Origin of the sequence: Metabacillus herbersteinensis (assembly GCF_042433335.1) — a bacterium.
Classification (GTDB): Bacteria; Bacillota; Bacilli; order Bacillales; family Bacillaceae; genus Metabacillus; species Metabacillus herbersteinensis.
Map to the genome: position 1 here is coordinate 1 of NZ_JBHLVO010000025.1, position 57,671 is coordinate 57,671.

The window sequence follows — 57,671 nt, forward strand, 5'->3', positions numbered from 1 at the left end:
TAGCTCCGGTTTCCCGGAGTTATCCCAATCTTACAGGCAGGTTACCCACGTGTTACTCACCCGTCCGCCGCTAACATTTGAGAGCAAGCTCTCAAATATCCGCTCGACTTGCATGTATTAGGCACGCCGCCAGCGTTCGTCCTGAGCCAGGATCAAACTCTCCAATAAGATTGTTTGACTAGCTCTTTTTTGTACACGAATGTACGAAAAAAACTTTGTTGCTTTTGTTGCTTTTGTTGATTAAATCAACGTTGGCACGCTTGGTTTTGTTTAGTTTTCAAAGATCATCTTCGCTCTGAAGCGACTTTACTAATATAACATTTCAAAATCTCAAAGTCAACATCTTTTTGTTTTAAATTTGAGATGACTTCGTCGCTGTTTTTGTTTTGCGTTAACAGCGACGTTTAATAATATATCACCTCAGAATAGTGAAGTCAATACTTTTTCACAACAGAATAACCTCGATGATAAATCCCTTTGCCCTTTGTTTCAATTCTCTTCACTTGGATAAACTCTTTCTCTACCAAAAACTCTAACAGAACACTCAAATCAACAGCATATAAACTAACTTCCTCGTGATTTAACAACTCAGCATACTGCCAAGTTTCTTCATCAGACATAACAGTTAAGATATGAGCTGCACCTACTGCTGCTTTGGAATGAATAAGAAAATCGCTCGCTAAAAACAGAAGCTCTAATCTTTTTTCTAATGACTCATCACTTTCAATTAATTCATTATACAGCTTATATACTTGTGGCTCGATTTGTTTCACTTGATTCCACACAGTAATCTCTGGGTGAAATCCCCGATCAATTACTTCTAATCTTGCTAGATGATGAAGTGCATGGACAATATAGTTGTACGCATCTAGTAATTGTTTTGCCTCAAAAAATACTTTTCCTTCTAAGTATCTTCTTATTAACTTGCCGTATTCAAGCCCAATCTTTAGTTTTCGCTCTGAAAACGGAAAAGTTTTCAAACGATCTACAAGTTCAACTAAATATTCGTTTCGATCGTACAAGACTTTCCCATTTAATATCCAATCAATAATCCTTCTATTTGTTCCCAACAGAATCCATTCTTCTATTTGTTTGTTTGTAACAAGTGTCAATGATGCGTTTTGATCTTCATATTCATAGTGTTTTACATGTAAATCTTGATCAGCTTTGTTCACAATTACAAGGAGTGCAACATCTAAATTATCTGTTAAAGGAGATGTTTGGTTCCTTTTTTCTATCATAATAATTGCTAAAGTATCTGGGTGACTTGCTCTTTCTTGATATATAGGACGGAGAATATTTTCCATCAGAATTCCTCCATTTAGATTTGCTTTATATAGTTTTCTACATTGATAGTGAAATTCCTTTTTAAAGGACCTTTAGAATTATAAGGGAAGGATGTACTTTTTTCTATAAAAAGTCGTAAACTCGTTTGACGTTACGGTGAGAGAGACAGCATTCATCATATTGATCCATAAAAGCTACATAGTAGTAAATTAAGTTAATAATTTAGATATACCCTAACCTATGCTATATTAATGATAGGAGGTTAGGATGATATGGCACGTAAATATAGTAGTAAAATTAATAAAATTCGCACATTTGCATTAAGTCTAATATTTATTGGATTCTTCATTATGTACATTGGGATCTTCTTCAGAACAAACATGTGGGTAATGACCATTTTTATGATACTAGGTCTATTATCAATCGTCGCAAGTACAGGTGTTTATTTCTGGATTGGTATGCTCTCTACAAAAGCAGTTCAGGTTGTTTGTCCTACTTGCGAAAAACCAACAAAAATTCTCGGTCGAGTTGACATGTGTATGTATTGTAAAGAACCATTAACTTTAGATAAAAGTTTAGAAGGAATAGAATTTAATGAAGATTATAACCGGAGAGGGTTAAATAAATAAGTAGATGGAAAGAGGGTGACGAAATCGTCACCCTCTTTCCATCTACTTAAACTCTAAAACAAGCACAAAACTACCACAGCTTGTTATTAGTGAGTTGCCTTTTTCTCACAGCTATTGCACACACCGTAGATTTCCATGCGATGATGACTTACATTGAATCCTGTAACATGAGCAGCAAGTGCTTCTACTTCATCGAGCCCAGGGTAATGAAAATCAACGATCTTTCCACATGTTTCACAAATTACATGGTAATGCTCAGTCGTAATAAAATCAAAACGACTTGAAGAATCACCATACGTTAACTCCTTGACCAAACCAACTTCTCTAAATACACGCAAATTATTATATACAGTTGCTACACTCATGTTTGGAAATTTTCCTTCTAGTGCTTTATATATATCATCAGCAGTTGGATGAATCATGGAAGCAATCAAAAACTCAAGTATCGCATGTCGCTGCGGAGTAATACGGACTCCTGTTTGCTTCAGCGTATCAAGTGCTTCTTTTAATTGATTTTCAGTCATCCGCCATGCACCCTCTCTTCTAAAAAACATTCTTACTTTATAATATTTATAAATAGTGTACATTGTGAGAAAGACTTTTGTCAATTAGCGCACAGTATGAAAGAGACATATTGATATTATTTGTATAAGAAGTAATACCATACACTCTAATACTTTTAATATCTTCTATTTAAATTTATGATGTTTCTCATTTGATCATGTGTACCATTTAAGAACAAACTTAAATTTTGTTTAAAAATTTCGAAGGCACGTGGTAAATACTCGTTTGTAATGCCTGATAAATGTGGAGTAACCGTTACATTTCCCATGCTCCAAAAAGGATGTTCTCGCTCTAGAGGCTCCTTAATAAAAACATCTAAAACAGCATGATGAATCTCTCCTTCATTTAATGCCGCAATTAGATCCTTCTCAATCAGAACATCTCCACGACCAATATTTATAAAAATGGCAGTGTTTTTCATTTTCTTAAATTGTTCGTATGTAAGAATTCCTTTAGTTTTTTCAGTACTAGGTAGTACCGATATCACAAAGTCAGCTCCGCTCAGTAGATAATCTAGTTGAGAAAGTGGATACGTTTCATCGAAGCATCCCACATCTTGACCATTTTGATTCAATCCAATCGTACTCATTCCAAACGCATTTGCCATCCTTGAGATCTCAGATCCTATCGCCCCTGCTCCTATAACCAACAACGTTTTCCCATACAATTCTTGCATTTCAACTCGTCGATCCCATTTTTGATCTCTTTGATTTTCAGCTAACCTCTTAGCTTGGCGAGAGATTTGAAGCATCATTGCAAGACAGTATTCAGCCATCGGCGTTTTATGAACACCCTTTGCATTCGTCACAAGAATGTTTCTTTTTTCTAATTCTTCAAATGGCATTTTCTCAATTCCCGCAGATGCAACCATAATCCATTTTAAATTTTTCGCATTTTGTATATGTTCACTCGTCATGTCTTCACCATACGTTAGAATTACATCAGCTTCAGTCAATTCTTTATCTACCTTATTCATCTTTCGATCGTGCAAAAAGGTTACATCTTCTGAAAATTGATCCTCTAGTTTTTGTTTAAATTCAATTGGCATTTTAACAGTTGATAATATTTTCACCGTCCACACTCCCCTTTTAATTCTATTTTAAATAACAAATGACTCTCTTACAATGAAGAAATTTAAACAAAAAAAGAGTGCAGACTCGGGTCCGCACTTCAGGTCGCGCTAACATATGAGGAGGTTATGCCTTCACAATAACATACGCATTTTATCCAGTGTTTGACTGGACGTTTACCACCTATTTTTAACTTAGGCTTACTTGAGGTTTCTTGGATTCAAGCCCTCTAATTCCGGAAGCACAAACAGCCCGTCATTACGAACTAGAACATCGTCAAAGTAAATCTTGCCTCCACCATATTCTGGACGTTGGATTAGAACCATGTCCCAATGAACGGAAGAACGGTTTCCGTTATCTGCTTCTTCATAGGCTTCACCAGGTGTAAAGTGAAAGCTTCCACAAATTTTCTCATCAAAAAGAATGTCTCCCATAGGTTCCTCAATAAAAGGGTGGAAACCGAGCGCAAATTCTCCTATATATCTTGAACCCTCATCTGTATCTAAAATTTCATTCAGTTTTTTAGAATCATCTGCAGTTGCCTCAATGACTTTGCCATCTTTAAATGTTAACTTCACATCGTTGAAAGTAGTTCCGTGATATGGACAAGGTGTATTGAATTTTATTGTCCCATTTACTGAATCTAAGATCGGCGCTGTAAAAATCTCTCCATCAGGAACATTCGCCTCTCCTGTACACGGAACAACCGGAATTCCTTTAATTGAGAATGTCAGCTCTGTCTCTGGGCTAGTAATTTTCACTACATCCGTATTTTCCATTAAAGTTTTCAATGGTTGAACAGCTGTTGCCATTTTTTTATAATCAACCGTACAGACATCAAATAAATAGTCTTCAAATCCCTGAGTACTCATCCCAGCCTTTTGAGCAAGTCCTTTAGTTGGGTAATTCAATAAAACCCATTTTCGATTGTTTACATAAAATTGAGAAACCGGCTTCATGACTTCACCGCGCAAACGGTGCATCTCAGCTGGAATCCCAGCCATTTCCGCATCATTTTCCTCGCCGATTATAATGATGACTGCATCCACATCTTTGTACACACCCATTTGCCACTTAGCACTAGTTTCAAGCTGTTCCCGCTGATAATTCTTGGCAAGATGGAGGTTGATCTCATCATCAAATAATTCAACATAAGGATATGCCCCTAGTTCATACGCCTGGTCAACAAGCTCAGTAATCAATGGTTTTGTGATCAGGTGCCCTCTAATTAACACACGCTGCTTTGCAGTTACTTTTACTGAATGGTTAAGTAAAATGTTCGCTAAATTCTTTATTCTTTCATCTCTCATTTATTCACCCTATTTCTTTTATATGTGTGTTCAAAAAGTCGACGAATTAGAAGCAAGAAGATCAAGGCGCGACAGCTCCTGAGGACCGGAGCGTATGCTTTTAATACGTGAGGACCGGAGAAGCCGAGCAACGCAGAGATTCGCCACTTATAATTTGGTGACTTTTTGAACTTCCTCTTTTATGTATTCAAGCGCTTCTTCAACATGTCCCTTAACCTTTACCTTACGCCACTCTTTGACTAGATTCCCTTCTGGATCAATGATAAAAGTAGATCGTTCAATGCCCATATATTCTTTTCCAAAATTCTTTTTCAGCTTCCAAACATTATATTTCTCTGCGACTTGATGATCTTCATCAACTAATAGTAAGAACGGGAGATCGTGTTTGGTTTTAAACTTCTCATGTTTATCTTGAGGGTCCGGACTAACACCGAGAATGACAGCATTCACATCTGAAAAACGTTGGTGTTGATCTCTAAAATCACAAGCCTGTGTTGTACAACCAGGTGTCATATCTTTTGGATAAAAATATAGCACAATATATTTACCACGATAATCACTTAGTTTTACATTTTCACCAGTATCTGCAATCAATTCAAAATCAGGTGCTTCTTTGCCTATATTCATTGACATCTATTATTCCTCCAAATAAGAATTTACTATAAGAGTATCCAAATTCCATCCAACTAACAAGCGATCATCTTTTATCAATACCAATTACCGTTCTGGCAACAAATACAGCTGGTAGCACATAGCCTATTAAAGCTTCAACAACTGCTATTAGACGACCATATCCTACAGGGATAATGTCCCCGTAACCAACCGAAAACAGCGTAACTGCACTAAAATAAAAACACGTATATAAACGGTCCAAATAAGAACCTTCAACAGGTAAACTTCCTTCATATAACACATTTACTCCACTTTGAGTAAAAATTAAAAAAATCATTCCAAAGCCAACAAGTAAGGATAAATATAGAAAGGTAATTATTAAGACCGTTTCATAAGATAGAAAATTCCGCTGCATACAAGCTCTTATCATGATATTAAAACTCATGAATATACAAACTGCTACCACTACTCCAAAGAGGAGACCCATCATTTTTCACCCTCAGCTGTATAAAGACTTTGTACAATATATACAAGCCACCGGGTGTATATTCAACTTAGATTAAATGATGTCTAATTCCCTGCTCCACGGTAACGTTTGACACCGGAATTCCACAAAATTACGGAAACAACGAAACAAACCAGTCCCATTACAGGGGTTAAAAAAGAATACATATACCATTCTTCCTTCCCTAAGAAGTACGCAGCTGGATAAACCCCAACAAACGCAAAAGGAAGAATCCAAGTTAAAATAAAGCGAATGGTTGCATTGTATATATCAACTGGATAGCGCCCATAGTTTCCGATATTGTACATCATCGGCATGATCGATGTTCTCGCATCCGACCAAAAGCCAATCGTCGCTAAGGCGACAAAAATCCCCGCATACACGAGTGCTCCACCCACCACAAACACGATAAACAAGACAAGATCATACCAAGAGAATTCAAGACCCAATTGGATGGAAGCGTAAACCATTATCAAAATCCCAGTAACTCCACCAAATAGCGACTCAAGTTCCATTCGCTCCAATACCACTTGAAAAAGGCTGTGAATAGGTCTAGTTAAAATACGGTCCATCTCGCCACGAACAATATATCGTTCATTAAAATCCCAAATATTAAAAAAAGCGCCAAACACAGCAAATGGGACTAAAAAGAAGCCATAAATAAAAATAATTTCGTCGCGATTCCAACCACTTAACAACTGTGTATGACCAAACACAACAAGGATAAACACAAGGTTAACAGCCTGAAAAAGCAAATCAGAAAAAACCTCGACTACCATGTCTGCTCTATATTGTAATCTCGTTTTCATATATTGTCCGACATATTGAAAAAACATTGAAAAGTAAAACACCGACACACCCCTCTTGAATAGTATCCATTATTTCATTGTATCAAAAGACCAAAAATATGCACCCTGAGAGATGTTGAACTTTTCACTTGTGGATGAAAAGTTCATTGTTTCTATTATATAATGATAGAATAGTCTGATTAGTCCTTCGATCTAGTATGAAAATCTCGCATCCAAAACTACAGAAATTCAACTTACCTAGACATGTAAGCGTTTTACTATTCTTATAATGGAGGAACGAGACGTGATAAACCAACCATCTATCTCCACATCTGAAAAAAAATCAGATTTGTGTGAGTTTAAAGTAAAAAATTGGATGACGCCAAGACCATACTTTATTCAATCAGGTAAAACATTACGAGAAGCAGCAGATTTAATGGTACTTCAGCAAATAGAAAGCTTGCCTATCGTCGATGAATACGATCACCCAATTAATGTAATCACGATGACTAAGATCGTTAGTAGTATGGTGAAAGGTGAAACAATTGACTCAATTATCTCGAATAGAAAAAACAGAAATTTTGTATCTATTAATTTAGACGATAGTGTATTAGACATCTACAAGCTCCCATATGGAAGCTTCCCTGTTGTTGATCATGATGGGAAATTGGTCGGAATTTTAACTCGTCGAGATATCCTTGATTGCTTTTCAAAGTACACATCAAAGCTTGAAAGAGAAGAATATTCTCTAGATGTTTTGAGGGAAATCCTTGAAAGTGCTTATGAAGGAATTGCGGTTGTTGATGAACATGGTATTTTAAGAGAATTTAATGATGCGTATAGCCGATTTACTGGAATTCCGCAAAGTGAAGCCATTGGAAAACACGTTACAGAAATCATTGAAAATACTAAGTTACATGAAACAGTAGAAACTGGAGTTCCACAACGTGGTGTTGTACAAAAAATACAAGGACAGGATATGGTTGTTCATCGGATTCCGATTTGGAAGGACCAGCAAATTGTCGGCGCAATCGGAATGCTAATATTCGAAGGGGTCACAGAGCTTTACCGAATTTTTGAAAGAATCAATGAAACGACCCGTCAAAATCATGGTGAAACCATCAAAAATCCTATGAAAAGTTCCGAAGAAACAACTGGTGCTTTCGACAGAATCATTGGTGATAGTCATGAGTTGGACTCCATTAAACGACTGGCCAGACGTTCAGCACGAACATCGGCAACCGTTTTAATTACTGGAGAAAGCGGAACCGGGAAAGAACTATTTGCAAAAGGTACTCACGAACTAAGTCCATTTTCAGAAGGACCTTTTATTACTGTCAATTGTGGCGCTATCCCTGAAAACTTATTTGAATCAGAACTATTTGGGTATGAAGAAGGATCTTTTACAGGTGCTCGTAAAGGAGGCAAACCTGGAAAGTTTGAACTCGCTAATAATGGAACAATTTTTTTAGATGAAATTGGCGAGATGCCATTAATGATGCAAACAAAGTTATTACGCCTCCTACAAGAAAAAGAAGCAGAACGAGTTGGCGGTGTGAAAAAGTATCAAGTCAACGTTCGAATTATTGCAGCAACAAACCGACCTCTCGAAGAAATGGTTGAAAAGAAGGAGTTTCGCGAGGACCTATTTTATCGGTTAAATATAATTCGTCTTCATATTCCACCACTTCGCCAAAGAAGCAGCGATATTCCGATTTTACTTTCTACATACATGAATAAAATTTGCACAGAATACGCAACCCCTGAAAAGAAGTTCACTCATGAGGCATATACTGCACTATTACATTATCATTGGCCCGGAAACGTCAGAGAGATCATAAACACGATTGAAAGATTAGTTACGCTTGTAGGTGGAAAGAACATATATAAAGAGGATCTACCACTATCTATTACAAATAAGTCTAAAAAAACGGAGTTACTAGAGGAGCTTCCTATTGATAAATTAAAGAATAATGATTTGATCCACCAAGCCAGATATGAAGGGGAGATTCGAGAAAAGGAATTGATCCGATCCGTTTTAAAACAAGTGCACGGTAACAAATCAAAAGCTGCTAGTATGCTAGGAATACACAGAACAACACTTTATCAAAAACTTAAGCGATTTCAGATAACATAAACAGAAGCCTTTCTAAACAGAAAGGCTTCTGTTTTCGATGTATTGTAGCGAATACACTACATCTTCGCTACACTAGCGTAGCTTTATAACTACACATTTATTCCCCCACTCTCGTAAAATTCTGTTTTTACATGTTGGCACGGTACTTGCAATATAGTATATGAACAGAATATATGGAGGGGATAAAAGTGAAATCATTTTCAGTGTTACGCACTCCACAGACTATTTACTATGGTCGGGATTCGTTTCAGAAGGTTGGTTCTGAAGCTTTCCTATTAGGTAAAAAAGCTCTCATTATTAGTGATAAAATTATGGATCACCTAGGGTATGTAAGCGAATTGAGACAATTTTTACAAGAAGCACGCGTAACAAGTGTTGTATATCTAGGCGTTGATTCTGAACCTACTGATCAATATGTAGAAGAAGCTCTTAACTTATTAAAAAATGAAAGTTGTGAACTTGTTATTACGCTGGGCGGAGGAAGTTGTATTGATACAGCAAAGGCAGTTGCCGTTTTAGCGACAAACGGTGGCTACATTGGGGATTATATGGGAGGGAAAACAATTGCAAAAAATCCACCGATACCACTTATTGCTATCCCTACAACTGCCGGAACAGGATCAGAAGCAACAGATGTTACGGTAATAACTAACACAAAAAATGATGTAAAAATGATGATTAAGCAGCCTGCATTTATGCCAACTGTCGCAATTGTTGATCCGATTCTTACTCAGTCATCACCGAAAAGTGTTACCGCCGCAACTGGAGTAGATGCTTTAAGTCATGCGGTTGAAGCGTATCTTTCAAAAAAATCACATCCAATGACAGATACTCTCGCATTATCAGCAATGCAATTACTTGTAGAAAATATTAGAGACGCTTATGAGAATGGAGATAATCTTGATGCACGAGAAGCGATGGCACTTGGATCACTTCAAGCAGGAATGGCCTTTACAAATGCTTCCGTTTGTTTAGTTCATGGAATGTCACGTCCTATTGGTGCACTCTTTCATGTTCCACATGGAGTCTCAAACGCAATGCTTCTCCCAGCAGTACTTGAATTTAGCAAAGTCGAATGTATTGATAGACTCGCAGATTTAGGTAGAATTTTTTCTCAAAGCAAGCAAGTCCTATCCAACGAAGAGGCTGCAGAAATAGCAGTTGCTGAAGTACGTAAACTTTGTCTAGATTTGAATATTCCCAATTTGAAAGATTGGGGCGTCAATCAAGAGCAATTTGAAAGCGCTATCAACAAAATGGCGATAGATGCACTTAATAGCGGAAGTCCTGGAAATAGCCCAAGGGTGCCAACTCAACAAGAAATAGAAGAATTATATAAAGTTTGCTATAACTATCAATTTTCTGGTAGTGAAGTAATTAACTAAGAGACGGGGGAAAGAAATGCTTAGTATGATTGGCCTAATAGGAGCATTAGCTCTTTTAATAGTGTTAACGATGAAAGGTATTAACATAATCATAGCTGCCTTGCTTAGCTCAATCGTTGTTACATTATTTGGTGGGCTCAACCTTGAAACTGCTTTAACCGAATATTATATGGACGGTTTCACAGGATATTTTGCATCGTGGTTTCTTATCTTTTTACTTGGAGCAATCTTCGGAAAGGTGATGCAAGATACAAGTGCAGCGGATAGTATTGCTAACTGGATTAAAAATACAATGGGTCCATCCAGAGCTGTATTTGCAGTAGTAGCTGCTGCTGCACTTATGACATTTGGAGGGGTAAGTTTATTTGTTGTAGGATTTTCTGTTTATCCGATCGCCGTGTCATTATTTAAATCGGCAAATTTACCCCATCGATTTATACCAGCAGCTCTCGTTTTCGGTTCAATCTCATTTACAATGACGTCACCTGGTTCACCAGAAATACAAAATTTAATTCCAACACAGTTTTTCGGAACAACTCCAACAGCAGGTGGAATTATTGGAGTATTAATGGGTTTACTGATTATGACTACAGGTGGATTGTATCTAGGTAGGACTGTACGAAAAGCTGTTGCAAATGGAGAAACATTTTCTCCACCCACAGATAGTGCATTTTTCTCTAATAATAAGGCTGCAAATGAATCAGCTGCTGGTTTAGAAAGTGAATTTCACGAACAAACAGTTGTGACTACAGAAGAAAAAAATCTTCCAAATGTCGTATTTGCGCTTATTCCACTAATTTCGGTTATTGTGATATTGAATATTTTGGCAAACTTTATGTCATCAACAGGAGCCGCACTTATCTCATTGGGATGTGGAATCATACTTGCTTGGATACTAATGTACAATCATGTAAAGGAACTTTGGGGATCACTTGCAAATGGTTCACATGACGCATTAATTGCTGCAGCAAATACGTGTGCAGTTGTGGGATTCGGAAGTGTCGCATCACAGGTTTCAGCATTTGACACAGTCGTTGATTCATTAATTAATATTCCAGGTCCTCCGTACTTAGGCCTTGCCATTGCTGTTACGCTCATTTGTGGAATAACAGGATCTGCATCTGGTGGGCTCGGAATTGCTTTACCAATACTTTCACCAATTTATTTAGCACAAGGGTTAGATCCTGGGGCGATGCACCGTATTTCAGCACTTGCATCAGGTGGTCTAGATTCTCTACCACATAACGGATATGTTGTTACAACTATTCGAGCCATATGTGGAGAAACACATATACGTTCTTACAAACCAATATTCATACTAAGTGTAGTCATTCCAACAATAGTACTTCTCATGGCTGTTATATTGTACTCTATTTTTTAACTTACAACCTAAGCTAACCAATTGAAAGGGGAACAAGAAAATGACGACAACAACAACGAAAACAATAGCAAATTATATCAATGGTGAGTGGGTACCTTCTAAGGGAAATCAGTTTGAACAAGTCCCAAATCCAGCAACTGGTGAAATTTTAGCAGAGGTAGCAATTTCTACAAAGGAAGATGTTGATCATGCAGTTCAAGCAGCAAACGAGGCTTTCAAATTATGGAGTAAAACACCTGTCCCAAAGCGTGCACGAATTCTTTTTAAGTATCAACAGCTACTAGTGGAAAACTACGAAGAACTTGCTCGCCTTATTACGTCGGAAAATGGGAAAAATTTAGACGAAGCACGTGGAGAAGTTCAACGCGGTATTGAATGTGTTGAATTCGCAGCAGGTGCACCTACCTTAATGATGGGTTCAGTATTACCTGATATTGCAACAGATATTGAATCAGGAATGTATAGATATCCAGTAGGAGTTATTGGTGGTATTACACCGTTTAACTTCCCTATGATGGTTCCGTGTTGGATGTTCCCATTGGCAATTGCTTGCGGCAATACGTTTGTGTTAAAACCGTCTGAACGCACACCAGTTTTAGCAGCTAGATTAGTAGAATTATTTACAGAGGCAGGACTTCCAAATGGCGTATTAAATATTGTTAATGGGGCTCATGACGTTGTAAACGGATTGTTGGAGCACAAAGACATTAAGGCAATTTCATTTGTCGGTTCTCAGCCTGTTGCAGAGTACATTTATAAGACAGCAGCTGCACATGGTAAACGGGTTCAAGCTTTAGCTGGTGCAAAAAATCATTCAATCGTGTTGGCTGATGCGAACTATGATAAAGCAGTTCAAGGGATTATTGGTGCTGCATTTGGAAGTGCTGGCGAACGCTGTATGGCATGCTCAGTTGTAGCAGTCGTAGATGAAATTGCTGACGAATTCGTTGCCAGACTTGTCCAAGCAGCAAATGATATACAAATGGGGAATGGCCTTGATGAAGATGTGTTCTTAGGACCAGTTATTCGTGACTCTCACCTTGAACGTGTACTAGACTACATTGAATTAGGTCAAAACGAAAAAGCTAAACTAGTGAGAGATGGCCGAATTGATGCAAAAAAACATGAACAAGGCTACTTCTTAGGAGCGACAATTTTTGATAACGTAACTGAGGACATGAAAATTTGGAAAGATGAAATCTTCGCACCAGTTTTAAGTATCGTCCGCGTGAAAGATTTAGAAGATGCGATTAACTTAACAAACAAATCGGAGTTTGCAAATGGGGCTGTATTATACACTTCGAGCGGAAAAGCAGTTCGTGAATTCCGAGAGAACATCGAAGCAGGCATGTTAGGCGTCAATGTAAACGTCCCTGCACCAATGGCCTTCTTCCCATTCTCGGGCTGGAAAAAATCCTTCTATGGCGACCTCCATGCCAACGGAAAAGATGGTGTTGAATTTTATACAAGAAAGAAAATGGTTACACAGCGCTGGTTTGACTAAGCGTAAGACCAAAAGCGCAAGCGCCTTGTTCAGCCCCGACAAGCATAAGACGATTCTAAATAGAAGGCGTTCTTTGCCTTCAATTTAGAATTGACTTATGACCTCGAGGGGCTAGGCGCTGGAGCTGGATGCAGAAACGTTATCCACAGTTCAAAAATTTTACAATTTCCTAAACGACAAGTAAAAGTTACAATTAATATAGAGATGGCGCATGAATTTATTCATGCGCCATCTCTATATCATTCATTGAAAAATAAAACACCCACTTTATCCACCTTGAATTATCATCCGTTTTTTCGCAAGCACCCACGTTAATTGAACAGGAATTAGAAGAAGCACTGCCCAAAACCCTTGCATTAGCAGTGCTTCCAAAACTTCATTCCCTTGTATCCCTTCTGTAAAAATCATGCTAGGTATATAGCTTATTGCTTGAAACGGAAAAAATTTCATTACTTCCTGCGCCCAACCAGGATAAAAGCTGATCGGAAGAAGCAATCCAGAGAACAAATCAATAATCACACGCTTCGCCCTCATTAACCCGTCATTATTAAATAGAAAGAAGGTGACCATCCCTGTTAAAAGATTAATTTGTGTATTGATAATAAAGCTTAATAAAATTGAGCCAGCAAAAAACAGCCACGTCATTCCATTACTAGAAAGATTCATTGGAAAGATCAAGCTTACAATGACCATCCCAGGCACAGAGAAGAAAAGAAGACGAAACACCCCTTCACCAAATGCCTGCATGGTTTTCATCCCTAGATAGTGATAGGGACGGATAAGCTCGACTGCGACTTTACCTTCTTTGATCTCAAGTGCAATTTCACGATCAATATTATTAAAATAAAAAGCCCTCGCCATCCAGGAAACCGCTATATATGTGGTCATTTGCACCGCGCTTAAACCTTGAATCGACTCTTTTCCACCGTAAATGGCTGTCCATAAAAAATAATAAGCTCCAATATTGATACTATATATTAAAATACCGCTGTAATAATTGGTACGATAAGCGAGCATCATCAAAAATCGAATTCGAATCATTTCAATATATTTGTCCATGCTTACCACCATTACTGTTCGAATTGTTAGTTATTGCTTGACCTTTTTCATAAATTTTACGAATAATTTCTTCAGTTGAAATCTCTTTCACACTCAAATCAAGAATTTCATGAGCACCAACCACTCGTCCAATCAACTCTGACATTTGGGCTTCCTGGTCAGTCACAAGTGCAATCCAAACATTTGATTTCTGCCCCTGTTCCCAAACAACTTTAAGATCAGACGTTAGTAAATTGAGCTGCTCACTCGTTACCTGTTCCTTAAATTGCAATTGAATTTTCTTTCCCTCACCCCAGTGATGACGTAATTGTTCTAGTGCACCATCATAGATCACTTTTCCTTCATCCAACATGACAACTCTTTCACAAAGGGCTTCAATATCCGATAAATCGTGAGTCGTTAACAGAATCGTTGTTTTATATTTTTCATTCATTTCCTTTAAAAACTGACGGATTTTTAATTTAACTAATACGTCAAGTCCAATCGTTGGTTCATCAAGAAATAAAAGTGGTGGATTATGTAGTAGCGCTGCCGCTAACTCACATCTCATTCGCTGCCCTAGAGACAGCTTACGAACTGGCTTATCAAGCAATGGACCAATATCTAGTGTTTTTATTACATGTTCCATATGCTCTTTATAATCTTCATCAGAAACTTTATAAACCTTCTTTAACAATCGAAAAGATTCTTGAACAGCAATATCCCACCAAAGCTGTGACCGTTGTCCAAAAACAACCCCTATCGACTGAACGAATTTCTCCCTTTCTTTATGGGGATTCATTCCATTCACGACAACACTTCCAGAAGTAGGAGTTAGGATACCTGTGAGCATTTTTATCGATGTTGATTTCCCAGCACCATTTTCTCCAATATACCCCACCATCTCCCCTTGCTTTACGGAAAACGTTATGTCATGGACAGCAGGAATGACCTTATATTGACGGGTAAGCAAATCACGAAAAGCTCCTTTTAACCCTTGTCTACTCGAATAAGATTTGAATTCTTTTCTCAAATCTTTTACTTCTATTATATTTCTCATATATGTCCCTCCATGTTCACCACAACGATTAGTGTAGCTAAAACTTTCATATTCAACAAATCTTATGGCTAAAAATCTGTGATAATTTTCTCCTAGTATGAATCATGCTAGAATAGAATAACCCAAGATTCGTTACTTGGAACAGTACATACATAGGAGGACATGATGAACTTTACAAAATCGATTGAATTACATGAAGAAGCCCAGAAGCATATCGTTGGAGGGGTAAACAGCCCTTCACGTTCTTATAAAGCAGTTGGTGGCGGCTCGCCAGTCGTGATGGAAAGAGGACAAGGAGCCTATTTCTGGGATGTAGACGGTAATAAATACATTGATTACCTTGCTGCCTATGGTCCAATTATAACTGGACATGCCCATCCTCACATTACAAAAGCCATTCAACACGCTGCAGAAAATGGAGTTTTATTCGGGACACCTACTCCACATGAAGTAACCTTTGCAAAAATGCTAAAAGAAGCAATGCCTGCTCTTGATAAAGTTCGATTTGTGAATTCAGGTACTGAGGCAGTAATGACGACAATTCGTGTTGCTAGAGCATACACCGGGCGAGATAAAATCATTAAATTTGCAGGCTGTTATCACGGTCATTCAGATCTTGTCCTAGTTGCAGCAGGCTCAGGTCCTGCTACGCTAGGTACACCTGATTCCGCTGGCGTTCCTAAAAGCATTGCTAAAGAAGTGATTACTGTACCATTTAATGAACTACAACCTTTAAGAGAAGCTTTAGACAAATGGGGAAGCGAAATTGCAGCAATCTTAGTAGAGCCAATTGTTGGAAACTTTGGAATTGTTGAGCCTAAACCCGGATTTTTAGAGGAAGTAAATCGCTTAGTACACGATGCAGGTGCACTTGTTATCTATGATGAAGTCATCACCGCATTTCGTTTTATGTATGGCGGTGCACAGGATCTGTTAGGAGTAAAACCTGACTTAACTGCACTCGGAAAAATTATTGGAGGCGGCTTACCAATCGGTGCTTACGGTGGCAAAAAAGAAATAATGGAACAAGTCGCTCCACTAGGTCCAGCTTATCAAGCGGGTACTATGGCGGGAAATCCTGCCTCCATCTTATCAGGTATCGCCTGCTTAGAAGTTTTAAAAGAATCCGGAGTATATGAAAAATTAGATTCAATGGGCGCAATATTAGAGGAAGGCATTCAAAAGCATGCGACTACTTACAATATCCCAATTACTATAAATCGTTTAAAAGGTGCCCTTACTATTTATTTTACTACTGAAAAAGTGGTAAATTATGAACAAGCAGAACAAACAGATGGTGAAATGTTTGGTAAGTTTTTCAACTTAATGCTACACCAAGGGATCAATTTAGCGCCATCTAAATATGAAGCTTGGTTCCTGACTATCGCACACTCCGAAGAGGATTTACAGGTTACTTTACGTGCAGTTGAACATGCATTTAAACAACTAATTAATGAATAAATATACATTTTTACTAGACAAGAAAATTTGAAATTCTTGTCTAGTTAATAAAAACATTTTGCAAACGCTTACAAAACAACTCTTTCTCTCACTCCTCTATTTAGTCAATACACAGGAAAATGTATACTTCACTCAAAGTTATGTATAAATAATTGAAATATTATCTTACAAGTGTTATGATAAAGACTACAATTCTGAAAATTTCATTTATTTTAATGCTATTATTTAAATTTTAACCAAATAGACGAAAAGTATGATTAGGAGGTGAAGGCTCTTAGAGTGGAAACAACACACTCTTCTAAGCCGAATAGTATGAAAGAAAACTGGAGCCCTAGTTTATTCAAAGATTATCACCAGCATGAACATGATGCATGTGGGATTGTTTCTGTGATAGAAAAACGCAATATTCCTACGAAGGAAAATATTCAAGCATGTATAGATGCACTTGTCACAATGAATCACCGTGCAGGTTTTATTAACGGCGAAGGTGATGGCGTTGGAATTCATATTGATATTCCAAGAGCACTTTGGAAAGAAAAGCTTAGCACTTCTTCCATTGATGCAAACCTTGCTGATCGAAGTGATTTTGTAGTAGGACATTTCTTTTTAGCAAAAATAGGAAACAATGAAACTAGAAAACAAGCGATTTTAGATGCTCTATCCAATCGCGGTCTTGAAGTTGTTTATCAATCCGATAAAACAACAAATTCAAACGCTTTAGGACCTATTGCGTCCCAAGACGAGCCTGTATTCTGGCAAGTTGCCATGGTCCCTAACCATGAGAGTTCTAACCTAACGAAAGTGCTTTTCGAATTAACAATAGAAATTGAAAAAGATGAACATGTACACGTATCTTCTCTCAGCCAATATGTTGCTGTTTACAAAGTGATGGGCGCTGGAGATATCCTTCCAAACTATTATCACGATCTTGCAAATCCACTTGTAGCATCAGCCATGACATTAGGACATAATCGCTATTCTACAAATACACTCTCTAGTTTCTTCCGTGTACAACCATTCAGCTTATTAGGTCATAATGGTGAAATTAATACAGTCGCTAAGCTTCGGGATGAAGCAAAAATGATTGATGTACCGTTAACTCTTGGAGGTAGTGATTCACAGGATTTAAATCGAACAATTGAAACTCTTGTTTGCCGAGATGGCTATAGCTTATTTGAAGCTGTCGACGTTTTGTTCCCACCAATTATTAACGAAATAAAGTCTTATCCCGACCATTTAAAAGATCTGTATACTTATGTTCGTGAAGCATGGGGTCATTTTGCACAAGGACCTGCTGGAATCATTTCTAGATTTGCGGATGAGGCAGTATTTAGTGTAGATGCACTTGGTTTACGACCACTTTGGAAAGTAGAAACTGAGACTTCATTTCTATTTGCATCTGAACCAGGCGTTATACCTGCTACCCTTTATGCAGGTGAGCCTAAACCACTTTCACCAGGTGAAAAGCTTGGGCTAAAGTGGGACAATGATGAAATTGTGATTTATGATTATCCGAATTTTCAAGAGGAAGTCTACAGCAGATATAGCAATCGCTTTGATTTAAAGGATTATAAGAGGAAGCTTGAATATCCAAAAAGTAAAGGGAAGCACTCCGCTTCTCCAACCTTAAAGGTCCATAACGGTCATTATTCTGCTTTTGGCTGGGATCGTGAGCATATTCAACTACTTGAGCAAATGGCGGAAAAAGGTGTCGAGCCAATTCGTTCATTAGGATACGATGGTCCACTTGCTGCAATTCATCCAGACCGAAAAAACATCGCAGACTTTATTAAGGAAAGTGTTGCAGTTGTTACAAACCCAGCAATTGACCGCGATCGTGAGTCTGAACATTTTTCAACTCGAGTAATTATTGGAAAACGTCCTACTTTAAACGCTAAGCATGAACATCCGTTCACAGTAGAACTTCCTTCCCCCCTTCTATTAGAAGGGCAATTAGGGCAACTTTCCTGGAAAGAAACCGAACAATTACCAAGTGAAGAACTAGTTGACTTGTTCTCAAGTAAAAAGCAATTACATGTTCTTTCAACAACATTTTTTGAAGCCGAAACATTAAAGGATGCTCTTACTAGACTCGCTAATGAAGCTGTTGAGTCCGTTGAAAATGGTGCTGCGTTAGTCGTGCTAGACGATTATCAGGCACACCAGGATGGTCATTTGTGGATTGATCCACTTTTAGTTACTGCAACGATTGATCAAGCCCTTGCGGAAGCACAGCTTAGAAGAAATTGTTCACTGTTACTTCGTTCAGGTGCAATTCGTACTTTGCATGATGTCATTCTAGCTTATGGCCTCGGAGCGGATGTGATTAATCCTTACATTCTGTTTGCAACGGTCACTGAGGAAGAAAACATCTCATCAGCGGTCAATTTATATAGCTCATTAAATAAAGGAATAGAAAAAGTCATCTCAACGATCGGTATCCATGAGCTACGCGGCTATGGCCGACTTTTCTCCTCAATTGGATTAAATGATGACATTGCAAATGCATTAAAAGTTGTGAACTTCTTTGGCGGATCCGAGTTAAAAGAAAACTTTGCAACGTTAAAAGAAGATGCAATTGCCCGCGCTGAGGATTTCAAGAATGAGAAAGCAAGACCGAGTAAAACATTCCACATCTTCCCAAGAATATGGAAGTCAATAGGTGATGTTGCGAAGACTGGAAGCTATGAAGCATATCGTGAAAAACTTACTGAACAAGAAGAAGCAAACCCTATTACGATTAGGCATTTAACAGATTTAAAGAAATCAAGTAAACCTGTAGCACAAGAGAAGGTGGACATAAGTGTTGGTGAGCATGCTTTACCGTTCGTCATTTCCTCTATGTCTTTCGGTTCTCAAAATGAAATTGCTTTCCGCGCTTACGCTGAAGCTGCTGAACAACTCAACATGATTAGCTTAAACGGTGAAGGCGGAGAGATTAAGGATATGCTTGGAAAATATCCTCATACACGTGGACAGCAAGTCGCATCTGGTCGTTTCGGGGTTAACGCAGAGCTCTTAAACTCTTCTAACCTACTAGAAATTAAAATTGGGCAAGGTGCAAAACCAGGTGAAGGCGGACATTTACCTGGATCTAAAGTTACTGCAAAAATTGCTGAAGCAAGAAACGCAACAATTGGATCTGACTTAATCTCTCCTTCTAACAATCACGATATCTATTCAATTGAGGATTTAGCTCAAATGATAGCCGAGCTGAAAACCGCGAATGACCAAGCAAAGGTAGCAGTTAAAGTACCGGTTGTACCGAACATTGGAACGATTGCAGTCGGGGTAGCTAAAGCGGGTGCAGATATTATCACTATAAGCGGATTTGATGGTGGTACTGGTGCAGCGAGAATTCATGCATTGCAACATGTAGGCCTTCCAGTTGAAATTGGAGTAAAGGCTGCTCACAATGCTTTACTAGAAGCCGGTCTACGTCAACAAGTAGAATTATGGGCAGATGGCGGAATCAAAAGTGCACTCGATGTTATTAAAGTCATGTTACTTGGAGCAAATCGAATAGGCTTTGGTACTCTATCGATGATTGCGATTGGCTGTACGACTTGTCGTGGCTGTCACTTAGATACTTGTCACGTAGGGATTGCTACTCAAATTGAAACTGAATCACAAGCAAAAGAACATGGTTTACGACGCTTCGTACCTCGTCAATCGGACTTAGCTGTTCAAGGTTTGGTTAACTTATTTACAGCGTTTGGTACAGAATTAAAAACACTAACAGCCTCTTTAGGTTTTAAGAATCTACAAGACCTAGTTGGCCGCTCAGACCTATTAGAGCAGACGAGAGGTCTCGAAGAAATAAATCTTTCATTACTGCTTGGCACACTAGATATACAAACACTTTCACATAAAGAAGTAGCCGCAAGTATCCAGGAACAAAAGCTGGCTGTTGCAGCCGGTGCTGAGTATCTTGACACTCATGATGACGAGCTTTTAAGTTCACGTGAATTTTCAAGCGTAACTTCTGAACAACGTGTCCTTGGTAGCAGAGTTTCTTGTCACCGTGTGCGCGGTCGCTTAGATGGGTCTTACCGTAAGTTGGATAATATTAAGTTGCATTATAAAGATGGCTCCGTTCTCGGAAACGGTTTAGGCGCATACAATTCAAGCGGAATTGATATCTTAGTAGAAGGTGGCGCACAAGATGGAACTGGAAAAACATCTTTAGGCGGATCCATCCAAATCTTCAAAGGAAAAGGTATCGATGGAGAGTTCTACAATGGTTCTGTAGGTAAAGGCTTTGGCTATGGCGCTCAAAGCGGCTTACTACTAGTACAGGGTGACGCTGACGCTAGAGCTGGTATTCGTTTATCTGGTGCAGATATGATAATTGGTGGGCAGGTCCGCAAACCAATTCCTGTTAAAGAATACGGTAACCTTGGTGTAAATGCGAATATTAAAGGATTTGCATTTGAGTATATGACAAATGGCCGCGGACTCGTCCTTGGCGATCCAGGTCCATGGATATGTGCAGGTATGACCGGTGGAGTCGTTTACGTTCGCCATCAGCCTGAAATGGGCCTAACAAAAGCAGCAATTGAACGCAGAGTTGCAAAAGGGGCAAAGATTAACATTGAACCTTTATCAGAAAATGGCAAAGCTGATGTGATTGAACTGTTAACAAGTTATATCGCAACACTAAAGCAGCATCAACAAAAATCGGAAGCTGAAGAAATCGAACAATTATTACAAAATCTCGAAGCAAACTTCCTTCAGCTTGTTCCTCAAAAAGAACAAGCAGATCCTTCTGTATCAACAGAGTGATCAACCAACCCTTATAACACTCGTCAACATGACGAGTGTTATTTTTTTGTTAAAAAAGGGAAATGTATCTTGAATAAATACCTTTTACCCTGTATAGTCAGTAGATATTTACAACATAGAAAAAACAGATAGTGTGAGTTCAAGAAAAAATGATGTTTCATCATCACTGAACCTCCTCTAAAACGAAAGGAAGTCCTATTCTCTTATGAAACTCGGTGCTCGCATCCTTAAAACAGGGATCGCCATCACATTAGCCTTATTTTTATCCACACTTTTTCAACTTCCTGCTCCCGCTTTTGCAGGAATTGCAGCAATTTTTGCCATTCAACCGACCATATATCGTTCTTATATTTCAGTCATTGAACAAATCCAAGCAAATGTAATAGGAGCTCTTTTTGCCATCATCTTTGGTCTTGTTTTCGGGCCCAATCCAGTCGTTATTGGACTAACAGCGATAATTGTCATTTCAATCAATTTAAAGCTAAAAGCTGAAGCCACAATTCCAGTAGCAATTGTAACGGTTATTGCCATCCTTGAAAGTCCTGGTGACAATTTTATTGAATTCGGTCTTATTCGCTTTTTTACTGTTTTAATCGGAGTACTTGCAGCGTTTATCGTAAACTTGGTTTTTCTCCCACCAAAATACGAAACAAAACTATATAATCGTATTTCTAGCAATACAGAAGAGATTATTAAGTGGATTCGAATTAGTGTACGGCATGCCTCAGACCATAATATTCTAAAAGAAGATATTGAAAGACTTAAAGAACAAATGATGAAATTAGATCAACTCTATCTACTTTACAAAGAAGAACGTCATTACTTCAAACAAAATGAATATGCCAAATCTCGTAAGCTGGTTCTTTTTAGACAGTTGCTCGTAACATCTAATCGGTCACTTGATACGTTGAAAAAGCTTCATCGTCTTGAAAATGAGCTTCAGAATATGCCAGCAGAATTTCAAGAAGTGCTCACCACTGAACTTGACTACCTTCTACTCTTGCATGAAGAATCACTGTTGAAATTTATTGGCAAAATTAAAACCAGTCATTCCTCGCAACTTATCGAAGAATGTAGCTCTAATAAACAAAAACTATTCGAAACTTTCATGGACTATCATAAACGATGTGACGACCATTCTTGCTTTTACCACCTTCTTCCACTAGTCGCAACAATTATCGATTATAGTGAACAGCTTGAACACTTAGAAACATTGACACACAGTTTTCAAAGCTTCCATAAGGAAGAGAACGAAATTAAGTTAACAGAAGAATAATATTGAAAGCTGCAAATTCCTGGTGGATTTGCAGCTTTTTATTTTAAGAATGTACTCCCTAGTGATAAAAATGCGGAATAACCATGTTTGGCGTGATTTCGACAGGACTACGTTTGATTTCGACATTTTTTCGTGAGATTTACTATGTATATCCTGAAATTCATGCACTTGCGCCCTCTCTTTTTTCACCACAAAAAAAATACACAGCATCAACCATGTATTTTTTATAAAAATATGCTATTCCTTCATCTTTGGATCCAAAACATCTCTCAGTCCGTCACCCATCAAGTTAAATCCTAACACGGTCAGCATGATTGCGAGTCCTGGAAAGAATAATGTCCATGGAGCTTGCACAAGGTAACTCTTAGAATCTGCAAGCATTTTTCCCCATTCAGGTGTTGGGGCTTGTGCACCCATTCCTAGAAAACCAAGTGCCGCCGCTTCGATAATGGCTGTTGCAATCGCAAGTGTTCCTTGAACAATAATGGGTGTCACACTATTTGGGAGAATATGATGAAATAAAATTCGCTGATCCTTCATTCCAACAGCACGGGCCGCCATAATATATTCCTCTTGCTTCACACTGAGAACTTTAGAGCGAACCAACCGTCCGAAGTTCGGAATATTAATGACCGCAATCGCAATCAAAGCATTTTGCAGGGAAGGCCCTAGAATTGCAACGACGGCAATTGCAAGCAAGATACTCGGAAAGGCGAGCATAATGTCAAAAATTCTTGAAATGATCGCGTCAACCCAGCGTCCATAATATCCTGCTACAATTCCTAGAAAAGTACCAGCAACTGCTGAACCAAGCACCGAAAAAAAACCGACCCACAATGAAATTCTTGCCCCATAAAGAACACGCGAAAATATATCTCGTCCAAAGTCATCCGTACCAAACCAATGCTCACTGGATGGAGCTAATAAGCGTTTTGACAACTCTTGCTCTTTAAAGCCGTACGGTGCAATTAACGGAGTAATAATTGCAATAAATATGAAGAAAATGACGATTCCTAACCCGACTAAGGCGAGACGATTTTTACAGAAACTTTGCCATGCTTCCTTCCAAGGAGACGTTATCTTCTCATCTACATTATCTATAATCACTTTTGAATTCTTAGCTAATTCAGCCACTGTTTTCCCCCCTTTAACCGTTATTGATGATATTTGATACGTGGGTCAACAACTGCATAAAGAAGATCCACTATTAAGTTAATGATTACAAAAATTGCTGCAATGATTAAAATACCTGATTGAATAACTGGGTAATCACGGTAATTTATCGCATCATATAAATACCTACCGATTCCTGGCCATCCGAAAATTGTTTCTGTCAAAATTGCCCCACCTAAAAGTAGACCAGTTTGTAAACCAATAACCGTTAATACTGGAATAATGGCGTTTTTTAATGAGTGCTTGTACACAACCCAAAACATTTGAAGCCCTTTTGCTCGAGCTGTTCGAATGTAATCAGATTTCATTACTTCGAGCATTGTTGAACGAGTCATCCTTGCGATAATTGCCATCGGTATTGTCGCAAGTGCTAAACTTGGCAATACGAGATGCTTTAAAACTTGAATGAATTGGTCCGTTCTTCCTTGCAAGAGAGTATCTATTAAATATAAATTTGTTATCGAATCAACGGGGTTTCGAACATCTTCACGCCCTGTTGAAGGTAACCAACCCAAGTTAATTGAGAATGCCCATTGCTCCATTAATCCAAGCCAGAAAATTGGCATCGAAACTCCGATCAATGCAAGAATCATTGCTACATAATCAAACCAAGAGTTTGAAAACCAAGCACTAATAATTCCAGCATTCACCCCAATTACAATTGCAATAATCATTGCCACAATCGTCAGTTCAGCTGTTGCAGCTAAGTATGGCCAAATCTCATCATTAATGGCACCTCTAGTTCGAAGAGAAGTACCTAAATCTCCAGTGAATAAAGCACCTATGTAGTCAAAATATTGGGTATACCAAGGTTGATCTAGGCCTAGCTCTTTCGTAAGTGTTACAATGGCTTCTTTTGTGGCCTTCTGGCCGAGAATGACCTGTGCGGGATCTCCAGGAATCGCTCGAATAATTGCAAAGACAACTAATGTCATTCCAAACAAAACAGGTATTAGTGAAAACATTCGACGAACTGTGTATGAAATCATCTTGGTTCACCTCTTATATAAGAAAGGGGAGACATCCGCTCCCCTCTCCCTCATTGTTATTTAAATTCAACTTTTGTTAACGTATCAGAACCTGTTGGATGCGCAAGAAAGTTCTCTAGATCTTTTCCACCAGCTAATAGTGGTGTTGAGTGAACAAGTGGTACCCATGGTGCTTCGTCGTGAATAATTTCTTGTGCTTTTTTATATAACTCATTACGTTTTTCTTGTTCTGGTTCTGTTTGTGCTTCGATTAAAACATCATGTAATTCATCGTTACTGAATTGTGAATAGTTATTGCTTCCAATACTGTCTTTATCAAGTAAAGTGTACAAGAAGTTATCAGCATCTCCATTGTCACCTGTCCAACCTAACATGAATGCATCGAACTCACCTTTACTCGCTTTATCTAAGTAAGTTGCCCAGTCAACAGACTGAATTTCTGCTTCAACACCAATTTTGCGGAAGCTTTCTTGAATAACCTCGGCTACCTTCATCCCTTCAGGCATGTAAGGTCGTGGAACTGGCATTGCCCATAGATCCATTTTAAATCCATCTGGATGTCCCGCTTCTGCAAGCAATTCTTTTGCTTTCTCTAGGTCATATGGATAAGCTTCAATGTCATCGTTATAGCCTTCAATTGAAGGTGGCATTGCGTTTTTCGCTGGTTCTGCTTGACCACCGTAGAATGATTCAATAATCGCTTCTTTATCAATTGCATGATTTAGCGCTTGACGAACTAGTTTATTATCAAACGGTGCTCGATTTGTTGCAAATCCTAAATATCCTACGTTCATTGAAGGACGTTGGAAAACTTGAAGATTGTCATTTCCAGTAATCGTTGCTTCGTCAGAGTTGTTCACTCCGTCCATTAAGTCAATTTCACCGTTTACTAAAGCGTTTAGACGAGCTGAATTTTCAGGGATTGCTCGAAAGATTACTTTGTTCAACTTCGGATATCCTTCCATCCAGTAGTCTTCGAACTTCTCAATGACAATTCGATCATTTGGCTTCCACTCAACAAATTTAAAAGGTCCTGTTCCAACAGGATTTTCTCTGAATTTATCTCCGTGTTTTTCAATTGCAGCTGGACTTGCAATTCCGAATGGAGACATTGCTAAGTTTTTCAAGAACGGAGCTTGCTGTCTGTTAAGAACAAATTGAACTGTGTGCTCATCAACTGCTTTTACTTCCTTAATTACGTGGCCTTCTTCACCTTTGTAGCCACCAAACATTGAATAATATGGAAAGTCATCTGCATTTCCATTCATCCAACGTTCGAAGTTAAACACAACTGCTTCTGAATTAAAGTCTGTGCCGTCATGGAACTTTACACCTTGACGCAGTTTAAACGTATAAGTTAAACCATCTTCAGTTGTCCACTCCTCTGCTAAACCCGGATGAAGAGTTGTGTCTTGATCGCCATACTCTATTAATGTTTCAAAAATATTCTTCGTTACTTTGAATGTTTCACCCTCAGTAGTTGAAATTGGATCAAGAGAAGTAGAATCTCCACCACGGCCAAATACGAGTGTGTCCTTTTTAGAGTCACCTTCTGAAGGTGAACCCGCGTCGCCACCTGCTTCGTTATTGTTGCTACAGCCTACAAGTAGCAAACTTAGAGCCAAAAACGAAACAAGCAACAGCTTTAACGTCTTTTTTGTTTTACGCATACTTAAATCCCCCTGTTTTTTTGTCTTATGTATCATAAATACTACTAATCACTGATTATATAAGTGACAAGCAACATAATGACCTGACGGCAATTTTTGTTCAATTGGCCTTGTTGTTTTACATACATCCATACATTCCACGCAACGAGTGTGAAAAGCACACCCTGAAGGCGGGTTTGCAGGACTTGGTAGCTCGCCTTGAATCATAATCATCTCTCGTTTGATATCAGGATCTGGGATAGGAACGGCTGAAAGAAGTGCTTTTGTGTATGGATGCTTTGGATGCTCATATAGCTCTTCGCTATCTGCTAACTCTATTAATCTACCTAAATACATCACTCCAACACGATCACTAATATGCCTGACAACACCAAGATCGTGAGCGATAAAAATATAGGTAAGTTGAAACTCTTTTTGAATATCTTTGAGCAAATTTAATACCTGTGCTTGAATCGATACATCTAATGCTGAAACAGGTTCATCTGCAATGATTAGTTTTGGCTTTGTCATAAGCGCTTTTGCAATCCCAATTCGTTGACGCTGTCCACCGCTAAATTGATGCGGATATCGTTTTGCATGATAGCTACTTAATCCAACCACTTCAAGCATTTCACGTACTCTTTTTCTTCGTTCTTCTTTTGAGCCAATTCCGTGGACAATTAAGGGTTCTTCTAGAATTTTCTCTACTTTGTGGCGAGGATTAAGTGAAGCATATGGATCCTGAAAGACCATTTGCATGTCTCGTCTGACTTTTCTTAATTGACTTTTAGACATAGAGGTAATCTCTTTATCTTCAAAAAGGACATTTCCTTCACTGGCTTCTATTAAACGCATTAGGAGCCTTCCTGTCGTTGACTTTCCACAACCACTCTCCCCGACAATTCCTAATGTTTCACCCTTCTTGACATAAAAAGAAACATCATCAACCGCCTTGACCTCGCCTTTTTTCCAACCAAGAATACCACCATTAATAGGAAAGTATTTTTTAAGACCATTTACTTCAAGAAGTAACTCCGACATGTTCACCCGCCCCCTTATCTACTTTATGTAGGAAGCATCGGACTTGATGACCATGCTTTTCCATTTCATATAAATCTGGCGTTTCTTCGGTACATTTTCCAAACATCTCTTCGCAGCGAGGTGCGAAGCGGCAGCCTTGTTCAATGCTTCCTGGTTTGGGAACATTTCCTGGAATTGAGTATAAGCGACCTTTTTTTCCTCTTAAATCGGGAACTGATTTGAGTAAACCTTTTGTATACGGATGCTTCGGTTCTTTTAAGATTGTTCGCACGTCGCCATGCTCAACAATTTGGCCACAATACATGACAAGTACTCGGTCACACACCTCTGCGACCACACCTAAATCATGTGTGATCAGAATAATCGATGTGTTTGTTTTGTGATTCAAATCTTTCATTAAGTTTAGGATTTGCGCTTGAATTGTTACGTCAAGAGCAGTTGTGGGCTCATCCGCTATTAGAATTCTTGGATTACATGCCATCGCCATCGCAATCATGACCCTTTGTCTCATTCCACCTGACAACTGATGGGGATACTCACCAATAATTCCTTCAGCTCTCGGTATTCCAACAAGTTTTAGTAGGTCTACGCTTCGATTTCGTGCCTCTGCTTTTGATATCTTCGTATGTAGTCTTAAAGCTTCGATTAGTTGGTTCCCAATTGTAAACAACGGATTTAGAGAAGTCATTGGTTCTTGGAAAATCATTGAAATTTGATTTCCGCGAATTTGCCTCATTTGTTTATCAGAGTATGAAGTTAAATCATTTCCTTCGAAAAGTATTTTCCCATTTGCAATCTTGCTAGGTGGGCTTGGAATTAGCCCCATAACTGCAAGAGAAGTAACACTCTTTCCACTACCTGATTCACCAACAATTCCCAAGATTTCTCCCTCTTTAAGGTCAAAACTGATCCCATCTACAGCTGGTATAGATTTTTTATCCGAGATAAAAGAAACATTTAAATCCGAAATTTCTAGGATTGATTTTCGGCTCATATTGTCACCTACCTGATGTTATATTGTAAAATTTGACTGATTTTTAATAATACGGAATATTTTAATTATTATGACATAACTTTTTCAAATATAATGTCGAAAAGTGTCCTAATATTCAAACTTTTTTCGACAAATGTTTGCACCTTGTGTTTTTGAGCTTAAAATAGAAGAAAATAAGTTAAAGAAGCTAGAATTCAAGGGATTTCAGAGGAAAAATACTATCGTATATTTGGTTTCAAATTTTTTAAATTTAAACAAATATCAGAGCATATGTTATACCGAACTACTATATTAATCCGTTAAAGCAATAAAGAACAACAAAATTAGACAATTTTACAATAATATCCATACTCGTATTGCATAGGAAAAAAGGACCCATTTCTGAGTCCTTCCTTTAATCGAGTTGTTGAATTTGAAAAAGCTTATGATAATGACCTTGCTGCTTCATGAGCTCATGATGAGTCCCCTGCTCAACAATTTCACCATTTTCAATTAAGACAATTTTATCTGAATGTGTGATAGTAGAAAGACGATGGGCCACGATAAACGTTGTGCGCTCTTTTGCTAATTTTTCTAATGCTTCTTGAATCAAATGTTCACTTTCCAAATCTAGTGAAGACGTCGCTTCATCCATCACTAAAATTGGTGGATTTTTCAAGAACACACGTGCAATCGAGATTCGTTGTTTTTGCCCTCCAGAAAGCTTTACTCCCCGCTCACCTACTTTTGATTCATAGCCATCTGGTAAGCTTAGAATAAAATCATGTGCATTTGCAGCTTTTGCTGCCGTAACTACTTCTTCCTGTGTCGCATCCGGGTTTCCGACTAAAATATTTTCTCTTACACTATCACTAAATAAGAAGGTATCTTGAAGTACCATCCCGATTTGACTTCTAAGGCTTTGTGCTTGATAATCTTGAATATCAATTGAATCAAGAAGGATTCTCCCTTCAGTAACATCGTAAAAACGCGGTAACAGACTCACAAGCGTAGATTTACCTCCACCACTCATTCCTACTAGAGCAACAGTTTCCCCTTTTTTTACACGAAGTGAGAGGTTTTCAAGTATGAGTGCTTCATTATCATTGTACCGAAATGAAACATTTTCAAAAGAAACATCACCTTGTACATTTTCAGCCTTGACTGCATTCGGTTTATCTAGTATGTCATAAGGTACATCAATAAACTCAAATACACGATCCATTGAGGCAAAAGCTTGTGTCAGTGTTGTTGAAGAGTTAATCAAGCGTCTCATGGGACCGTACAATTGTTCAATGTAAGCAATGAACGCGACCATTGTTCCGATCGTTAAATTGCCGTTAATCACTTGATATCCCGCATAACTAATGACAATCAATGGAGCAATGTCTGTGAGTGTATTTACGATTGCAAATGTTTTTGCATTCCAGCTCGTATGTTTGAGTGCTTTATCTAAGAAGTTAGCATTTTCATTAGAAAACTCACGTTGCTCATGGTCCTCAATCGCAAAACTTTTAATTACTGGCATCCCTTGAACACGTTCATGTAGATGTCCTTGCACTTCTGCAAGTGCTTGGGAACGTTCTCTTGTTAAATGCCTCAGTTTACCGTAAAAGTATTTCACAGATAGTCCGTATAAAGGAAATAGAACAATTGAGATAAGCGTTAATTTTATATCCATCCAAAGCATGATACCAATTGCTATGAAGATGGTAACCACATCAAGCCAGACATTCATTAATCCCGTGATTACAAAGTTCTTTGTTTGCTCAACATCATTGATTACTCTAGAGATAATCTCACCGGCTCGAGTGTTCGCATAATAACGCAAGCTTAACTGCTGCAAATGAGTAAAAAGCTGATTACGAATATCAAACAAAACTTTACTTGCAACCCATTGTGCAAAATACTGACGATAATATTCGATTGGCGGTCGAACCACTAGAAAAATGACAAAGATGATTCCCATAATCGTGAAGAGCTCTTTCGTCTTTTCACCAGCCGGGCCCGCGCCACCAATAATGTCATCCAATATATACTTCAATAACAAAGGAATTATTAGAGGAATTGAAAATTTAATCACGCCTATAATGATTGTTCCCACTATTTGTAGGCGATATGGTTTAACAAATTTCATATATCTTTTCGTAACGCCCAAATTAATCCCCCTTTAAAATGCATGCCACCTTACACTTTACCACTTTCACGTGGCGAGCGCTGTAAATATACACTTGCTTAAATTCGGATGCTCGGTTTTTAGTATTTATTTTGAGCAATTGTGGCTGAAGGTAATCATTCCATAAATGGGAAACACACTAAAAATCCCGTCCTCTAGCGAACGGGATTTTCTTTTGAAGTTAGATCATCTAATATAAGTCAAATACCTCTCATACCACTCATCAATAAATTCAGGTGAAAACGGGCCTTTTCGTTGGTGAATCCAGTGAAGGAGCGTTTCAACGTTATTTTTTAAGATGAGATCAATGACCTCCGGATAATTCATGAGTTTTTTGTGATATTCGTATTCGTCCTCATCCAGAAGGTTATAAGTCATGTCAGGAAATACTTTTACATCGAGATCGTAGTCTATGTATTTGACAGCTTCGTCATCCCATGCAAAGGGTGAACTAATATTGCAGTAATAGTAAACTCCATCCTCACGAATCATTCCAATGATATTAAACCAATGCTGTGCGTGAAAATAGCAAATAGCTGGCTCGCGAGTAATCCATGTTCTACCATCCGATTCAGTTACAATTGTCCGATCATTTGCACCGATAATGCAGTTTTGTGTTCCCTTAAGTATGGTTGTCTCATCCCAGACTCTATGGATGTATCCATTATGCTTATAACTATGTATCTGTATAGTGTCTCCTTCCTTGGGAAAACCCACTTCTCTCCCCTACTTTCTATGTAGACGCTTTGTAAGATAAGAGTTCTTTACAAAGGGTATCGATTTTTTACTTCTTACCATTATACCGTCTGTTTATAAAAAAAGAAAATAATAGAGCCATTCTGTTAGAGAATGGCCCGTTCAAAGGTTAAGAAACTGTTTCTACTTTTTGATTTTGATAGGTCCGGATGACTTCCTCTGTTTGCTTTTCGAACATATGTTGGATTTGATATAACTGGAGCCTCATTTGCTCAATTTCAAACTGAACTGACTCTGCTTTTGCTTCATCCTGCAGCTGATTTAATTGCTCTTTTATTTCTTCACACCTCTCAATTTCAGACTGTAAATACAATAGCTTGTCCATAGTCTTCAACTGTTCTCGTACTAAATAGTCGAACTGATTCATGCTCATCTCTCCATAACTTGTTTTTAATTTCATAGTCCAGATAGATACATAATTCTGTTTCCGATGCTTTATTCCTTTGACTAGTTATGTAGATGAATTGGAGGTTTTGTCGTAATATTTTTATTTTACAAAAAAAGACACTCCTTTCCGTATAGGAAGAAGTGTCTTCTTTTGTTACTATGAAAATTAAGAGTTTTGTGATTTGTTTGATTCTGCTTGTTGGTTTTGTTTTTTTACTTGTTGTGCATTAGTTTCACTAGCGAACTCAGTACCGAATTGTTGACCAGCTTGGCCTTGAGCAGCTTGAGCATTTTGTTGTCTTACTTGTTGAACGTTTGTACCAGCAGATGTTTTTCCTGGTTGTTGTTGGTTATTGTTTGCCATTGTTATCACCTCCACGAAACTTATATTGTCCCGTAGGTAGATGAACTATCCACAAATAAATAATAAATTTTTTAAACTAGTAAAGAACGACCACCGTCTACAATTAATGTTTGACCACGAACCATCGACGCCTTTTTTGAAACTAAAAATTCAACTGCATCGACCATATCTTCGATTTCTACCATTCTTCCCGCAGGGGTATTACTGATGGCATCCTCCAAAAGTTCGTCACGATTTGGGAAATGTTTAAGTGCCTCTGTATCGACAGCACCGCCTGAAACAGCATTCACAATGATGTTTTTAGGTGCAAGTTCAACAGCCAAGTACCTTGTTAAAGCTTCTAATGCCGCTTTAGAGACACCAACTGTTGTGTAGTTTTTTAAGTAGCGAATAGATCCGAGTGAGCTAATGCTGACAATGAATCCTCCGCCTGTTTTTTCCATCCTTTTTGCAGCTTCTTGTGCACAAAAAAGAAGGGCCTTACTATTTATATCCATCGTCCAATCCCAATGACTTTCTTCTAGCTCCATGATTGGTCTCAAAACACCTGATGCTGCATTATTGACGAAAATATCGAGTCTACCAAATTCTTCATCGATTTGTGCAAAAAGCTCTTTAATCTTTTCAGGCTTCCCGACATTTGCTTTAACAACGAGCGCTTTAACTCCTAAAGCTTCTATTTCTGCAGCTGTTTCGAGCGCTGCGTTTTTACTGCGTGCATAATTGATTACGATGTTATAACCTTGTTTTGCTAAGCGGATGGAAATTGCTTTTCCAATTCCTCTGCTGCTTCCTGTTATAAGTGCTACTTTTTGTTCTTGGATCATTTTTTTAAGCTCCTTTTCTTAGCTTGGTCGTATAGTTGTTATTATTGTATCAAACAATAGAAAAAGCGAATAGCCAAGGAGGATGATTATGTACATTGGACGAGATATGACTGAGCTTTCAATGATGTCAAAGCGTGATTGGAAGAATACTGAACTTGAGTATTTTCACCATTCACTTCAACAGATAGTGCCTTATTTAAATGCTGAAGGACAATCCATTCATCGCGAAATCGTAAAAGAAATTGAAGAACGCGGTGGCCTTAAGTACAATGAAGCAGACTACACACACGGAACTCGAATTTCGTACGATTGAATCTGAAGTTTTCTACTATAGGGTATTGCAAAAGGGACTGAAAACCAAACATAGTCAGTCCCTCGCCATAAACAGCTTATAGATCTTCTGATGTGAAACAGGAAATGCATATCTTTCTAACTCAGCTACCGTCACCCTTTGTAGGTTAGGAGCGGCTTCTACTTTTCCGAAGTATACTGAAATATTCCAGATAAGGTGAGAAAAAATATGTTGAATTGTTCCACTTAGCTCAGATAACTGGACAGTGACTCCGTATTCTTCTTCTAAAGAGTATGTAAGTTGCTCTCGTATTGATTGTAGTGTGGGTGATGTGGTTTGAACTTCACTGTTTGGAAACTCCCACAAATTCGCAAGCAACCCTGTGGATGCACGTTTGTGAATATAAAGGTTTCCTTCCTGATCATATAAAACCGCTGCAGCCATTTGCACAGCTTTTGGCTTCTTCTTTTTGCTTTTTACAGGTAATTCCTTTTGAACGCCTTCATGAAAAGCAGCACAATGTTCTCGAACTGGACATAGTAAGCAAGATGGGGAGGTTGGGGTGCAAATCGTGGCTCCTAATTCCATTAATGCTTGATTAAAACTAGATGGATCCTCTTGAGAAATTAATTGATAAATGCTCTCTTCAAAAATTTTCCTTGTTTTCGGTTTTGCAATATCTTCCCATATCGTAAGAATCCTTGAAATCACCCTCATAACATTTCCATCAACCGCTGGCTCTGGAATATTGTAAGCAATACTTAAGATTGCCCCTTTTGTGTAGGGACCCACGCCTTTTAATTTACTGATTTCATCCGGATCATTCGGAACAATCCCGCCATAGTTTTCTTTTACCTCCTTAACGGCACTTTGTAAATTTCGTACTCTTGAGTAGTACCCCAATCCTTCCCATGCTTTTAGAACATCTTCTTCATCTGCATTCGCTAATGCATCAATTGTTGGGAATTTATGAATAAATTGATTAAAGTATGGGATAACTGTGTCTACACGGGTTTGTTGTAACATAATTTCTGACACCCAAACCTTATATGGATCTTGATCTTTTCTCCATGGTAAATTTCTTTTTTCTTGTTTGTACCACTGAATTAATTCTTTTTGAAACGGCAAAATTTCAAAGTTTTTTAGCTTTTCTTGCACCTGACTAACCATTTTGAATTGCCTCCGGGTGTTATATTTATAGAAAAAGTGGGAAAATAAAAGTTAGAGCATCAATTTTTGTTCGTTTTATAAACTAAATAGTATATGTCCTATTGTAAATGGTAACTTATATCGTTCATTTGGGGAAGAAATTATGTGCATCCTTTATTTGGATAGAAATACGCTACCTCACGCTCTTCACATGCACTCTCGACTCATTTTAGGGAGGTTTTATTCGTTGGATACAGGAACTCATATTGTAATGGGGATTGCATTAGGTGGTTTGGCAACCTTGGATCCTGCAATAGGTATAAACAGTCCTACCACCCAAGCAGTAATGATCGGAACCATTGTTGGTTCACAAGCACCTGATCTTGATACAATTTTAAAGCTTCGAAACAATGCAAAATACATTCGTAATCATCGTGGACTTACCCACTCGATTCCAGCAGTTATTTTATGGTCAATTTTAATAACTGGAGTTATTTATGTTTTTTTCCCAGAGTGTAGTTTACTTCACCTTGCGCTATGGACAACTCTAGCGGTTGTATTACATGTTTTTGTGGATATCTTTAATGCGTATGGTACCCAAGCTTTGAGGCCTTTTACAAAAAAGTGGATTGCCTTAGGTATCATTAATACGTTTGATCCGTTTATTTTTTTCATTCATATCCTAGGAATATTGGTTTGGGCAGTCGGGGGTCACCAGGGTTATACCTTTTTTAGTGTATATGTGGTGTTGATTGGCTACTATATTCTTCGCTTTATAATGCAGCAAAGAATTTTTAAAGACGTACGTGAGAAATTTGAAGATGTAGAAAGAATTATCATTTCGCCAACCATTCGATTTCGCCAATGGCACTTAGCTATTATGACGAAAGATCAGTTTTTTGTTGCGAGGGTTGTGGATAGTGAACTCGTTGTATTAGACCAATTTGAAAGAGTTCCCGTGCCTCAAACAAAAATAATACGAGCTGCAGAAGAAGATGAGAATATATCTGCCTTTTTATCTTTCTCACCTGTTTATAGATGGGAAGTGGATGAATATACAGACCATTATGAAGTGAAATTCATTGATCTCAGATATCGTAGTAAGGGCTATTATCCATTCGTTGCGATCGTTCAACTCGATCAAGATCTTAAAATTGTCAGTTCCTACACAGGATGGATTTTCAGCGAAGAAAAGCTTCGAAAAAAACTACACTTACTACCAGAGTGATACAAAAAAGCTGAAGAGGAATGCCTTTTCAGCTTTTAGTGTTTTAAGTAGTCATCATTGTTTAAAAGATGTTTGTATTTCGGATTGGTTGCGATAAATTCATGAAGCTTATCACCGTAATTCGCAATCATATTCCTGACAATTTGTTCAGTTTGCTCTTTTCCACGATAATTTCTTCCAGCTTTTGCACGAGTTGTTTCAAACTCTTCCCATAACAATTCAATCCAAGTTCTAGCTTGAGCATAGCTTAAATTTGTATTTTTCTTAAGCAGTTCATTTGTTAATCGTTCAAAATAAGTTTCCATATTTATTCTCCTTCTGGAAGGATTCGTTAGTAATAGTTTTACAAATTAACTTCATACTATTACTATGCTTCTCAAATTAAGAAGCTGTTTCAATGATGATCTTATCTGAGGAGGTTGTTAGCGATGCGTAACAAGGCAAAAGGCTTTCCAAATATGAATAATAACAAATTTGAAGGCGAACCAAGAGCAAAGGATGATTTTGCATCAACCCGGGCTGATGGCTCGATTAACTCTCATCCACAAGAACGAATGAGAGCGTCGGGACAACGTCAGCAACCGAACTCTTAAAACGCTTATTATCAATGAGGCTATACCTTTTCCTTATGAAAGAACTAGGCATGCGAAACACTTTAATCTCAGATTCTTAAAAATCTAAACAAACGGATTATGCTGAGGCTATACCTCAGTATGGTCCGTTTTTATTAACATTGAAATTGGCAGTGCTTCCTCATGATTGGGAGTTGATACTCGATGTCCCCATGCAAAAATTCCGTTTAGATAAACCACTTTAAATTGCTCTCCTGGTGCCCCTTCAATATCGTAAATATGATTTGGGAAAAAGTCATCAGGATTTAGTTGATAGGCTTTTGCCATTGATATTTTTCTTTCTAGTACAGCGAATTCATTCACAATACCCAATTGTTCAGCTTTTCTTGCTTTTTCCTTTAATGAAGCAATTTCATTTTTCAGTTCATACTCTGATAATTCACTATATCGTTTTGTATTCAACGGATTTTCTCCCTCAATTCGTGTATTCCTGTTTGTAAGTATAAAATAGAACCTAGAGTGAATGCAAAATATAAATAGAGGAGTGACACATTATGTCTGCACTTGTAATAACTGGCGGAGGCACTGGACTAGGGCTAGAACTAGCAAAACAATACGAAAAAAACTATGACCATGTTATATTGACTGGAAGAACTTTAAAAAACCTTAAAAAAGCTAAAAGAAGCTTAGAGGAAATTGAAATTTCAACTTCTACGTATGAGCTTGATATTCGAGAGGAAAACGAAATAAACGCATTTTTTCATGACATTTTCAATAGATATGATGTCACGGCACTGATAAATAATGCCGGTGTTGGACATTTTTCTAACCTAGAATCCATTTCATCCGCAGAAGTTCACGAAATGATCGATACAAATGTTAAAGGAACTATCTTTATGTGCAAGGAAGTTCTTCCCTATTATAAAAAGCAGAATGCAGGAAAGATCCTGAACATTGTATCCACAGCTGGCTTACGGGGCAAAGTGAATGAAAGTGTCTATGTGGCCTCAAAATTCGCTGTTCGTGGTTTTACAGAAAGTCTGGTTAAGGAATTAGAAGATACCAAAATAGTAGTTACTGCAGCTTACATGGGGGGAATGGACACGCCCTTTTGGGATGACAGTGACCACATTAAAGACAAAAGCCGTCTAAAATCACCTCAACAAATCGCAAAAGCCATTTATCAACAAGACAACGGTCAACCTGAAATTCACATTGACTAAAAAGCGCCTGCCCACGACGCTTGAATAGCGGTGTGGAGAGGCACTAAAAGTCTATTCTTCTAAATATCGATCAATTAGTTCAATTGCGAAGCCTTTTCGGTATAAGTATTGCTTCATTTTCATCTTAAATTGATAGGGGGCTTCATTTTTGTAGCGGTTCGCTGCTTTTTCAGCTTGCTTAATTAATGCGTCCCATTCTTCTGGTTCTTCTTTTTTTAGTTCAAGGTCTTCAAGCGCTATACTTATAACTGAAAATGGGAAACCTTTTCGCAACAAGGTTTGTTCAACTTTTTGTTTTGATTGTGTGGAAGAGACCATTTTATTTTTTTTGATGGTTTTCACAGCATGCTTAATGGCTTCCTCAATTTGTGAGGCTTGATCGTATTGAACGAGTGCTTCTTCAATTGTGTTGCGATCAATTCCCTTTCCGAAAAGCTCTTGTGTAAGTACGTTAGGTCCTTTTCCGTTTGTCTGCCAATGCGTTTTTACATAAGCACGTGCAAAATCAAGATCATCTACATAACGATATTCCTTCATCTTGTGGATTACTTCATCAATGACCGCGCTATCGACTTCTTTTTTTCGTAAGTAATCTTTTATTTCCTTAATTGAGCGCATTCGATATCCTAAATATTCAATCGCTTTATTAAATGCCTTTTTACTATCGTCACCATATTCTATTTCAACTAGATCTAAATCATCTAGCTCTTTTCCTTTTTTCAAACCAAATTTCAATAAGACATCTTGATCAACGCTAAACGCAAACCTTTCACCCTTACCGTCATCTAAAAAAATATTAAACCGGTCATCATTGCGCTGTTGTGCAGTAATTTTTGTAATGATTGGCACGTTCTTCACCTCTTTTATATTTAGTAACACATTAGAACGAGGATATTTATTAACTAAGGGTATAAAAAGATATAGAAGAAACTAAGACGGGAGTGTATAACTAATGAAAATCGTAATTGCTGGTGGCACAGGGTTTGTAGGAAAGCATATCACTGACTTTTTTATTCAAAATGGACATGATGTTTTTATTTTAACACGAAGTAAAAAACAATCATCACAAAAACAGCTTCATTTTGTTCAATGGCTTACAGATGATGCTGATCCAACAAAGGCATTAGAAGGTGCGGACACCTTCATAAATCTTGCCGGCAAATCAATTAACGATCGCTGGACATCTGAAACTAAAAAGCAAATTCTTGAAAGTCGAATTTCAACGACTAAAGCAATGTATGAAATTGTTGAAAAACTAGAAAGTAAACCATCTGTTTATATAAACGCGAGTGCTGTCGGAATTTATGGAACATCTTTAAATGATACTTTTACGGAACAATCGACAAAAACTGGAACCGATTTTCTAGCTGAAACTGTGAAGAAATGGGAAGCAGAAGCTGAGAAAATTCAAACACTAGGCGTTCGTACCGTTTATACACGCTTTGGAATCGTATTAGGTGAAGGTGGAGCATTACCTAAAATGGTTCAACCATATAAATTATATGCAGGGGGAACTGTTGGTTCTGGGAACCAATGGATTTCTTGGATACATGTTAAAGATCTAGTACGATTAATTGAATTTATTATTAAAACGGAGACAATTTCAGGTCCAATCAATGCAACCACGCCATATCCTGTTAGCATGAAGGAATTTGGACAAACAATTGGTCAATTTCTAGGGAGACCACATTGGATTCCAGCGCCTGCTTTTGCACTGAAAGCCATGCTAGGGGAAATGAGTATTCTAGTGTTAGAAGGTCAAAAAGTCATACCTGCAAAAGCATTAGAAAATGATTTTAATTTTTCTTATTCGCACCTTGATGAAGCATTGTCCAACATATTAAAATGAATTAAAGCGTACATTAAAATGTGCCTGTATTTTGTTTGGCTACTGTATTATCCTTATAAGACTTAAATACTGAACTACCTGTAAAACAGTATTAGATTGGAGTTACTAATGAAGTACACTTTGTTCAAAAGAGCAACGATTTTCCCGATTACCTCACATGTTATGTATGAATCAGATCTACTTGTAGCAAATGGAAAAATTCACTCAATTGGTAAAAATCTCTCCTACCCTGAAGGCACACATATCATTGATTGTGAGGAACAGTATATTTTCCCAGGCTTTATTGACGTTCATACACATCTTGGTTTATATGACGAAGGAACTGGTTGGGCAGGAAATGATGCCAACGAAACCATTGAGCCTCTTTCACCACATATTCGTGCATTAGATAGTGTTCACCCACTTGACCCTGCCTTTAAAGACGCCGTCGCCTATGGAATTACTACTGCACATATAATGCCTGGTAGTGCCAATGTTATTGGTGGAACTACTTCTGTTATCAAAACATTTGGCACAAACATTTCAAAAATGATTATTCAAGAAACAGCAGGATTAAAAATTGCCTTGGGTGAAAATCCTAAGCGCATTCACAGTCATGGCAATAAAGATTCGATCACTCGAATGGGCATTATGGGAATGCTTCGCGAAGCATTTTTCAAAGCCAAGTACTACAATGAACCAGATGACTTTAGGTCGCTTCCAATTCGCAAAGCATTAAGAAGAGAAATTCCAGTTCGTATACATGCTCATCGTGCTGATGACATACTTTCGGCGATTCGTTTCGCAGAGGAATTTCAGCTTGATTACCGAATTGAACATTGTACAGAAGGACACTTAATTGCTGAAGAACTTGCCGGTAAAAATGCAAAGGTTTGTGTTGGTCCAACCCTTACGAGAAGATCAAAAATCGAACTGAAAAATAAAAGTTGGGCTACCTACCGAGCATTATCTGAACAAGGTGTCGAAGTGTCGATTACAACTGATCACCCCTATACACCCATTCAGTACTTAAATATCGCTGCTTCCCTTGCTGTTCGTGAAGGATTTGACGAGCAAAAAGCCCTCGAAGGAATCACTATTACTGCAGCTAGAAACTTGCGCATTGAAGATCGAGTCGGAAGCTTAGAAATTGGGAAGGATGCTGACATCGTGTTATGGAATCACCATCCTTTTCACTACCTAGCAAAGCCGAAACTGACGATGATTGATGGTACTATTATTTACCAAAGCTAGCTTAATTCTTCTATTCCAAGACTCATCTAAGTCAAATGAATTATTTTAAAAAAATTAACAAAAAAACTGTATCTTTTTTAAATAAATTCGAGTATTATACTTTTGGATAGAAAGTCATTTTGACAATTGAATGTAAGAATGGGAAGGCAAATGGTGCGCCACCTTCATGGTCCTAGTGGGTTCGATTCCCACCCCGGAATTTTTTCATATTATCTTTCATATTAAAAAATTTCGAGGGTGTGGACCATTTCACAGTAGTCTGCCCTCAATGGAGGGATCCTAATGTTGAAAAAACGTGATGTTCATGACAGCCACGCACTGTACGACTTGATGATACACCCTGAAGTCTTCCCTTTTGTCCGGCAAAAGGCAAGCTCGTACGAAGAGTATTTATTCTTAACAAAACAAACAATTGAAGCGGAAGAGCGTGGTGAGTTAATCTCACGTACGATTCAGGATGAATGGGGCTCTCCAATTGGAACGATCAGCTTGTTTGACATTCAAGAAAATGCTGGATTCCTTGGCACCTGGTTAGGTAAACCATATCATGGAAAAGGCTATAACCAGCAAGCAAAAGATGCATTCTTCAATGAATTATTCTTTGAGCTAGGTATCGAAACAATCTTCTTAAGAATTCGCAAACAAAATGTCTGTTCAACAAAAGCCGCAGAAAAAATACCATATGTCATAAACGCCAACGAACCACGACAAAACCTACTATCACAAATAAACAATGGTGAAGACACCTTTAATTTATATGAAATCTCAAAAGACCTCTATACGCTTCACACACTGCGTACTACTTCAGAAGTCGAAGATCATCATTTAAAAGAAGCTTAAATTTTTAGCCTGTTCTTATGAGCAGGCTCTTTTTTATATGGAATTTGTGTTTTTCCAAGGCAATAATCCTAAATAACTCACCCATTTATACTGTATGAATTAACCACTTTTTGTCGAGACTAACTATGTCTAAAAATTTTTTGAAAAGGGTGAATATCATGGCAGATAAAAGAAAAAATGAAAAAACAAAAAGCACACTTTCAAGTTCTCAAGAAGTCACTTATTCAAGAGAGTTTAAAATGGCAGATCGTGCTGGTGGATACATAAGTAACAAGTCTAGACACTAACTTCCATACATGAAATTCACCCTAAAAAGCCATTCTATAGAAGAACGTTATTTTCATTAGGGGGGCATTACAATGGGAAGAAGTCATGGTCACAAAACACGCGATCGAAACAAAAATTCATTACCACAAGTACCAAAGAACTTAAAAAAATCAGATGGTGTTGACGAGGAATTCTCCCGTGAAATTGCGGACCAAGCAGATATGGAAGCTCAAGCAAGAGCAAATGCCGCAAACCAACGTCAAAATTAATATGTTTGTATCATAAAAATAGGAGTAGACGTCTACTCCTATTTTTTTGTGGGTAATAATATGTTATCCACAACAAAAATCTTTAATTGTGAGTAATTTGACTTTTATAACTGTGGATAGTGTGGATAAGACTGTTAGTATCTTTTATTATAAGTATTAGTTATCCACAGTTTATTCAAAGTAATAATCTATACTTATTTACATTAGTCTGTGGATATTGTGAATAATTCTTAATCTAATTATCAAACAACTAAGAAGAAACCTCTGCTCCTTATTATTTTTTCTGCCAAGCACGTTCAACACTACTGCTACATAAGATAATAGCGATTGAGTGTTTTCTAATTAGACAAGGGGTGACGCCTGTGAGATACCAAATCACTCAAGACTACATCCGACGAGGTAATTCAAGGTCTGGTCAAGCAATTCAAACGATTAAATTCATCGTTAGTCATGATACTGGAAATCCTGGCTCTACTGCTTATGGAAACCGAAATTACTTTGATAGAGAACAACCATCAGCCTCTGCCCATACCTTTATTGATGATCAATATATTTTAGAAATAATTCCGTTGAGTGAAAAAGCATTTCATGTAAGATCAAATGTACCTGAGGACAACCGACTCTATGGAGCAAATTCAAATGATGCAGCAATCGGAGTTGAGCTTTGTCATGGGGGTAGGATCAATTTTACTGAAGCATATCGACGCTATGTTTGGTATCATGCTTATTTATGTGATCGTTTTAATTTAAATCCCAGTGAAGATATCGTGGCACATGCAACATTAGATCCAATGCGCAGAACAGATCCAATTAATGCATTACGACCAAATGGGATATCCTTTTCAATGTTTATTGACGATGTAAGGGAAGCTCTTAGAGATCACTTTGGAGAATCTTCTCCACCATCAACTGGTGGCACACAAACAGTCACAAGGCCATCTGAAGTTAAAAGTACAACCGTAAAACTTCCAATCAGGGAAGGAGATACGGGAGCTTTCGTTAGGGATACTCAGAGAGAGCTTATTTCTGCCGGTTTTTCACTCCCTCGCTTTGGAGCGGATGGTCAATTTGGAGAAGAAACTGAAAATGCTGTTATGCGTTTTCAAAAAAGATACAATCTACTTGTGGATGGATTAGTTGGTCCACAAACATTGAATAAATTACAAGAAGTGAACCAACAACGTCGTTCCGGATCGGATTACCCTCTGCCTACAGGAGTTTTCAGACGCGGAAGCGAAGGGGAAGCTGTCCGACAAATCCAACGAGCTTTGAAACAGCTACGCTATGACCCAGGAGTAGTTGATGGCATATATGGACAACGAACTGAGGATGCCATAAGAAGATTTCAGTCAATGTTCGCTGCTCTGAAAGACGATGGTGTTTATGGACCAAACACACGTAAATATATTCGAATGGAATTAGATGACTAGTAGAAAAGCGCAAGGAGCCCGTTTATCGGCTTATGACCTCGAGCTGATGGCGCTTGGAGCTAGACACCAAAACTATATCAAGAGCATTGTTTAAGTTTATATAACTCCTAATTAAATGTATAACATAAACCGAAATAACATATTGTAAGATTACATCTTAGACAAAAGCAACATGACAAAAAAACGCTGTCCAATTTGGAGCAGCGTTTTTACTTTAATCAATATAGATGCTTGTCATCATTGAGAGCATTAACCTTCCAGCTAGGATGATCGTATTCAAAAGAAGAGATTGACGTATTGTTTACAATTGTCAGATTAGTGCCCTCTTCTTCATTTGCTAAATAATGAAGAAAAGTTCCAATTAAGACACCGTGGCTTACAACAAGTATATTTTTTCCTCTCGCTTCAATCATCAGCTCTGTTACTCTCGAAATTGCCCTTTTTTGTACGGAATGTAGGCTTTCTATTTCACCTTCATCATGCCAGTTGCTTTCATAATTTGGGTTAGTCTTTAGCAATGAAGTAATATCTGAACCTTCAAATGCGCCAAAGCTTCTTTCTCTTAAATGACGACAACTCTCTAGATTCGATATGTTTAGAACTCCTGCGATAATGAGAGCCGTTTCTTTTGCTCTGCTTAAATCACTTGAATAGATTGAATCAATTTCTATTCCCCTTAGTCGTTCTGCTACCAATCCAGCTTGATGTTTTCCGTTTGCATTTAGAGGAATATCTAAGTGACCTTGAATTTTCCCTTGTTGATTCCAATCCGTTTCACCGTGACGAACTATATATAAAACTGTCCTCACCTCCTCGCAGAAGTAGGAATTCCATTATTTTCTCTCATCCATTAATTGTGCTTTGTACAACACTTTCTTTTTCAATTCAATTTCGAGCTCTTTAGCAATCTTTTTTAACTCTCTTGCTTCTCTATCAGTTACGATCGAAAGAATCGTCCCAGATGCACCTAAGCGTCCAGTTCTCCCAGATCGATGTATATACTGAGACTCGTTTAGAGCTAGATCATAATGAATAACCAATTCTAGCCCTTCAATGTCAAGTCCTCTCGCTGCTAAGTCTGTTGCTAGAAGTAGCGTTATTTTTCCTGAGCGGAAATCGCGAATTGAAGCTTCTCTTTCAGCTTTCGTTGATTCACCATGCAAAAGTCCGAACTCTAAGCCTTTAAATTCTAGCTTTTCAGCCACCACATTTAACAGGCCAATGTCTTTTACAAATGCTAGAGCCTTCATTGGAATCGTTTTAGCAATCCGCTCCAATGTTTCTAATTTGTCGCGTTGCTCACAAACTAAATACATATGCTCGACAATACCAGATTGAATTTCGTCACGTTTTACGGTAATAAAGGCTGGATTTTTCATTAAATCCCTTGCTTTTGATTCAGTACTGTCATTTGTAGTTGCTGAAAATAAGACCACTTGGCGCTCATTAAGCGTTGTTTTAATAATATCTTGAATCGTTTTTGTATGTTCTGGGACAAGTAATTGATCGCCTTCATCTAGTACGATTGTTTTTACTTCATGCATTTTTAGCTTCTTAATTTTGATTAACTCGTAAATTCGACCCGGTGTCCCAACAATAACTTGAGGGCTCTTCTTTAATTTTTCAACCTGTCTTTTTACATTTGCTCCCCCGATAAAAGATGCACTAGATACGCCGCTACCTTCAGACCACTTTTGAACCTCTTGATGAATTTGCATTACTAATTCTCTCGACGGAGCTAAAATTACAATTTGAGCTGACTTTTTTTCAGAATTTAGTTTATGAAGTAATGGCAAAAGATAGGCAATCGTTTTGCCTGTACCTGTTGGTGATTCTGCTATTACGTCTTTACCTTCTAAAAGAAGCGAAGCTGTTTTTTCTTGAATGACTGTTGCTTCTTTAAACTCAGATTTTTCCCAGATTGCCTGAAGTGACTCATTAAATGCGGTAATGTATGATTGTTTTTCTGTCATTGTGTTCTCCTTTTTTTAACATATAAGAAAGTATAAAATTTGATATTAAGTCTCCGTTTCGCAAGTCCAGCTCCAGCGCCTAGCCCCGACGCACAGGACGTGCTAGTGCAGTTACAGCGACAGGACGTCGCGGTTGTAACTGCCTCGAGGTCATAAGTCAATTCTAAATTGAAGGCAAAGAACGCCTTCTATTTAGAATCGACTTATGCTTGTCGGACGCCTTCAGGATGAAGGTGAGAAAGGCGTTGCAAAAGGACGTTGCGAATTTAGCCTTTCTTCCTCTGAACAAGGCGCTTACGCTTTTTTTATCAAGAGCTTTATTAAAAGTATTTTATGAAATCCTAAAATAAAGGATTAATATTAAATGAAGCTTGAAATACTAAATTAAGAAAGAATATTCTTCACTCTACCCACTTGATTATCTTGTAGACGAACTTTTATTCCATGTGGGTGAAAAGCTGATTTTGTTAATATATCTTTAACGGTCCCGCTCGTTAGTTTACCCGTTCTCTGATCTTGTTTCAAAACGATTTCAACTTGTATGCCACTAGTAATATCATTGCGATTTTGTCCATTTTTTATCATAAATTATACGACTCCTACTCATTATGTTCTAGCTTTCCTAAGTATATCATGTTTTAAAGACTCATTTTATTACCCGTCTTAAACCTTCATTATACCTTTTTATTAATATAGTGCCGAATATGGTATAATAAAATATTGAAAAAAAATTCACAAAACTACGGAGGCTTCATGCTTACATTTGAAGAAAAACTGACTATTATACAATCATTCCCTGAATTAGAGAGAAAAGACGTCTCACTTGGTCGAATCAACTTCCATTATGAAGAAAGTGCGACAGATAAAAAAAATGTCGTCTATCATCTGCACCCAAATGGCAACGGTTTTGTGTATGCTGAATATATAAATGGCTATCACCCAGACAACAAGGGCTTGGTAAATATCCGTGACTTTTCTGCAGGGGAATTAAAAGAGATCATTGAACAATCGATTAAATCTCTTTCACCTAAAACAACGATTGAAGCAGCTGTTAGCGAGGATGCAGAAGAAGAAGAGCGTTGGGTAAACGAAAGCAATCACACATTGCTTCTTATATTTGAAGACGAAATGTGGAATGTATACGCAGGCTTAAATTCAGACGGAACCTTCACAACTTATAGTGAAGCTAGAAGTTATTTAATGGAAGAAGGATTTTCACTGCAACTGGTTAGATAGTAACAATGTAAAAACGCTCGGCATCATTTAGTAAGCCGTTCTCTTTTGGAGTACCCGCAACTATAAAAACATGTATAAAAGCAGTGCATTTCACATACGAAATTGCATTGCTTTTTTTATTGATATACCAAGCTTCCTTCACTCTTTTGGGTAAATAGCAGGCATAATAACCATAATGTTAACACTAATCATAATTCAAATTATGGTACTTGCTAAATGATATGCGTTTTTGTATGCTAATGTAGTTTTCGTAAAGGAGTTGTGAATCCAATTAATTCGACGAAGGATTTCCACCCTTGAAAGACCTTTGGTAACTGCAAGAGGTGACGGAAAGAGTTATATCTATTCAAACTTTAATCCTGAGTATGCTCAGTACGCACTAACGATTCTAAGAGTGTATTTCAATTTTTGTATGCCTTATACAAGTAGAGATGGCGAAAAATTAACCCCTTCACAAAGATTAGGATTAACAAATAAGGTGTTTGAATTGAAAGATATCATACACATGCAATAAAAACAGCGAGCAAATCGTGTATTTGCCCGCTGTTTTTTGAACTTTCTTTGCAAACAATATATAAGTTTCAGCTCTTCTAATTACAGTGGATTAATGCCTTACTCTTCGGTCATGTTATGCCCTCAAACGCTTTATTTCTTCTCTAGGTGGAAAGCCAAACATACGGGAATATTCACGACTGAATTGAGATTGGCTTTCATAACCTACACTAAATGCGATATTAGCAATATCGGTTGACTCGGCTAATAACAACCGTCTAGCTTCCTGTAATCTCAGTTGTTTTTGAAATTGAACCGGGCTCATAGTTGTTACTTCTTTAAAATGTCGATGAAACGAAGCAACACTCATATTAGCTATGTCGGCAAGCTCTTCAATTTTAAAAGGTTCATTATAATGATTCATAATATGTTCAATAACATTTCTAATTCGAGCTGCATTGCTACCTTCTAATGCAATTTGTTCCAGGGCTTCCCCGTTCGGACCTTGAAGAATCCAATAGAGAATTTCTTTCGTAAATAGCGGTGCAAGTACCGGGATATGTTTTGGATTGTCTAGCAAACAAGCTAACCTGACTACAGCATCCAAAAGAGATGGTTCTACTTTAGAGACGAACATAGCTCGTTTTGTATTTTTTTTCAATTCATTTCGAGTTTCGGTTTCTCTTAAAACATCTAAGATTTGACTCGGTGTAAATTCAATTTTGAGAGCCAAATACGGAGCGTCCGCAGAGGCTTTCATAACTTGTCCAGTAACCGGTAAGTCAATGGATGCTACAATATAATTGCCAGGACCGTACCGAAAGTGATTCTGCCCTAATAATACGTCCTTCTCCCCTTGTACGATTATGCAAAAGGATGGCTCATTTACTCTAGAAATCGGTTCTGTAATAATAGATTCACGGATGAGGTATAAAGACGGAATAAGTGTAGTGTGAACACCGTCCTTTTCAGAATAACGCTCAATAAGTTTAGCGAGTTCATGTTGCTGCTGGAAGAATCTTTCGGACATATCTATTTCTCCTTACTCCTTCATTTTTGATAGTTTTATTTTATCGCACACTTGACGATTTCGCAAAGCGTTTTGATAGGATTAGGCAAAAACTTGATACAATTAGGGTAAAGGTTCATTTATTTTTTGTTGTAATATTATAAATAGCTCACAATAAATAACAACAAATTGAAGTGGCTATTAAATGTTAATATTAGAGAGGAAGAATCAAATGGAATACGTTAAACTTGGTAATACAGGTTTAGATGTATCAAGGCTTTGTCTTGGTGGAATGAGTTTTGGTGACGCAAAGAAATGGATTCATCAATGGGTACTTGACGAAGAGCAAAGTCGTCCTATTATTAAAAAAGCTCTTGAATTGGGCATCAACTTTTTTGATACAGCAAATTCATACTCAGGTGGAACAGCCGAGGAAATCCTTGGACGAGCTTTAAAGGATTATGCAAACCGAGATGAAGTCGTCATCGCTACGAAGGTATTTTTCCCAACCCATGAAGCTCCCAACATCGGTGGACTATCACGAAAAGCAATTATGAGTGAAATTGATAAAAGTCTTAAAAGATTAGGAACTGATTATATTGACCTTTACCTAATCCATCGTTGGGACTACAATACTCCAATTGAAGAAACAATGGAAGCTCTGCACGAAGTTGTAAAGTCTGGTAAAGCTAGATACATCGGAGCTTCCTCCATGATGGCATGGCAATTCCTAAAAGCAAATAATGTAGCGGAGAAAAATGGATGGACTAAGTTTGTTGCTATGCAGAATCATTATAATCTCTTATATCGAGAAGAAGAGAGAGAAATGATGCCTCTTTGTAAAGAGGAAAAAATCGGCGTGATTCCTTACAGCCCACTCGCATCCGGTAGGCTAACACGCGATTGGTCAGAAACTACCTTCCGTTCTGAAACTGACCAAGTTCAGAAAGCTAAATATGATGCGACTGCCGACGCAGACCGTTCGGTGGTAGAACGTGTCGCAGAAATCGCTGACAAACGTGGAGTTGCTCGTGCTCACGTTGCACTTGCCTGGTTATTGCAGAAAGAACCGGTAACGGCTCCTATTATTGGTGCTACAAAAACTTCTCACCTTGAAAATGCGGTAGCTGCTCTATCTATAAAATTAACACCAGAAGAAATAGCTTTTCTAGAGGAACCGTATGTTCCACATGCAATAAGTGGTTTCGGATTGAAGTAATTGTAGTGCGAAGAAAATTCAATATGAAATTAAAGAAAAGCCAATTTTCCTAAAGCAGGAAGATTGGCTTTTTCATTATCTGTAACTGTTTGATAAATTGTAATTTTACTGCCAAAAGCGTTGGGATTTCACTTGTGAAATCCACTTATTTTATACATGTTTTTATATTTGTTTTTTCATATGCGGGTACTCCAAAAGAGAGAACGGCTTACATCATTTAGCCAAGCGTTTTTTTGTTCCGGAAATTAAGTCATGAACCAGTCTCTTTCTTCAACTGACTATGATATAAATTGTAATAAAAGCCCTTGTCGTTTAAGAGCGACTCATGGGACCCTCGTTCCAAAATAGCTCCTTCACTTAAGACAATGATCTGGTCAGATTGCTGAATCGTATTCAATCTGTGTGCAATCACAAAGCTTGTTCTCCCCTTCATTAATCTTTGCAAAGCTTCTTGAATTTTCATTTCTGTAATTGTATCAATACTACTCGTTGCTTCATCTAAGATTAATATTGATGGATTTGCCAGAATGACTCGTGCAATCGAAAGTAATTGTTTCTGGCCTTGACTAATTCCTGAGCTATCCTGTTTTATGACAGTGTCATATTGTTTAGGCAGCTTCACGATAAAGGAGTGAGCATTTGCCAGCTTCGACGCTGTTTCCACCTCCTGATCTAATGCTTGAAGCTTGCCATAGCGAATATTTTCTCGAATCGTCCCCTCAAATAAAAACACATCTTGTAAAACAAATCCCATATTATGACGCAGGCTCTCCCTTTTAATTGACGTCATCTCATAACCATCAATGAGAATTTTCCCATCATCGACTTCATAAAACCGCGATAGCAAATTTACAATTGTGGTTTTACCTGCACCTGTTGGTCCAACAAATGCAACTGTCTCACCAGGCGCTGCATAAAAACTAATATCTCTAACTGTTTTGCTTTCCTCTTCATATGAAAAAGAAACATGCTGAAACTCAATTTCCCCCTTAGGTTTTACGAGTTCAATTGAGTTTTCCTTATCCTTTGTCTCTTCTTCTTCATCAAGAATTTCAAATACTCGCTCCGCACCAGCAATCGCGGAAAGCAACGTATTAAATTGGTTTGCCAAGTCATTTAATGGACGTGTAAATTGTCTTGAGTATTCAGTAAAAATAACAATAACACCAATAGAGATCAGTCCATTTAAAGCAAGAATTCCTCCAACACATGCAATAACCGCAAAGCTTAAGTTGTTCAAAACATTCATCAACTTTGGAATAAAGCCAGAAATGGTCTGCGCCCAAAAGCCCGCTCCCTTTAATTTTTCACTTTTTTCAAGAAAATCCTCAATCACTTTGTCTTCTTTCGAAAAAGTTTTTACAATTCTTTGACCAGAAATTGTTTCTTCTATAAAACCATTCAATTCACCCAAATGGCGCTGTTGTTCTTTAAATAGTCGACCTGTACGCTTCGTAATCCATCTTAATCCAAAATACATAATTGGAATAATCAACAGCGTAATAACCGTCAAAATGGGACTAAGCCAAATCATGACCGCGATTGTTCCAACTAGTGTCAAAATGCTAGAAAAAATCTGTATAACTGAGCTATTCAATGTTGAACTTATATTTTCAATGTCATTTGTAATTCTGCTCATAAGTTCGCCATGCTGACGTTTGTCAAAAAACGAGATGGGTAGCTTATGTAGCTGACGAAACAATTGATTTCTCATTTTATAGACGGTCTCTCCTGCGATTCCCACCATCCAATAATTTTGAAACCAAATAGCACATGAATTCACAAGATAAATGGCAACAAGGCCGATCAATAGTGTGCTTAACCCACTATTGTCTCGCGTCACAATGTAATCATCAATCGCCATTCCGATTAAAAAGGGACCTAACAATCCTAAAAAAGAACTTAGCACTACCATGACTAGAACCAACGTTAAACGTGCTTTACTTTCCGCAAGATAGGACCAAATCCTTTTAACAGTTCCAAAAGAGTTTTTTACCTTTTGATTTTTTTTCAAAGTGGATGTTTTTCCATCAAGATTCTCGCTTAAGGGAATTCGCTTATATTGAAAAGGCTTAGTTAGCTGCTTGAGCATGGCGCAACTCCTCCTCTCCAAATTGCGAACGAAAGATTTGCTGATAAAGTTCAGACTGCTTTAACAGTTCTTCATGATTACCTTCTGCTAGGATTCTACCTTCTTCTAAAAGAAGAATAGAGTCTGCTTCCATTGCAGTGCTGACCTTCTGTGTGATAATTAAGGTCGTACAGGAATAGTGCCTTAATGACTGAAGTAGCATGGCTTCTGTTTTTAAATCTAAAGCACTTGTACTATCGTCAAGTAAGAGAATCTTTGGTTTACGGACTAAGGCTCTCGCAATTGAGAGTCGTTGCTTTTGTCCACCAGAAAGGTTTACTCCCTTTTGACCTAATACAGCATCATACCCTTTGCTCAGCTGTGTAATCGTGTGATGTATTTGTGCATTTTTTGCCGCTTCCATAATATCCTCCATTGAAGCATCTTCTTTGCCCCAACCGATATTTTCCTTAACAGTTCCAGTGAAAAGCAATGCCTCTTGTGGAACATATCCGATTTGTTTGCGTAGTGCGCTGAGCTTTGTTTGTCTCAGATTTACCCCATCAATTAAAATCTCTCCCTCTTTTACATCATAGAGCCTTGGGATTAGTTGAAATAAAGAGCTTTTCCCAGATCCTGTTGCCCCGAGAATTGCAACCGTTTCCCCAGACCTGGCAACAAATGAGAGGTTTTCAAGCACTTCAGTACTTGTATTAGGGTAGGAAAAGGAAACATTCTTGAATTCTATTTCACCCTCTTTAATAGGGGAAGTAGTAGCCAATTCTTTTGAATCTATTAAGTCAATTTCAGTCACTAATACATCTGAGATTCTGTGCGCAGATGCCCTTGCACGTGAAAATGCCATAATAATAAATGAAAAGATTGAAAGTGCAGAAGTAATTCTAGTTGCATAGTTCACAATAGCAACAACTTCGCCTACCTGCGCTTCGCCCGTATTCACATCTACACTACCAAACCAAAGCACACACAGTACACTACAATTCATCACTAAAAGCAGGATTGGCATTGTGACTTCCATCAGACGTAACGCATAGATCGTCCCATCTTTTAGGTCCTCGTTCGATCTGTTAAAGCGCTTTCCTTCATGCTTTCTTCGTAAAAAAGCTTTAATTAGTCTCATACCCGCAAGGTTTTCACGCATCACACTGTTTACACCGTCTAGCTTCTCTTGAACATTTTTGAATAAAGTGGCACCTTTTTTCATCATCCAAATTAAAAACACAAACATGAGTGGGATTGTGATGATCAAAAAGAGAGCTAGTTTGGCGTTGACTACTAGTGCCATTATCATTCCACCAAGGATTAGCAAGGGAGCACGAAGCATGATTCGTAAGCTCATAAACACCGTGTTTTGAAGCTGTGTCACATCATTTGTCATTCGAGTAATCAATGAGGAAGTTGGAAAATGACTTAAATTTGTAAACGAAAATGCCTGAACTTTTTCAAAAAGACTTTTTCTTACGTCATAACCAAAGCTTTGACTAACATGTGAAGCAAAAAATGAGTTAATAACACCAGATAGAAAAGCCACCAAAGACATGACAATCATGACAGCCCCCCACTGAATGACGACTGATAGATCTCTTTGCAAAATACCATCATCTATGATTTTCGCAATTAAAAGGGGATGAAATAATTCTACAAATAACTCAACAAGCATTAAAAATAGAGCAACAACAACCGCGATTCGATAGGATTTAAGAAATGAAAGTACTTTGACCATAAGCTGTCCTCCAGTGTTCAGTATGGATATGCAATATGTATTGATTCTTAATAATTCGGATTATTAATAAAGTTAATAAAATTATACCAATACGAAATTTCGTTAGATACTATAAAGGTCATAATCTCAATCGTTTTTTTATTTAAGTCGGCTTTTCAACTATTAAACAAACGTTTGATTAAGACTTATTCGAGTGAACAATTTAAAAAGCGCAAGCGCCTTGTTCAGACCCGACAAGCATAAGACGATTCTAAATAGAAGGCGCTCTTTGCCTTCAATTTAGAATTGACTTATGACCTCGAGGGGCTAGGCGCTGGAGCTGGATTCAGAAACGCAAACTGAATCCTAGAATTATATAAATTTTGGTGTAATAAAAAAGACCTACCTCAAGAGGTAGATCTAAACTGATATTTTTCTATTCTTTTAGCTCACTTATACCCTAGACTCACTATATACTGTGGCTTTTTTTGCTTTTACCATAAACTCATATTGCTGTAGCTTTAATTCAAATAGCTTAATCGGATCGTAGTAAGCTTCAGGGTTTGTTTTCATTTTTTTCAATGATTGCTGTGATTCTTCAATTTCTGTTTGTGTTTCAGTGATTATTTTATTTAATTGATGAAAAGGCTCCTTGAAGAAAATTGTGATATCTGATTCCAATGCCTTTTCGAACATATCGAATTGCAGGAAAAACTTATTTACGATTGCTTCAGTCACGTCTTCATAGTTTTCATGTTCTACATATTTTTTATATTGGTTATAGAGCATCGATTTATTTTGCGACAGAGAACCAAATAGTCTTCCAGCACTTTTTAGAAGGAATTGAGCAGGATTGGTGCGTAACAGAATATTTTCTTTTTCAACTTGAACCCTGCTTGTCATTCGATTTATATCGCGGCGCCAATCATCTAGCACCTTAAAATCGCAGACTAATTTCAATTTTTCGTGTTGATACAACCCGTTAAAGGTTTCGCTCATTTCATCTAAATAATGCTGGCTATGAGCAAGCTCTTCATTAGACATTTCAATCCACGCTGAAAGAGCACGATATGCCTCTGGGATCAGTTCGTGCCCGACATATCTTTGAACTTTATCATTCATTTTTTCATTCAATTCAACATGAAGTTGGGTAAAATCACTGTCTTCCTTGATGAGTTCTGAACAATCTTTGAGCATTTTTGGTATGCTTTTTGTTAAATCATCTTTCATTTCGGTTTTAATTCTACGATAGGAATCCGTCACGACTTTTATTTTATCACTTTCTAAATCACCGAGACCATGATGAAAACCATTAAGTCTAACTAGAATATCTTCGTTCCATTTGATGGAATCAATTAAACTTGATTCCATCTGAACGCGTTTTTTCAATAAATTTGTTAGTGTTATCCGAATTAAAAACAGGATTTTTGAGATGTTTTTATCCTGATGGCTCAAAACTTGGAAATTGGATTTGAAAAAGTTTGTCAGGTTATTTAGCTGCTGACTTACTGGGTGTGACAGAGAATATGGAAGAACTTGAGCGTCAGGAAAATACGACCGAATTCTAGTTCGAGTATCCTGGGCAACTCTGATTGCATCAGCTTCGTTATAGATGCTATCTAATTTATTCAGAAGAAAGTGAATCGGTACGTTTGGCGACTTTTCTTTCATTTTTAACAGTACTTGTCGTTCCTTATCTGTAAAAGGATCGTTTGCGTCTAGAACAAAGAGAACTCCATCTGCTAAAGGCAAGTACTCATACGTTTCGTTTTGCTCATTAGACATTCCTGTAAACTCTGGTGTATTAATAAGTGTGGATTCAATTTCATTTAAAAAGATGCAAGGTCGTTTTAAATTTAGAAACCCAGTCGTTCCATTTTGCGCAGCTTGTTCTTGATATTCTGAGATATTCGATATTTGTCTACTGCCGAATGTTGAAATTTCATTCATCTCAACTGTATCATCATCTGAAAGAACGACGAGAGTAGAATCGTCTACTAGTTTTTCACCTAACACTGAATTAATAAATCCAGACTTTTCACTTCCAACAAAGCCAGTAATTAAATAGGAATTCATTCTAAACTCCGTCAACTGATTCATCCACCAGTTTGTTTTGTATCCAATTTCTAGCTTGTTTTTCTCTGTCCATTTTGTGATCGAATCAAACAGTTGTAAACTATGCTCCAAGGAATTCTGATCATGCTTTGCTTGCAAAATGACTTTTTGAGCGTTACGAGCCGAATTTACCTCAACAGAAGAAGGGAATAGTTCATTCCAGGCTAAAACTGACGCTGATGCAAATAACGCGTCCTCTTTATTTGTGACTTTTAACCAATTTTCTAACACTAATGGAAGGACTTCATGAAGCTCATTAATAAGATGCCTTCCATCTGTTAATTCAAAGTATGTTTCTTGATATAGTGCAGAAATTTCTTTCCATGATTCGTTTGTGTTCACATCAATATTTAAGAAAAGTTCATTAATCGTTTTAACCCATAATAGATAGTTATCTTGATTTCTATAGCTGTGCCAAAGAGCACTAGTTAATTGTTCAAAATGCTGTTGATCTACCTTATACACAGTTGTTAATGCTGAATAAAAATAATCAGGAGAGAATGACTTTGTGTAACCTTGTTCGACATAGCGATGTAAGTGATTAAACCAATTTATTGATTCAGTTCGTGTCATTTCGTTTACAGCCAGCAGAGTTGCACTGCTCCAATCTTGTCTTTCTTCATAAAAAGATCGAGCAAGAGCCGTTACATTTGGATAGTCAGGATTTAGCGAAATCGCCTTGTTAATCACTTTATAGGCTTGATCAAACTTTTCTCTTTCAATATAGAGGGCAAATAACTGTAAAGATACCTCTACGGCGAGCGTGTTCGAATCCGTTTGAATATTAGTATATATATCTTCTGCTGCAGAAAGCAGTCCTAGTTCAAAATAGGAATCTGCGATATTTTTCTTGGCCCACGGCTCTAATTCATTCGCAATGTTTTCCCATTTAAAAATAGCCGCTTCATAATCTTTGTTATGAAAGTATACTTCTCCTTGTGCATATCGGATATAAGATAAATCATACATTTCGTTTTTCTGCTCTTCGAGGTAGGCTTCACCGAGCACTCGAATTGGATGAGCTGTTTCCGTTTCGCTTAGAAACGTCTCGAAATAGGATTTATTAATCAATTGTTCGTTCTCAAGTGTCATTTTTACCTCCGCTTATTTGTCTATATAGTTAGTATATTATGTGACTAGCATTTATTATCGATAACTTTCATACTAATTTATATAGTTCGTTTAGAGTAGGTTTTTTTATAGGGTTAAAGTAGTGAGTACATGGATTATTTTAAAAGGGATAAGAAATTTCAGAAACAATTCCGATTAATTTTTTAAAAAAATTCGTAAATCGTGTATTAGATTTGAGTAGAGTGGGAATAGTAAGAACATCCCCCTTTTTTATAGAATAATGTTTGACCTCCAATTTCGGAGGTTTTTTTTAATCCCACTTTACAGGATTCCATGATCCATTTCTTTTGCGAAGATAAATGATTTGTCCGCTATGATGCGCAGTATGAAGAAGCATATTAGAAATTTGTCTCCACCATGGACGATCTGGATGTGCAAAAGAATCTAACATCTCCTCATCGCACTCTTTAATCGCAGTTTCCCACCTTGCAAAAACATTTTGTAAACGAATTATCGTTTCATTCCATTCAGCATCAGTTAGTTCCTTTGAATGTTCCTTAAAAAATGTAGATTGATTTGTAAATTCTTCATCAGACACTGATTGGCCACTAAATTCTTGTAAGCATCTTTCATTCCAAAAAATCAAGTGTTTAACTATCTCCACTATTGAGTTTTCAAAAGATCCATCATGCCAAACGGCTTGTTCTGCGGTAACACCTTTTAAAGCAACATCTAAAGATGCAAACCAAGTTTGTTCGGTTGAACAAGAGGAAATCTGCGCTATTAACATCTCTTTCCTTAAATTCAAATCTACCGCCTCCATGGCTTTTATTTCTAAGTAATTTATACTCTACTCACACTATACTTCCCTTTTCACTGTTTTAGAAAACTGTTTTCACATCTGATAAAAAATTTCTTTAAAATGAGTTATTAAATTAAGAGAAGATTTTTTAATTCATTTAGTTCTTCCTTGGCAAGATCCCGCCACTGCCCCACATCTAGACCGTCTAACTTAACATTCATAATACGCACTCGTTCAAGCCGAATCACAGTATACCCAAATACACGACACATCCGGCGAATTTGGCGGTTAAGTCCTTGAGTAAGAATAATTTGAAACTCGTCATCACTAATCCGCGCAACACGACAAGGTTCTGTTTTTCCAACTAGAATGTCCACTCCTCCTGAAATCCCTTTTAAAAAAGTGTCACTAAACGGCTTATCAACTTTAACGAGGTATTCCTTTTCATGATCATGTTCAGACCGTAAAATTTTATTCACGA

General features: G+C 37.6%; 52 protein-coding genes, 1 rRNA gene and 2 pseudogenes (1 of these 55 running past the window's edge). 22 read left to right on the forward strand and 33 right to left on the reverse strand.

Features of this window, described 5'->3' with window-relative positions:
- Positions 1-168, reverse strand: a 16S ribosomal RNA gene (locus tag ACFFIX_RS20700); the annotation flags it as partial.
- 266 nt (positions 169-434) lie between these two features.
- The gene (locus ACFFIX_RS20705) at positions 435-1,307 is read right to left on the reverse strand and encodes a nucleotidyltransferase-like protein (protein ID WP_378937449.1); all 873 of its coding nucleotides are present in this window, start codon (positions 1,305-1,307) and stop codon (positions 435-437) included.
- Positions 1,308-1,559: 252 nt separating this feature from the next.
- Between ACFFIX_RS20705 and ACFFIX_RS20710 the strand changes: the two genes are divergently transcribed.
- Positions 1,560-1,916, forward strand: coding sequence for a YgzB family protein (locus ACFFIX_RS20710; protein WP_378937451.1), 357 nt, complete (start codon positions 1,560-1,562; stop codon positions 1,914-1,916).
- Positions 1,917-2,002: 86 nt separating this feature from the next.
- Here the strand turns inward: ACFFIX_RS20710 and perR are convergent, their stop codons facing one another.
- The 6 genes from perR to ACFFIX_RS20740 all read right to left on the reverse strand — a co-directional run bounded on the left by perR (position 2,003) and on the right by ACFFIX_RS20740 (position 6,828).
- A complete protein-coding gene (gene perR, locus ACFFIX_RS20715; protein ID WP_378937453.1) occupies positions 2,003-2,440 on the reverse strand; it encodes a peroxide-responsive transcriptional repressor PerR in 438 nt (145 codons plus the stop codon).
- A gap of 155 nt (positions 2,441-2,595) precedes the next feature.
- A complete protein-coding gene (locus tag ACFFIX_RS20720; protein ID WP_378937455.1) occupies positions 2,596-3,552 on the reverse strand; it encodes a D-2-hydroxyacid dehydrogenase in 957 nt (318 codons plus the stop codon).
- 198 nt (positions 3,553-3,750) lie between these two features.
- Positions 3,751-4,860 (reverse strand): aminopeptidase, encoded by a 1,110-nt coding sequence (locus ACFFIX_RS20725; protein ID WP_378937456.1) that lies wholly within the window; start codon positions 4,858-4,860, stop codon positions 3,751-3,753.
- A gap of 147 nt (positions 4,861-5,007) precedes the next feature.
- Complete coding sequence (gene bcp / locus ACFFIX_RS20730; RefSeq protein WP_378937458.1) at positions 5,008-5,493, reverse strand: thioredoxin-dependent thiol peroxidase; 486 nt, start codon at positions 5,491-5,493, stop codon at positions 5,008-5,010.
- Between the two features lie 64 nt (positions 5,494-5,557).
- Positions 5,558-5,917 carry an ion channel gene (locus ACFFIX_RS20735; protein ID WP_378937459.1) on the reverse strand — a complete coding sequence of 120 codons (360 nt, stop codon included), beginning with the start codon at positions 5,915-5,917 and terminating at the stop codon, positions 5,558-5,560.
- 125 nt (positions 5,918-6,042) lie between these two features.
- Positions 6,043-6,828, reverse strand: coding sequence for an ABC transporter permease (locus tag ACFFIX_RS20740; protein WP_378937461.1), 786 nt, complete (start codon positions 6,826-6,828; stop codon positions 6,043-6,045).
- Between the two features lie 313 nt (positions 6,829-7,141).
- Between ACFFIX_RS20740 and ACFFIX_RS20745 the strand changes: the two genes are divergently transcribed.
- The 4 genes from ACFFIX_RS20745 to ACFFIX_RS20760 all read left to right on the forward strand — a co-directional run bounded on the left by ACFFIX_RS20745 (position 7,142) and on the right by ACFFIX_RS20760 (position 13,172).
- Positions 7,142-8,902, forward strand: a complete 1,761-nt coding sequence (locus ACFFIX_RS20745; RefSeq protein ID WP_378937566.1) for a sigma 54-interacting transcriptional regulator — start codon at positions 7,142-7,144, stop codon at positions 8,900-8,902.
- 188 nt (positions 8,903-9,090) lie between these two features.
- Entirely contained in the window at positions 9,091-10,287 is a 1,197-nt protein-coding gene (locus ACFFIX_RS20750) for an iron-containing alcohol dehydrogenase (RefSeq protein WP_378937463.1), read from the forward strand.
- Positions 10,288-10,303: 16 nt separating this feature from the next.
- Positions 10,304-11,668: a GntP family permease gene (locus tag ACFFIX_RS20755; RefSeq protein ID WP_378937465.1), complete on the forward strand. Its 1,365-nt coding sequence runs from the start codon at positions 10,304-10,306 to the stop codon at positions 11,666-11,668.
- A 40-nt stretch (positions 11,669-11,708) separates the two neighbouring features.
- Positions 11,709-13,172 carry a CoA-acylating methylmalonate-semialdehyde dehydrogenase gene (locus tag ACFFIX_RS20760; protein WP_378937467.1) on the forward strand — a complete coding sequence of 488 codons (1,464 nt, stop codon included), beginning with the start codon at positions 11,709-11,711 and terminating at the stop codon, positions 13,170-13,172.
- Between the two features lie 267 nt (positions 13,173-13,439).
- Here ACFFIX_RS20760 and ACFFIX_RS20765 read toward each other — a convergent pair whose 3' ends face one another.
- Together ACFFIX_RS20765 and ACFFIX_RS20770 are read right to left on the reverse strand one after the other, a co-directional pair.
- On the reverse strand, positions 13,440-14,231 hold the full coding sequence (locus tag ACFFIX_RS20765; RefSeq protein WP_378937469.1) for an ABC transporter permease: 792 nt from the start codon (positions 14,229-14,231) through the stop codon (positions 13,440-13,442).
- Positions 14,215-15,270: an ABC transporter ATP-binding protein gene (locus ACFFIX_RS20770; RefSeq protein WP_378937471.1), complete on the reverse strand. Its 1,056-nt coding sequence runs from the start codon at positions 15,268-15,270 to the stop codon at positions 14,215-14,217. The genes ACFFIX_RS20765 and ACFFIX_RS20770 overlap by 17 nt, the downstream gene beginning before the upstream one ends.
- A 165-nt stretch (positions 15,271-15,435) precedes the next feature.
- Here ACFFIX_RS20770 and ACFFIX_RS20775 point away from each other — a divergent pair, with 165 nt between their 5' ends.
- The 3 genes from ACFFIX_RS20775 (at position 15,436) to ACFFIX_RS20785 (ending at position 22,792) form a co-directional block, all read left to right on the forward strand.
- Entirely contained in the window at positions 15,436-16,731 is a 1,296-nt protein-coding gene (locus ACFFIX_RS20775; protein ID WP_378937473.1) for a glutamate-1-semialdehyde 2,1-aminomutase, read from the forward strand.
- Positions 16,732-17,043: 312 nt separating this feature from the next.
- The gene (locus ACFFIX_RS20780; RefSeq protein ID WP_378937568.1) at positions 17,044-21,516 is read left to right on the forward strand and encodes a glutamate synthase-related protein; all 4,473 of its coding nucleotides are present in this window, start codon (positions 17,044-17,046) and stop codon (positions 21,514-21,516) included.
- A 205-nt stretch (positions 21,517-21,721) separates the two neighbouring features.
- Entirely contained in the window at positions 21,722-22,792 is a 1,071-nt protein-coding gene (locus ACFFIX_RS20785) for an FUSC family protein (protein WP_378937474.1), read from the forward strand.
- A gap of 237 nt (positions 22,793-23,029) precedes the next feature.
- Here ACFFIX_RS20785 and nikC read toward each other — a convergent pair whose 3' ends face one another.
- The 10 genes from nikC to fabL form a co-directional block, all read right to left on the reverse strand.
- On the reverse strand, positions 23,030-23,926 hold the full coding sequence (gene nikC, locus ACFFIX_RS20790) for a nickel transporter permease (protein WP_378937476.1): 897 nt from the start codon (positions 23,924-23,926) through the stop codon (positions 23,030-23,032).
- A 20-nt stretch (positions 23,927-23,946) separates the two neighbouring features.
- Complete coding sequence (locus tag ACFFIX_RS20795; protein ID WP_378937478.1) at positions 23,947-24,954, reverse strand: ABC transporter permease; 1,008 nt, start codon at positions 24,952-24,954, stop codon at positions 23,947-23,949.
- Between the two features lie 56 nt (positions 24,955-25,010).
- A complete protein-coding gene (locus tag ACFFIX_RS20800) occupies positions 25,011-26,624 on the reverse strand; it encodes an ABC transporter substrate-binding protein (protein ID WP_378937480.1) in 1,614 nt (537 codons plus the stop codon).
- Between the two features lie 48 nt (positions 26,625-26,672).
- Entirely contained in the window at positions 26,673-27,644 is a 972-nt protein-coding gene (locus ACFFIX_RS20805; RefSeq protein WP_378937482.1) for an ABC transporter ATP-binding protein, read from the reverse strand.
- Complete coding sequence (locus tag ACFFIX_RS20810) at positions 27,625-28,638, reverse strand: ABC transporter ATP-binding protein (protein ID WP_378937484.1); 1,014 nt, start codon at positions 28,636-28,638, stop codon at positions 27,625-27,627. The genes ACFFIX_RS20805 and ACFFIX_RS20810 overlap by 20 nt, the downstream gene beginning before the upstream one ends.
- Before the next feature lie 394 nt (positions 28,639-29,032).
- On the reverse strand, positions 29,033-30,775 hold the full coding sequence (locus ACFFIX_RS20815) for an ABC transporter ATP-binding protein (protein ID WP_378937486.1): 1,743 nt from the start codon (positions 30,773-30,775) through the stop codon (positions 29,033-29,035).
- A gap of 204 nt (positions 30,776-30,979) precedes the next feature.
- A complete protein-coding gene (ntdP, locus tag ACFFIX_RS20820) occupies positions 30,980-31,510 on the reverse strand; it encodes a nucleoside tri-diphosphate phosphatase (protein WP_378937488.1) in 531 nt (176 codons plus the stop codon).
- A 148-nt stretch (positions 31,511-31,658) separates the two neighbouring features.
- The gene (locus ACFFIX_RS20825) at positions 31,659-31,916 is read right to left on the reverse strand and encodes a YgaB family protein (RefSeq protein WP_378937490.1); all 258 of its coding nucleotides are present in this window, start codon (positions 31,914-31,916) and stop codon (positions 31,659-31,661) included.
- 186 nt (positions 31,917-32,102) lie between these two features.
- Positions 32,103-32,300, reverse strand: coding sequence for a gamma-type small acid-soluble spore protein (locus ACFFIX_RS20830; RefSeq protein WP_378937492.1), 198 nt, complete (start codon positions 32,298-32,300; stop codon positions 32,103-32,105).
- A 71-nt stretch (positions 32,301-32,371) separates the two neighbouring features.
- Positions 32,372-33,127 carry an enoyl-[acyl-carrier-protein] reductase FabL gene (fabL, locus tag ACFFIX_RS20835; protein ID WP_378937494.1) on the reverse strand — a complete coding sequence of 252 codons (756 nt, stop codon included), beginning with the start codon at positions 33,125-33,127 and terminating at the stop codon, positions 32,372-32,374.
- Between the two features lie 88 nt (positions 33,128-33,215).
- Between fabL and yfhS the strand changes: the two genes are divergently transcribed.
- Positions 33,216-33,440 carry a mother cell protein YfhS gene (yfhS, locus tag ACFFIX_RS20840; RefSeq protein ID WP_378937496.1) on the forward strand — a complete coding sequence of 75 codons (225 nt, stop codon included), beginning with the start codon at positions 33,216-33,218 and terminating at the stop codon, positions 33,438-33,440.
- A gap of 54 nt (positions 33,441-33,494) precedes the next feature.
- On the opposite strand, the gene mutY is transcribed toward yfhS, so the two are convergent.
- Complete coding sequence (gene mutY / locus ACFFIX_RS20845) at positions 33,495-34,589, reverse strand: A/G-specific adenine glycosylase (RefSeq protein ID WP_378937498.1); 1,095 nt, start codon at positions 34,587-34,589, stop codon at positions 33,495-33,497.
- A gap of 226 nt (positions 34,590-34,815) precedes the next feature.
- On the opposite strand from mutY, the gene ACFFIX_RS20850 reads away from it, so the two are divergent.
- Positions 34,816-35,796: a metal-dependent hydrolase gene (locus ACFFIX_RS20850; protein ID WP_378937500.1), complete on the forward strand. Its 981-nt coding sequence runs from the start codon at positions 34,816-34,818 to the stop codon at positions 35,794-35,796.
- Between the two features lie 35 nt (positions 35,797-35,831).
- Here ACFFIX_RS20850 and ACFFIX_RS20855 read toward each other — a convergent pair whose 3' ends face one another.
- A complete protein-coding gene (locus ACFFIX_RS20855) occupies positions 35,832-36,101 on the reverse strand; it encodes a YfhJ family protein (protein WP_378937502.1) in 270 nt (89 codons plus the stop codon).
- A 123-nt stretch (positions 36,102-36,224) separates the two neighbouring features.
- Here ACFFIX_RS20855 and ACFFIX_RS20860 point away from each other — a divergent pair, with 123 nt between their 5' ends.
- On the forward strand, positions 36,225-36,389 hold the full coding sequence (locus ACFFIX_RS20860) for a small, acid-soluble spore protein K (protein ID WP_378937504.1): 165 nt from the start codon (positions 36,225-36,227) through the stop codon (positions 36,387-36,389).
- A 108-nt stretch (positions 36,390-36,497) separates the two neighbouring features.
- Here the strand turns inward: ACFFIX_RS20860 and ACFFIX_RS20865 are convergent, their stop codons facing one another.
- On the reverse strand, positions 36,498-36,830 hold the full coding sequence (locus ACFFIX_RS20865) for a YfhH family protein (protein ID WP_378937506.1): 333 nt from the start codon (positions 36,828-36,830) through the stop codon (positions 36,498-36,500).
- Positions 36,831-36,922: 92 nt separating this feature from the next.
- On the opposite strand from ACFFIX_RS20865, the gene ACFFIX_RS20870 reads away from it, so the two are divergent.
- Positions 36,923-37,591, forward strand: coding sequence for an SDR family NAD(P)-dependent oxidoreductase (locus tag ACFFIX_RS20870; RefSeq protein WP_378937508.1), 669 nt, complete (start codon positions 36,923-36,925; stop codon positions 37,589-37,591).
- A 51-nt stretch (positions 37,592-37,642) separates the two neighbouring features.
- On the opposite strand, the gene recX is transcribed toward ACFFIX_RS20870, so the two are convergent.
- Positions 37,643-38,440 (reverse strand): recombination regulator RecX, encoded by a 798-nt coding sequence (recX, locus tag ACFFIX_RS20875; protein WP_378937510.1) that lies wholly within the window; start codon positions 38,438-38,440, stop codon positions 37,643-37,645.
- A 103-nt stretch (positions 38,441-38,543) separates the two neighbouring features.
- Here recX and ACFFIX_RS20880 point away from each other — a divergent pair, with 103 nt between their 5' ends.
- From ACFFIX_RS20880 to ACFFIX_RS20910, 7 genes and pseudogenes are all read left to right on the forward strand, one after another.
- Positions 38,544-39,440 (forward strand): TIGR01777 family oxidoreductase, encoded by an 897-nt coding sequence (locus ACFFIX_RS20880; RefSeq protein WP_378937512.1) that lies wholly within the window; start codon positions 38,544-38,546, stop codon positions 39,438-39,440.
- Positions 39,441-39,548: 108 nt separating this feature from the next.
- Positions 39,549-40,673 carry an amidohydrolase gene (locus ACFFIX_RS20885; protein WP_378937514.1) on the forward strand — a complete coding sequence of 375 codons (1,125 nt, stop codon included), beginning with the start codon at positions 39,549-39,551 and terminating at the stop codon, positions 40,671-40,673.
- A 282-nt stretch (positions 40,674-40,955) separates the two neighbouring features.
- The gene (locus ACFFIX_RS20890) at positions 40,956-41,513 is read left to right on the forward strand and encodes a GNAT family N-acetyltransferase (protein WP_378937516.1); all 558 of its coding nucleotides are present in this window, start codon (positions 40,956-40,958) and stop codon (positions 41,511-41,513) included.
- 158 nt (positions 41,514-41,671) lie between these two features.
- Entirely contained in the window at positions 41,672-41,800 is a 129-nt protein-coding gene (locus ACFFIX_RS20895; RefSeq protein ID WP_378937518.1) for a YfhE family protein, read from the forward strand.
- Positions 41,801-41,872: 72 nt separating this feature from the next.
- Positions 41,873-42,049, forward strand: a complete 177-nt coding sequence (locus ACFFIX_RS20900; protein WP_378937521.1) for a YfhD family protein — start codon at positions 41,873-41,875, stop codon at positions 42,047-42,049.
- A gap of 362 nt (positions 42,050-42,411) precedes the next feature.
- Positions 42,412-42,912: pseudogene (locus ACFFIX_RS20905) on the forward strand (peptidoglycan recognition protein family protein); the annotation flags it as partial.
- A complete protein-coding gene (locus ACFFIX_RS20910; RefSeq protein WP_378937570.1) occupies positions 42,895-43,479 on the forward strand; it encodes a peptidoglycan-binding domain-containing protein in 585 nt (194 codons plus the stop codon). The pseudogene ACFFIX_RS20905 and the gene ACFFIX_RS20910, both read left to right, overlap by 18 nt.
- Positions 43,480-43,697: 218 nt before the next feature.
- Here the strand turns inward: ACFFIX_RS20910 and ACFFIX_RS20915 are convergent, their stop codons facing one another.
- The 3 genes from ACFFIX_RS20915 to ACFFIX_RS20925 form a co-directional block, all read right to left on the reverse strand.
- On the reverse strand, positions 43,698-44,288 hold the full coding sequence (locus ACFFIX_RS20915; RefSeq protein WP_378937523.1) for a histidine phosphatase family protein: 591 nt from the start codon (positions 44,286-44,288) through the stop codon (positions 43,698-43,700).
- Positions 44,289-44,312: 24 nt separating this feature from the next.
- Positions 44,313-45,452: a DEAD/DEAH box helicase gene (locus ACFFIX_RS20920; RefSeq protein ID WP_378937525.1), complete on the reverse strand. Its 1,140-nt coding sequence runs from the start codon at positions 45,450-45,452 to the stop codon at positions 44,313-44,315.
- Positions 45,453-45,836: 384 nt separating this feature from the next.
- Positions 45,837-46,037 (reverse strand): YwbE family protein, encoded by a 201-nt coding sequence (locus ACFFIX_RS20925; protein WP_378937527.1) that lies wholly within the window; start codon positions 46,035-46,037, stop codon positions 45,837-45,839.
- A 168-nt stretch (positions 46,038-46,205) separates the two neighbouring features.
- On the opposite strand from ACFFIX_RS20925, the gene ACFFIX_RS20930 reads away from it, so the two are divergent.
- Positions 46,206-46,688, forward strand: coding sequence for a hypothetical protein (locus tag ACFFIX_RS20930; protein WP_378937528.1), 483 nt, complete (start codon positions 46,206-46,208; stop codon positions 46,686-46,688).
- Positions 46,689-46,953: 265 nt separating this feature from the next.
- Positions 46,954-47,202 (forward strand): annotated as a pseudogene (locus ACFFIX_RS20935) (insertion element protein); the annotation flags it as partial.
- A 114-nt stretch (positions 47,203-47,316) separates the two neighbouring features.
- Here the strand turns inward: ACFFIX_RS20935 and ACFFIX_RS20940 are convergent.
- Positions 47,317-48,210, reverse strand: a complete 894-nt coding sequence (locus ACFFIX_RS20940) for an AraC family transcriptional regulator (protein ID WP_378937529.1) — start codon at positions 48,208-48,210, stop codon at positions 47,317-47,319.
- Between the two features lie 211 nt (positions 48,211-48,421).
- Here ACFFIX_RS20940 and ACFFIX_RS20945 point away from each other — a divergent pair, with 211 nt between their 5' ends.
- Complete coding sequence (locus tag ACFFIX_RS20945; protein WP_378937531.1) at positions 48,422-49,408, forward strand: aldo/keto reductase; 987 nt, start codon at positions 48,422-48,424, stop codon at positions 49,406-49,408.
- Positions 49,409-49,658: 250 nt separating this feature from the next.
- Here ACFFIX_RS20945 and ACFFIX_RS20950 read toward each other — a convergent pair whose 3' ends face one another.
- From ACFFIX_RS20950 to ACFFIX_RS20970, 5 genes are all read right to left on the reverse strand, one after another.
- Positions 49,659-51,500: an ABC transporter ATP-binding protein gene (locus ACFFIX_RS20950; RefSeq protein ID WP_378937533.1), complete on the reverse strand. Its 1,842-nt coding sequence runs from the start codon at positions 51,498-51,500 to the stop codon at positions 49,659-49,661.
- Complete coding sequence (locus ACFFIX_RS20955; RefSeq protein ID WP_378937535.1) at positions 51,481-53,223, reverse strand: ABC transporter ATP-binding protein; 1,743 nt, start codon at positions 53,221-53,223, stop codon at positions 51,481-51,483. The genes ACFFIX_RS20950 and ACFFIX_RS20955 overlap by 20 nt, the downstream gene beginning before the upstream one ends.
- A 432-nt stretch (positions 53,224-53,655) precedes the next feature.
- Positions 53,656-56,409 carry a GTP-binding protein gene (locus ACFFIX_RS20960; protein ID WP_378937537.1) on the reverse strand — a complete coding sequence of 918 codons (2,754 nt, stop codon included), beginning with the start codon at positions 56,407-56,409 and terminating at the stop codon, positions 53,656-53,658.
- A gap of 289 nt (positions 56,410-56,698) precedes the next feature.
- Positions 56,699-57,196 carry a DinB family protein gene (locus tag ACFFIX_RS20965; protein ID WP_378937539.1) on the reverse strand — a complete coding sequence of 166 codons (498 nt, stop codon included), beginning with the start codon at positions 57,194-57,196 and terminating at the stop codon, positions 56,699-56,701.
- A 122-nt stretch (positions 57,197-57,318) separates the two neighbouring features.
- Positions 57,319-57,671, reverse strand: partial view of a pseudouridine synthase gene (locus tag ACFFIX_RS20970; RefSeq protein WP_378937541.1) — the 3' portion only. 340 nt of this gene lie beyond the right edge of the window; 353 of the gene's 693 nt are visible here — the last part of the coding sequence; the start codon falls outside the window, past its right edge; its stop codon occupies positions 57,319-57,321.

Excerpts from the sequence above, each read along its gene's own strand:
- ACFFIX_RS20705 (WP_378937449.1), bottom strand. The coding sequence starts at position 1,307 with ATGGAAAATATTCTCCGTCCTATATATCAAGAAAGAGCAAGTCACCCA.
- ACFFIX_RS20710 (WP_378937451.1), top strand. The coding sequence starts at position 1,560 with ATGGCACGTAAATATAGTAGTAAAATTAATAAAATTCGCACATTTGCA.
- perR (WP_378937453.1), bottom strand. The coding sequence starts at position 2,440 with ATGACTGAAAATCAATTAAAAGAAGCACTTGATACGCTGAAGCAAACA.
- ACFFIX_RS20725 (WP_378937456.1), bottom strand. The coding sequence starts at position 4,860 with ATGAGAGATGAAAGAATAAAGAATTTAGCGAACATTTTACTTAACCAT.
- bcp (WP_378937458.1), bottom strand. The coding sequence starts at position 5,493 with ATGTCAATGAATATAGGCAAAGAAGCACCTGATTTTGAATTGATTGCA.
- ACFFIX_RS20735 (WP_378937459.1), bottom strand. The coding sequence starts at position 5,917 with ATGAGTTTTAATATCATGATAAGAGCTTGTATGCAGCGGAATTTTCTA.
- ACFFIX_RS20745 (WP_378937566.1), top strand. The coding sequence starts at position 7,142 with ATGACGCCAAGACCATACTTTATTCAATCAGGTAAAACATTACGAGAA.
- ACFFIX_RS20755 (WP_378937465.1), top strand. The coding sequence starts at position 10,304 with ATGCTTAGTATGATTGGCCTAATAGGAGCATTAGCTCTTTTAATAGTG.
- ACFFIX_RS20760 (WP_378937467.1), top strand. The coding sequence starts at position 11,709 with ATGACGACAACAACAACGAAAACAATAGCAAATTATATCAATGGTGAG.
- ACFFIX_RS20765 (WP_378937469.1), bottom strand. The coding sequence starts at position 14,231 with ATGGACAAATATATTGAAATGATTCGAATTCGATTTTTGATGATGCTC.
- ACFFIX_RS20770 (WP_378937471.1), bottom strand. The coding sequence starts at position 15,270 with ATGAGAAATATAATAGAAGTAAAAGATTTGAGAAAAGAATTCAAATCT.
- ACFFIX_RS20775 (WP_378937473.1), top strand. The coding sequence starts at position 15,436 with ATGAACTTTACAAAATCGATTGAATTACATGAAGAAGCCCAGAAGCAT.
- ACFFIX_RS20780 (WP_378937568.1), top strand. The coding sequence starts at position 17,044 with ATGAAAGAAAACTGGAGCCCTAGTTTATTCAAAGATTATCACCAGCAT.
- ACFFIX_RS20785 (WP_378937474.1), top strand. The coding sequence starts at position 21,722 with ATGAAACTCGGTGCTCGCATCCTTAAAACAGGGATCGCCATCACATTA.
- ACFFIX_RS20795 (WP_378937478.1), bottom strand. The coding sequence starts at position 24,954 with ATGATTTCATACACAGTTCGTCGAATGTTTTCACTAATACCTGTTTTG.
- ACFFIX_RS20800 (WP_378937480.1), bottom strand. The coding sequence starts at position 26,624 with ATGCGTAAAACAAAAAAGACGTTAAAGCTGTTGCTTGTTTCGTTTTTG.
- ACFFIX_RS20805 (WP_378937482.1), bottom strand. The coding sequence starts at position 27,644 with ATGTCGGAGTTACTTCTTGAAGTAAATGGTCTTAAAAAATACTTTCCT.
- ACFFIX_RS20810 (WP_378937484.1), bottom strand. The coding sequence starts at position 28,638 with ATGAGCCGAAAATCAATCCTAGAAATTTCGGATTTAAATGTTTCTTTT.
- ACFFIX_RS20825 (WP_378937490.1), bottom strand. The coding sequence starts at position 31,916 with ATGAATCAGTTCGACTATTTAGTACGAGAACAGTTGAAGACTATGGAC.
- ACFFIX_RS20830 (WP_378937492.1), bottom strand. The coding sequence starts at position 32,300 with ATGGCAAACAATAACCAACAACAACCAGGAAAAACATCTGCTGGTACA.
- fabL (WP_378937494.1), bottom strand. The coding sequence starts at position 33,127 with ATGATCCAAGAACAAAAAGTAGCACTTATAACAGGAAGCAGCAGAGGA.
- yfhS (WP_378937496.1), top strand. The coding sequence starts at position 33,216 with ATGTACATTGGACGAGATATGACTGAGCTTTCAATGATGTCAAAGCGT.
- mutY (WP_378937498.1), bottom strand. The coding sequence starts at position 34,589 with ATGGTTAGTCAGGTGCAAGAAAAGCTAAAAAACTTTGAAATTTTGCCG.
- ACFFIX_RS20855 (WP_378937502.1), bottom strand. The coding sequence starts at position 36,101 with ATGGAAACTTATTTTGAACGATTAACAAATGAACTGCTTAAGAAAAAT.
- ACFFIX_RS20860 (WP_378937504.1), top strand. The coding sequence starts at position 36,225 with ATGCGTAACAAGGCAAAAGGCTTTCCAAATATGAATAATAACAAATTT.
- ACFFIX_RS20870 (WP_378937508.1), top strand. The coding sequence starts at position 36,923 with ATGTCTGCACTTGTAATAACTGGCGGAGGCACTGGACTAGGGCTAGAA.
- ACFFIX_RS20880 (WP_378937512.1), top strand. The coding sequence starts at position 38,544 with ATGAAAATCGTAATTGCTGGTGGCACAGGGTTTGTAGGAAAGCATATC.
- ACFFIX_RS20885 (WP_378937514.1), top strand. The coding sequence starts at position 39,549 with ATGAAGTACACTTTGTTCAAAAGAGCAACGATTTTCCCGATTACCTCA.
- ACFFIX_RS20890 (WP_378937516.1), top strand. The coding sequence starts at position 40,956 with ATGTTGAAAAAACGTGATGTTCATGACAGCCACGCACTGTACGACTTG.
- ACFFIX_RS20895 (WP_378937518.1), top strand. The coding sequence starts at position 41,672 with ATGGCAGATAAAAGAAAAAATGAAAAAACAAAAAGCACACTTTCAAGT.
- ACFFIX_RS20900 (WP_378937521.1), top strand. The coding sequence starts at position 41,873 with ATGGGAAGAAGTCATGGTCACAAAACACGCGATCGAAACAAAAATTCA.
- ACFFIX_RS20910 (WP_378937570.1), top strand. The coding sequence starts at position 42,895 with ATGTTTATTGACGATGTAAGGGAAGCTCTTAGAGATCACTTTGGAGAA.
- ACFFIX_RS20920 (WP_378937525.1), bottom strand. The coding sequence starts at position 45,452 with ATGACAGAAAAACAATCATACATTACCGCATTTAATGAGTCACTTCAG.
- ACFFIX_RS20925 (WP_378937527.1), bottom strand. The coding sequence starts at position 46,037 with ATGATAAAAAATGGACAAAATCGCAATGATATTACTAGTGGCATACAA.
- ACFFIX_RS20930 (WP_378937528.1), top strand. The coding sequence starts at position 46,206 with ATGCTTACATTTGAAGAAAAACTGACTATTATACAATCATTCCCTGAA.
- ACFFIX_RS20940 (WP_378937529.1), bottom strand. The coding sequence starts at position 48,210 with ATGTCCGAAAGATTCTTCCAGCAGCAACATGAACTCGCTAAACTTATT.
- ACFFIX_RS20945 (WP_378937531.1), top strand. The coding sequence starts at position 48,422 with ATGGAATACGTTAAACTTGGTAATACAGGTTTAGATGTATCAAGGCTT.
- ACFFIX_RS20950 (WP_378937533.1), bottom strand. The coding sequence starts at position 51,500 with ATGCTCAAGCAGCTAACTAAGCCTTTTCAATATAAGCGAATTCCCTTA.
- ACFFIX_RS20955 (WP_378937535.1), bottom strand. The coding sequence starts at position 53,223 with ATGGTCAAAGTACTTTCATTTCTTAAATCCTATCGAATCGCGGTTGTT.
- ACFFIX_RS20960 (WP_378937537.1), bottom strand. The coding sequence starts at position 56,409 with ATGACACTTGAGAACGAACAATTGATTAATAAATCCTATTTCGAGACG.